Source organism: Pandoraea sp. ISTKB, assembly GCF_001721285.1.
Lineage (GTDB): Bacteria > Pseudomonadota > Gammaproteobacteria > Burkholderiales > Burkholderiaceae > Pandoraea > Pandoraea capi.
The window spans coordinates 115344-173014 of sequence record NZ_MAOS01000094.1 but is presented as its reverse complement, the minus strand read 5'-3'; the positions used below and the strand labels follow the sequence as shown (position 1 = coordinate 173014).

Below are 57671 nucleotides of genomic sequence, written 5' to 3'. Positions count from 1 at the left end.
TTGCTGTAAGCCGTATGATCGGCGTCGCCCGCAGGCTTGGCGGAGTCGCCGTACCCCCGCAGATCGGCGAGCACCAGCGTGAAATGCCGGGCGAGCACAGGCGCGACCTTGTGCCAGATGGCAGACGTCTGCGGGTGTCCATGCAGCATCAGCAACGCCGGGCCGCTACCACCGGTCAGCGCATGGATATGCTGGCCGTCAGGCGTCGGCAAACGATAGGCGGTGAAGCCGGGAAAGAGTGCTTGGGAGGTCATAGGCCCCTTTTCTGCCGTCAGGTTCGGTGCGGGTTCGATGCAGGTTTGATGAGATAGCGGCGCACGGCCGCGTGTCATGCACATCCTATATTTGATGCAAAACGACATAAAGTGACTCAAAATCACTTCATTGTTAATTGCAAGGCACGAATCGACATGTCAGTGGACGGCTTCTCCGATCTGCGCTTTTTCGCGACGCTCATGAAGGAAGGCAGCATGGCCGCTGCCGCCCAGCAGATGGGCATTACGCCGCCCGCGGTCAGCCGGCGGCTGGCGCAACTGGAGCATCGGCTCGGCGTGCGATTGCTGCATCGTACGACACGACGCATCAGCCTCACGCCCGAAGGCGAGATGTACTTGCAGGACGGCGCACGAATCCTCGGCGAACTCGAAGCGTTGGAGCACGCCGTGACCGGCGCGCAGACCTCGCCTCGCGGCCTGCTGCGACTGGCCGCAACGCTCGGCTTCGGACGCACGCACATCGCCCCGGCGCTCTCTGCGTTTGCCCGCGAGTACCCGGAGGTCGAGGTGCAGTTGCATCTCACGGATCGACCGGTGAATCTCGTCGAACAAGGATTCGACGCAGCGATCCGCTTCGGCGATCTACCGGATTCCCGTCTGACGGCGCGGCAGTTGATGCCGAATGCGCGGGTGCTGTGCGCGTCGCCCAGCTATCTGGCCGACTCGGGTGAGCCGGCGCACCCCTCGGATCTGGCGGCGCATCAGTGCATCGTGATTCGCGAGAGCGACGAAATCTACGGGACCTGGCACTTCCGGCGGGCCGATCGTCAGGAGACGGTCAAGGTACGCGGCATGCTGAGTACCAACGATGGTGCGGCCGCCACGACATGGGCGCTGGACGGACACGGCATGCTCATCCGCTCGATGTGGGACATCCATCCGTATCTCGCGTCCGGCCAACTGCGCGCCGTCATGGTCGATTGGGCGCTACCGCCGGCCGACATCAAGCTCGTCTATCCGACCAAGAGCCATCTCTCCGCGAAGACGCGAGCGTTGGCGGACTTTCTGGTGACGTGGTTCCGGGCGTCGAATCCGACGCAGAAGACCTAACGTCACATCACATCAGCTGCGACGCCGGAACTCCCCCGGCGAAACGCCGGTGACTGCCCGAAAGACGCGCGCGAAGTGCTGCGTCGTCTGGAAGCCGCAATCGATGGCGACATCGAGTACCGACCAGTGCGGCTTGGCGAGCAGCGTCATCGCGCGCTCTATGCGCAGTCGCGTCACATACCGATGGGGCGTGGTACCGAACGTCTGCCGGAACAGCGCCGTGAAGTGCGACACGCTGTAACCCGCGCAATCGGCGAGTTCGGCCAGCGCGACGGCGCCGTCCAACCGGCTACGCACGAGATCGTCGACGCGTCGGGCCTGCGCAGGTGTCAGCCCCCCACCGCTTTCTGACGCAGCGCAAGACGCGTGGTGACCGACCAGCGTTGCCGCCATCGCCTGCTCGATGCCGTCGAGGAAAAGTCGACCGCTGCGAAAGCCGTCGCGCTGCTCCGTATGAAGTGCGCTCATGAGCATCGTCAGTTGAGCGCTTTGTACGCTGCTGGCGGGCATGACCGTCGCCCGCCCGCTCCGGCCGGCGGCAAGCGAGGCCTCCGCCAGCACGCGGTCGTCGACGCGCACACTCACCACGCGTGCTGGCCGCACCCAGCGTACCGTCTCCATTTCGTCGCGCAACGACAGCGCCACGGCACCTGCGGGCACCACGAGGCGCTCAGGGGGCAAGCTGTCGGAGCAGTGATCGATGTGAGCCGCGTCGAGAAACAGGGTGGCGATCTGTTCGGTGATGACATGCGAGAGCGGCATGTCGGACGGTACCTCGTGCGTTTCGATGAGCAGCGTCGGCGACGGTGAATGCAGCCCGAGCGGTTCGCCATCGAACAGCGGCACACGTTTTCCATCGCGAATCGCGGTAATGCGTTCCGGTTTCATGCGGGTCTTCCTGCCATTGCTGCCCCTGCGGGCCCTTGGTTGCGGTGAATGCGCCGACGCGTCTTCCAGGACCTTTCGGACTTTCAGGACGAACGGAATTTTAGGTCGCGAATCGCCGGATCCGGCCTGTCGACCGGTGGGTGGTGTGCGCTAATGCGAACGTCCGCCCGGTATTCGGGTTTAGTCGTGTCCTGCCAAATCGAGAGTTCGAGATGACATCCGTTGCTTCGCTGCCGTCCGTAGTAGAACGTTCGGCCCCCACCTATTTATTCCTTGGCGTTTCGATGCGGGTGCTGTTGTCCTCGCAGCAGACGGGAGGCCAGTTCACGATGATCGAAGGCACGATGCCGCCCGGCGGCGACGGCGGCCTTCACCTTCACCGGTTCGAGGATGAATCGATGACGATTCTGGAGGGCGAGCTGGAAGTGACGATCGGCGACGACGTCACGGTGCTGCGCGCCGGCCAATCCTATTTCGCGCCGCGAGGCGTGCCGCAACGTTTGCGGAATTTGGGGAAGGTGCCGACGCGCAGCCTTCTGGTGACGACGCCCGGCGGCTTCGACGAATTCATCGTCAAGGCCGGGCTTCGGGTCGAGGGCGAGATGCCGGCCACGCCAGCCATGCCCGCCGAGCCGCCGACACCTGAGCAAATGATCGCGCTGCTGGAGATGGCGAGAATGCATGGCATCGAGGTGCTGATTCCGCCGGGCGCGTAAAGCGGGATCTGAGGGGGATCAGAGCACGCCCTGCCCCCGATCCTCGACCAGCTTGAGCAATGGCGGCTGCCGGAACCAGTTTTCCGGCTGCACGCGCTCCCAGAGTCCGCCTTTACCGAGCGCCAGCCCCTTCTCCTGCTCCCGTCGCAGCCACGCCTCCACGGTCCGGATGCGATTCGGATGAATCTCATCGAGCAATGCGTAGTCGCGCGCAATCACGTTGTGCTTCCAGACATTCCAGAACCCGGTGAAGTTGTCGCGAAAACTCATCGTGCTCTTGTCTTTCGGGTCCGCGTTGTAACCGGCAGGCCGCCCGGCGGATGCTGCCAACGGGCCTTGCCAATAGTCGTCAACGGCCGTGTCGACGTAGCGCGCGGGGCGCCCTGTAACCGCTTCGAACGCCTCGGCCAGCCTGGCGTAATGCACATGCTCGATGGCGACTTCGAGGTTCATCCCGTTAGCGCGCAACGGGTTGTCGAAGAGCCAGCGCACGTAATAGCCGCAGTCATCGAGGGCGACGTGCGGCACCGCGCCGTCGCCTAGCGGCACACGCCACGTCACGACACCGTCTTCCACAAAGGGGGACATCGGTGTCATGGCTGCGATGGCCATCTCCATGTACGGCCCGGAGGTGAACACCGCAGCGCCCATGCGCTCGCGATTTGTCTGGTTCTGAAAAAGGATCCATTCGCCGATGCGCCCCTTGCCGTCGTAGTGACCGGTACGGAATTTCGAGTCGTACCCGGCCTTCTTGAGCGCGTAATCCAGATTGCCGTAGACGAAGAACCGGATGCCCTCTTCGATGGCAATTTCGTAGCAGCGAATCGCCCAGTACATCTCGGTTCGCTCGCCGGTGTTGAAGCCATCGATGTTGATGAAGGCGCCGTCGCAACCACGCAGCCCCGCACGTAATGTGGCTTCGTCCGCAAACGTGCCCTCGACGATCTCCGTGTTGCCGAGCGCCAGCAATTCGCGGGCGCGTCGGGAGTTGGCATCGCGGCTGAGCGCCCGCACAAAGTACTTTTTGTCGGCGACCAGCGCGCCGATTACCGGCAAGCCTTGTGCGCCGGTGCCACCGACGACGAAAATTCTGGACGTAGCGTGAGACGTCATGACGCATTCCCTCCCGGGGCATGGATGTGGATGTTCAGAGGCAGTGCGCGCCAGCGCGGTGCATTGGCCGCGCTGCGCGCCACCTGCGGTGGACGGCGATCAGTTGCCGTGAAAGACCGGTGCGCGGCCCTGTGCCTCGGCCGTAACACCTTCGATAAAATCGTTTGTGCGGTACACCGCGCCGTACTGCGCCCCGAGGGCGGCGAATGCCGGTCCCTGACTTGCATCGATGGCGAGGTGCGCCGAGGCCAGCGTCGTCTGCACGCCAAGCGGGCCGCAAGCTGCGACCTTGTTAGCGATTGCGATGGCTCGCTCAAGCGCAGCTTGCGGTGTCGCTGCAATCTCTTGCAGCGTGCCCATGCGGTACGCATCGTCTGCCGTCCAGTGATTGCCGGTCAGCATGTAGCGCATGGCGTTGCCCCACCCCGCCTCCTGAACGAAACGCACCGTCGAGCCACCGCCCGGAAACCGTCCGTGCGTGTTTTCGTCCTGACCGAATTGCGTATTTGCCGCAGCAATACGGATGTCGGCCGAGAGGAACAGCTCATGCGCCATGTTCCACGTATCGCCATGCACGGCGACGATCAACGGCTTTGTGCGATGGCCCGGCCCGTAGTTGAGCGGATTGACGATACGCGGCACGCCGGCGAGCGGACTGCCGGCGGCCGAGGCCTTGCGGAAGGCATCAACGTCGATGCCGTGCGAGAAGTGCTCGCCATGACCGTACAGCACCACGGCCCGCAATGACGGATCGTGATCGAAGTCGTACAAGGCGCGTGCCAGCGCACGAAACGTGTCGGGATCGATGCGGTTTTGCAATGCCGGACGATTCAGGCCCAGCAACGCGATCTGACCGCGACGCTCGATCGTCAACGTGACATCGGCGCTAAGTGGCACTTCGGCGAGCGTTGTCGGCTGCGGTGCCGTTCCGCCGGAAAGCGGGGCGGCCTGCGCGGCCGGGGGTGTCTGTTCGGCGCCGAGCGCGGTCGTTGCCGCGGTCATCACGGGGACGATCCCGGCAATGGTGGCGGTGGCCTTCATCAAAGTGCGGCGCGTGAGGTCTGGCGTTTTTTCCATGGCTTGATGCTTCGATAAGTACGTCCGTCAGGACGCGGGGTATTCCGTCAGACGTCACGCGACGACAAGGGCCGCGATGGGTGGCGGTGCCAGTCAATTGGCAAATACGACAGTTAATCTTATTATAAGAGTTACCGTTGATGCAAGCGGGTCATGTCACCGAATCTTGCGGTTCTTGCAGGATTCGGCACTCAACGTCGCCCATTTGTCGGATTGTTGCTGTCGATGGAGGTAGTTCTTATAATCAGAGTTTCCCCGCTCGGGGATTCGAAACCGCGAGGAGATCCGTGATATGCGCTCGAAAGGATTTGACGGCATGGTGTGTTCCATCGCCGGTGTGATGGGTGCGATTGGGGATCGCTGGGGTCTGCTGATCCTGCGTGATCTCGTCATCGGCCTGCACCGTTACGACGACTTCCGTCAGTCGTCCGGCGTGACCAACGCGACACTGAGTGACCGACTAAAGCATCTGGAGGCCACTGGTCTGGTGGAGCGGCGCCGCTATCAGACGAATCCGGAGCGATTCGAGTATTGGCTCACGCCCAAGGGGCGTCAGATCGCCCCGATGATGGCGTTGATGTCGCAGATCGGGGATCGGATGGCGATGGCAGGCACAGACGGCCCGTCACTGAAGATCGTCAATCGGAAGACGGGCGCGGACGTTCAGTGGGCGTTCATCGACAAGAGCACCGGTCAGCCAGTGACCGGGCCGGATATCGCGATTGTGGAAGGTCCGGGAGCGGATGAATTGACGCGCTGGCGTCTGGCCAAGGCGAAGCAGAATCGGGAAGCGGAGCAGAATGCGGCTGAGGATGCCGTTGCGAGTGGCGTTGCGAGCGCCGTTGTGAAATGACGAGCGATGATGCGCCCGTCATTTTCGCTGCCAGCACCTGAGCAGCGACCACGGCAAGTTCTGCACGTCGCCATCGGGACGTAAGATCGCGTCGACTTGCCGGTGCCCTGCAGCGATTGCCCTAACCTTTAAAACATTTAACCCGGCCCTTCGCTACCCGCCGCCAACAGCGGCACCACCACATCGCTGATCGGCGTAGGAACGTGATGCAGGCGGCCATAATGCTGGATGACGCCATTTCGGATATCCCACTCAAGCGGACGATTGGCTTGTCGATCGGCGAGGATGGAAGTCCCTAAATCGGCGGGAGCCCGCTGAAACGCGTCGAGGATTTCCTGCGGAACGCTGTCGCTCAGCGACGCACCGCTTGCACGGGCCACGCTCAGACATTCGTGCAAATAGGCGGACGCCAGACCTGCAATATCACTTCGCGAAAACATGCCTGCACGACGATTCGCCAGCACCATCAGGCCTGCGACCGCGTTCTGCAGAAGTTTGCGCCAGGCGACGGAAATGAAGTCGGCTGACAGATCGACTGCGCAGCGGGTATCGCTCAGCACGTCGGCGATGCGTCTCGCTTGCGGCGCGTCGGGCAAGGTTAGACGTGGTTTCGCACGTAGCCAGACAGAAGCATCGGCCTCGCGCTGCGCCGGGAACCAGACAACCGAAGGCAACACCGTTGCGCCGTTGACATAGGGTTTGAGCTGCGCTTGCTGCTCGACACCATTTTGCAGCGCGCATACCACGGTGTTCCGATCACACAGCGCCGCCAGCCAGTCGGCGCTGTCAGCAACCTGTGTCGTCTTCACGGCGACAAACACCACGTCGACCGGGCGCTCAATCGTTGCCGGATCACTCAACACCGGACCGGGCACCACGATTTCCCCCTCGTCATGACGCAACGCCAACTGCGCATGCGCAGTGCGCCCACAAAGCACAGGCGTGCGGTCAACTTCATGCAATGCCGCAGCAATCACGGTACCAATGGCGCCGGGACCAATGAGCGCAACGGTTGGACGTTCAGACATTTTCACTCCCCTTGACTTGCATTCGAGACGAAAAAAAGCCCGCAATGAAGCGGGCTTGAGCGGTCGGTTTGCACCTACCTAGACGAGACGAAGCGGGATCACTCCCACTCGATCGTCGCCGGCGGCTTGCCCGAGATGTCGTACACGACTCGGTTCAGACCGCGCACTTCGTTGATGATGCGGTTCGAGACCTTGCCGAGCAGGTCGTGCGGCAGGTGGGCCCAGTGCGCCGTCATGAAGTCTTGCGTCTGCACGGCGCGCAGTGCCACGACCCATTCGTACGTACGGCCATCGCCCATCACGCCAACGCTCTTGACCGGCAGGAACACCGCGAATGCCTGGCTCGTCAGTTCGTACCACGTCTTGCCGCTATTCGGCTCGACGGTGTTGCGCAGCTCTTCGATGAAGATCGCATCGGCGCGACGCAGCAGATCCGCGTACTCCTGCTTCACTTCACCCAGAATGCGCACGCCCAGACCCGGCCCCGGGAACGGGTGACGGTACACCATGTCGTGCGGCAGACCCAGCGCCACGCCGAGTTCGCGCACTTCATCCTTGAACAGATCGCGCAGCGGCTCCAGCAACTTCAGACCCAGCGTCTCCGGCAAACCGCCAACGTTGTGGTGGCTCTTGATCGTCGTCGCCTTCTTCGTCTTCGCACCGCCCGACTCGATCACGTCCGGATAGATCGTGCCCTGCGCCAGCCACTTTGCGTTCTTGAGCTTCTTCGCTTCGGCCTGGAACACTTCGACGAACTCACGGCCGATGATCTTGCGCTTCTGCTCCGGATCGGTCACGCCCGTCAGATGGCCCATGAACTGCGCCGTAGCGTCCACGTGGACGACCTTCGCGTGCAGACGGCCCTGGAACATCTCCATCACCATCTGACCTTCGTTCAGACGCAGCAGACCGTGATCGACGAACACGCACGTCAGCTGGTCACCGATGGCACGGTGAATCAGCGCCGCCGCGACGCTCGAATCGACACCGCCCGACAACCCCAGAATCACTTCCTCGTCACCGACCTGCTCGCGGATCGCCTTGACGGCTTCCTCGATGTGATCGCGCATGATCCAGTCCGGCTTCGCCCCGGCGATCTCCAGCACGAAACGTTCGAGCAACTCGCGGCCCTTCACGGTATGCGTGACTTCCGGGTGGAATTGCACAGCATAGTAGTGACGATTCACGTCGGCCATGCCGGCGATCGGGCAGCTCGGCGTCGATGCCATCAGCACAAAGCCTTCCGGCAGTTGCGTGACCTTGTCGCCGTGGCTCATCCACACCTTGAGCATGCCGTGACCTTCGGTCGTACGGAAATCCTCAATGCCGTCGAGCAGCGGCGTGTGACCATGCGCACGCACTTCGGCGTAGCCGAATTCACGATGGTTGCTGGCCTCGACCTGACCGCCCAACTGGACCGTCATCGCGAACATGCCGTAGCAAATGCCCAGCACCGGCACGCCCAGATCCCAGACCGCCTGCGGTGCGCGCAGATCCTGATCCTCGTACGTGCTCGCATGGCTACCCGACAGAATGATCGCCTTCGGATTGAATTCGCGGATGAATTCGTCCGAAACGTCGTTCGGGTGGATCTCGCAGTAGACGTGCGCTTCGCGAACGCGGCGTCCGATGAGCTGGGTGACTTGCGAGCCGAAGTCAAGAATGAGGATTTTGTCGTGCATCGTGAGGTACGGATGAAGTGGATTCGTTGGACGTCGGCGCCGTGGCAGAAGGCACGGGCGTGACAATGCCGGTGGCGCCCACGGGCGCGACCGGCGTGGTATTGACGGATGCGGAGCCACCTCGGGGCGGCTCCATGCGCGGCTCAGCGCGCGTGCCACGAGTCTCGTCGACGACCCGGGCATCGGAATAATCAGCCGGTGCAATCGGTGCATCACGGCGGGTATCGCTCACCACACCGCCACGCACCCGCTCGCCAACCTGCTGCGCCGCCTGTACGCGCTCTTTCGTGCGCACGCTCGACGCCAGCTTGACGAGAATACCGCCGACCACCAGCAGGACAGCCCCGAGCGCGGCCAGCATCAGCTTGCCGCCACTCGACACTACCAACTGGCCGGAGATGAGCCAGCCCAGCACGAACGCACCGCTGACCCAGTTGATATGCCCCGTCACTTTCGCGACGGTTGCCGTCAACTGGCCATTCACGGTGGCGTGCCATTGCAGCCATGCCAAGCCGATGAAGGCCACGCCGAGCACCTGTGCATATAGCACTGGCGACGGCGCAGGCACATCGATGGCCGCATACAGCGATGACCAGAACGACGCGATCAGCAGCACGCCAAGTGCCAGATTCAGCGCCGCATCGAGGAACAGTACCGTACGCAACATGGCCTTCATGGGCATTTACTCCACGTGGTAGTTGGGGGCTTCCTTCATGATCTGGACGTCGTGCACGTGCGATTCGCGCATGCCGGCGGCCGTAATTTCGACAAACTCTGCCTTTTCATGCAGATCCTTGATCGACGGGCAACCCAGATAACCCATCGACGACCGAATGCCGCCGGTCAGCTGATGCAGAATCGCATTCACGCTGCCCTTGTACGCCACACGGCCTTCGATACCTTCCGGCACAAGCTTGTCGGCGTTGTTGGCCGGATCCTGGAAGTAACGGTCAGCAGCGCCGTCCTTCATCGCACCGACCGAACCCATACCGCGGTAGCTCTTGTACGAGCGGCCCTGATACAGGAACACTTCGCCCGGCGCTTCTTCCGTGCCGGAGAACATGCTGCCCATCATCACGGTATGCGCGCCAGCAGCCAGTGCCTTGGCGACGTCGCCCGAGTAACGAATGCCACCGTCGGCGATCAGCGGAACGCCCGTGTCCTTGAGCGCTTCCGCCACGTTGGCGATGGCCGTGATCTGCGGCACACCGACACCGGCGACGATACGCGTCGTGCAGATGGAGCCCGGGCCGATCCCCACCTTGACGGCGTCGGCGCCGTGCTCGACCAGTGCCAGCGCGGCGCTTGCCGTGGCGATGTTGCCGCCCACGACTTCGATTTGCGGGAAATGCTTCTTGACCCATTGCACGCGGTCGAGCACGCCCTGGCTATGGCCGTGTGCCGTATCGACCACGATGACGTCGACGCCGGCAGCCACCAGCAGCTCGACGCGCTCTTCATTGTCCGGGCCCACGCCGACGGCGGCGCCCACACGCAGCTTGCCGTGCTCGTCCTTGCTCGCCAGCGGGTATTCCGTCGCCTTGGTGATGTCTTTGACGGTCATCAGACCGCGCAGTTCGAAGGCATCGTTGACGACCAGCACGCGCTCGAGGCGGTGATCGTGCATCAGACGCTCGGCGTCTGCCGGCGAAGCGCCTTCACGCACGGTGATGAGCTTCTCCTTCGGCGTCATGATCACGCGCACCGGCTCGTCCAGACGGCTTTCGAAACGCAGGTCGCGGTTCGTGACGATACCGATGAGCTGCGCGCCCTCGACGACCGGGAAACCGGAAATGCCATGCTGGCGCGACAAAGCGATCACATCGCGCACCTTCATGTGCGGCGGAATCGTGATCGGATCGCGCAGAACGCCCGACTCGAAACGCTTGACCTTCGAGACTTCCCGCGCCTGCTCGGCCGGCTTCAGATTCTTGTGGATGATGCCGATACCGCCCTGTTGCGCCATGGCAATAGCCAGACGCGCTTCGGTCACCGTATCCATGGCGGCCGACAGCAAAGGCATGTTCAGGGTAATGTTGCGCGTGAGCTTGGTTTTCAGGCTGGTGTCGCGCGGGAGAACGGCAGAGTAGGCCGGGACGAGGAGCACGTCATCGAATGTGAGTGCTTTTTGGATCAGACGCATGGCAAATCCTATAGGCGCAAAACCGAATTATACAGAAATCGGCGAATGCATGGCACGTCTGCCCCACATGTCAAGGGGCTTTTTCCCCGACAATCCGGTTCAACGCCAGCCTGACGCACGCCGCCCCTCGGGTCGGCCGCGGTTCAAGCCCTGTCATCCCGATCGCCAGCCTCGAACGCCCGCGCGCTGTCGCGCCCGTCGGGTGCAGGATTTCACAAGCGTTGCGCCAGGACCGGGTGCTATTCTTGCGCCCTTCCCGAGCCTGCCGACGCAGTCTGGCGCCGCTTCGACGGGTGCGACGCCGAATGTGGCCGACCGGGCGTCCCGGGCAACGGGCTCAGCCGCCTACGGCATGACGCTACGGCCCCTCGGCCAAACCAACGACGAACAGGAGTTCCATGGGGAAAGGCATTGCTTACGGACTGGCGGCAGGCGCCTTGTGGGGATTGGTGTTTCTGGCCCCGCGCCAGTTGCCCGGATTCTCGCCGCTGGAATTGTCGGCGGCCCGCTACGTTCTGTACGGACTGGTATCCGCCGTGCTGCTCGCGCCGCTCTGGCCCCGCCTGCGCCACACCGTCACGGGGAACGACTGGCGCGCCCTGTTTCGCCTGAGTCTCGTCGGCAATCTCGTCTATTACCTCTTTGTGGCCGCCGCAGTCCAGATGGCGGGCATCGCCCCGGCCTCGCTGATCGTCGGCGTGCTTCCTGTCACCGTGACGCTGGTGGGTAGCCGGGATCACGGCGCCCTCCCCCTGTCGAAGCTTGCCGGACCGTTGGCGCTTATCGCGGCAGGCATCGCGTGCATCAACGTGGACGTCTTCACGCACGCCGCCGCCAGCGGCGGTGACTGGCGCCTGACGCTGATCGGCATCGTCTGCGCGGTCGGCGCGCTGGTAAGCTGGACGTGGTATGCCGTCGCAAACGCCCGCTATCTCGCGAAATTCGGACATTTCACGAGTCAGGAATGGTCGTTGCTGACGGGGGTGGCGACGGGTGTGCTGGCCATCGCGCTGGCGATCCCGGCGGTACTGCTGCCGCACCCGGTGGCGGCCGGTGCACCTCGTGACTGGCAGATGTTTTTGATGGTGAACATTGCCGTTGCCATCGGCGCATCGACCATCGGCAACGCGTTCTGGAACGCCGCGAGCCGGATACTGCCGCTAACGCTGTCGGGACAGATGATCGTGTTTGAAACGCTGTTCGCACTCGTTTATGGATTCGTCTACGAACAGCGTCTGCCGCGCCTGCTGGAATTGGCGGCCATTGTGTTGCTGCTGCTGGGGGTAAGCGCGTCGGTCCGGCTACACGCCAAACGGCCAACGCATTAGCGCGCGGGAAACACAGGACGCGGACAGGACGCGGGCGACACCCCGCGTCAGCTACCGCGCCGGCTGCTCCCCAGCCACTTCTGCCCTTCACGGCTACCTTCGTTACGCACTTTCTCGACGCGTCGCTGGCGCGCCAGCTTCGGATCGGCTTTGAGCCCCCGATAAATCTCGATACGATCACCCGTTTCGACGGCGGCGTCCAACGCACGCACCTTCCCGAACACCCCTGCCTTCATCCGGGCGATATCCAGTTCAGGAAACCGTTGCAACACACCACTACGCTCAATGGCATCGCGCATCGTAGCGCCAGCAGGCAAAGCCAGCGGGATAATCGTCTGCTCGCCCGGCAATGCGTAGCAAACTTCGACGGTCACCTCATTTGACATAGACAGTCTCCGCACGCTTGACGAACGCGTCGACGAACGTATTGGCGATGTGACTGAAAACAGGGCCGATCACCTTCTCAAGCAGGAAATTCGCAAATTCGTAGTGCAGCGAAAATTCGATCTTGCAAGCGTTCTCCCGCAGCGCCGTGAATTTCCAGGTGCCGTGAAAACGCTTGAAAGGCCCTTCGACGAAGTGCATCTGGATGGAGTGCGGACGCTCCTGGGTGTTACGCGTCGCGAACGAATGCTTCAGGCCTTTGAAGTCGATGATCAGCGACGCCTCCATGCTGTGCTCGTCCTGATGACGAATATCGACGCCACCGCACCACGGCAGGAATTTGGGGTAATCGGCGACATTGGTCACCAGGTCGTACATTTGCGCGTCCGAGAAATGCACGAGAACGGTTTTACTGACTTCGGCCATCGTCTGTCGGGCGAGGTGTATGCACGCGGCACATCCGCTATCGATATCGCATCGATCCGGCATGTGTCGCTGGCCGCCTCTTGCCGAGACTCTTTGTTAAAATCGCTATTTTACCCGAGCCCGACTCACCGGGTCCGACCAAGTTACCCGCCAAGGATCCATGAGCATCATCGACAACAGAAAGGCCTTCTTCGACTACCACATCGAGGAACGATACGAAGCCGGGATCGTGCTTGAAGGATGGGAAGTCAAGGCGATTCGCGCTGGACGAGCGCAGATCAAGGAAGGTTATGTCGTGATCAAACATGGCGAAATCTTTTTGATCGGCGCGCATATCAGCCCGCTGCAATCGGCCTCGACGCACATCTCGCCCGACCCCGTGCGCACCCGCAAGCTGCTGCTCAACGCCGACGAAATCAAGAAACTCATCGGCAAGGTGGAGCAACGCGGCTACACGCTCGTGCCGCTCAACCTGCACTACAGCAAGGGGCTCGTGAAGTGCGAGATCGGCCTGGGCAAGGGCAAGAAGCTGCACGACAAGCGCGAAACGGAAAAGGAACGCGACTGGAATCGCGAGAAGGCGCGACTGATGCGCAACCCCACGTAAGACGTTGGGAAAGACGGGCCAGCGTCTGCCAGGGCGCGACGATGGCGTTTCAGTCAGCGCTCCGAGAATCCCACGACGTTCGATCCAGCGATTTTGACCACGGCCGGACGTCGAGGTCACTCGCAGAACCCCAGAAAAAAATGCCGCTTCGATTTGCCTCGAAGCGGCATTTTCATTTCAGCCGAACGGCGGTCGCGCGTGCATGCCATGCATTTTGCGAACAACTTGCAGACCTACGCTGCGTCACGAAGGCATAGCGCAGCCTTTAATCGGCAAGCCCCCGGACCTGCGCGATGTGGCTCAGCGACGCCCCGAGTTACCAAAGCCTCCCGCACTCCCTTCCGGCGGCACGCCTGAGCCGCCTTCCGTGCCGCGCACGATCTTGAGCGCCGACGCGATCATCCCGCTCATGTCGGACAGATTGCCCGGCACGATCAGCGTGTTATTCGTCTTCGCCATCTTGCTGAACGCGTCGACATACTGTTCGGCCACCTTCAGGTTGACGGCTTCCATGCCACCCTGCGTCTGAATGGCCGTCGCAATTTTGTGGATGGCTTCGGCGTTGGCCTCCGCCACGGCAAGAATCGCTGCGGCCTCCCCTTGCGCCTGGTTGATCGCCGCCTGACGTTCACCTTCCGATTTCTGGATCGCCGCTTCACGTGCACCGGAGGCCAGGTTGATCTGCTCCTGCTTCTTCCCCTCCGACGCCGCGATCAACGCACGCTTCTCACGCTCTGCCGTGATCTGGGCCTGCATGGCATGCAGAATTTCCTTGGGCGGCGTCAGATCCTTGATCTCGTAACGCAGCACTTTCACGCCCCAGTTCGCGGCGGCCTCGTCGAGTGCATTCACCACGCTGTGGTTGATGAACTCGCGCTCTTCGAACGTCTTGTCCAGTTCAAGTTTGCCGACCACGCTACGCAGCGTCGTTTGTGCCAACTGCGTGATCGCGACGATGAAGTTGCTCGAACCATACGACGCCTTCATCGGATCCGTCACCTGAAAGTACAAAATGCCGTCGACCTGCAACTGCGTGTTGTCCTTGGTGATACAGATCTGGCTCGGTACATCGAGCGGAATTTCCTTGAGCACATGCTTGTAAGCCACGCGATCCACGAACGGCACGACGATCGACATGCCGGGAGTGAGTGTCGCGTGATACTTGCCCAGACGCTCCACCACCCATGCGTGCTGCTGCGGCACGATCTTGATCGAGCGCGCTGCAATGATGACCGCGATGATGAAGAGAATAAATGCGACGTTGGATATCATGTTTTCCCCCGAAAGCGTCTGCCCCACTAGCAGACTGGTTTCCTGTCACCCGCGATAGCAGGTCTTGCTATCAGACAGCGGTAAAGGCTAAGTGTTCGCTGGTGTCATCAGCATCGACGCATGTCGACGCCCGCTGGCACGACGATCCCATCCACCTGACATCCCTGAGCTCCCGCTACATCCGTTTAGGGCGTGGCATGCACGACGTACAACCGGCTGCCGCGCACTTCCCGGATCACGAACCATCCGGCATCTGGCGCTTCGCCCGGCATCAGTTCGATATCCCACTCGGCGCCACGATACATGGCGCGTGCCTGACCATCAGGCCGCCACGACTCCACGCGCAGTCGCTGGCCGATATCGAGATTGGTATTGGGGTCTGCCGACGCATCGACCTTGATGCGGCGCTTGCCGAACCGGCTACGACGCAGCACCCAGACCGCCACGCCCGCCACCACCGCGGCCGTCACCCATTGCAATGGCCAGTCGGCGCGCAGCAGCGCGGCAACGCCACCGGCAGCGACGCCGAGCGCCACCATCAGGAGGTAGAACGTCCCGCTCGCCAGCTCCAGCACCACGATCAATCCGGCAACGCCGAACCAAAGCCAAGCCTGCTCCATTGCAACTCCCCAAAACAAAAAACCCCGGTGTAATACCGGGGTTTATAGCATGAAACGTACCGATTAGCGCATGCATCCCAAGGGAATGCCCAGCTTTTCGGCCGCGTCCGAGATGCCGCTCGGACGCGTCCTATTTCAGGCGTTTCTCGTCAAGCTTACTTCGTCAGCTTGGCCAGTTGCTGCCACGTCTCCATCACCGTATCCGGGTTGAGAGACATCGACGCAATCCCTTCCTTCGCCAGCCACTCAGCCAGGTCCGGATGGTCCGACGGGCCCTGACCGCAGATACCGACATACTTGCCCTTCGACAAGCAAGCCTTGATCGCGCGGCTCAGCATGAACTGCACCGCCGGGTCACGCTCGTCGAAGTCCTTCGCCAGCAATTCCATGCCCGAATCGCGATCCAGACCCAGCGTGAGCTGCGTCAGATCGTTCGAACCGATCGAGAAGCCGTCGAAGAACTCGAGGAACTCGTCGGCCAGAATGGCGTTCGACGGCACTTCGCACATCATGATCAGCTTCAGACCGTTTTCACCGCGCTTCAGACCGTAGTCGGCGAGCATGTTGACCACGCGCTCCGCCTGACCCAGCGTACGCACGAACGGCACCATGATTTCGACGTTCGTCAGGCCCATCTCGTCGCGAACACGCTTGAGCGCACGGCACTCCATCTCGAAGGCTTCGGCGAAGTCTTCCGAGATGTAGCGCGACGCACCACGGAAACCCAGCATCGGGTTTTCTTCGTCCGGCTCGTAACGCGAACCACCGATGAGCTTCTTGTACTCGTTCGACTTGAAGTCCGACAGACGCACGATCACGCTCTTCGGGTAGAACGCCGCAGCGATCGTGGCGATGCCCTCGGCCAGCTTGTCGACGTAGAACGCACGCGGCGACGCGTGACCGCGAGCCACCGACTCGACCGCCTTCTTCAGGTCGGCGTCGATGTTCGGGTACTCGAGAATCGCGCGCGGGTGCACACCGATGTTGTTGTTGATGATGAACTCGAGGCGCGCCAGACCCACACCTTCGTTCGGCAGTTGCGCGAAGTCGAAGGCCAGTTGCGGGTTGCCCACGTTCATCATGATCTTGACCGGGATCTTCGGCATTTCGCCGCGCTGGATCTCGGTGACTTCGGTCTCGAGCAGACCGTCGTAAATCTTGCCTTCGTCGCCTTCCGCGCACGAAACGGTCACCAGCGCGCCGTCCTTGAGCACGTCGGTGGCGTCACCGCAACCAACGACGGCCGGCACACCCAGCTCACGCGCAATGATGGCCGCGTGGCAGGTACGGCCGCCACGGTTCGTCACGATGGCCGACGCACGCTTCATCACCGGCTCCCAGTTCGGGTCGGTCATGTCGGCAACCAGCACGTCGCCCGGCTGCACACGTTCCATTTCGCTCGGATCCATGATCACGCGCACAGGACCGGCGCCGATCTTCTGGCCGATAGCGCGGCCCGTGGCCAGCACCGGGGCATCGCCCTTGAGCTTGAAGCGCTGCTCGGCCTTGCCTGCCGACTGGCTCTTCACGGTTTCCGGACGCGCCTGAAGGATGTAGATCTTGCCGTCCTTGCCGTCCTTGCCCCACTCGATGTCCATCGGACGACCGTAGTGCTTCTCGATGATCAGCGCGAACTTGGCCAGTTCGGCGCAATCGTCATCGGTGATCGAGTAGCGGTTGCGCAGCTCCATCGGCACGTCGATCGTCTTCACACGGCCCGGTTCGCCCGGTTGCGTGAATTCCATCTTGACGAGCTTCGAGCCCAGCGTACGGCGAATGATCGGGTACTTGCCGGCGTTGAGCGTCGGCTTGAAGACGTAGAACTCGTCCGGGTTCACGGCGCCCTGCACGACCGTCTCACCCAGGCCATAGCTGGCCGTGATGAAGACGACGTCCTGGAAGCCCGATTCCGTGTCGATCGTGAACATCACGCCCGACGCACCGCAGTCCGAGCGCACCATGCGCTGCACACCGGCCGACAGCGCCACTTCGGCGTGCGTGAAGCCCTTGTGAACGCGATACGAAATGGCACGGTCGTTGTACAGCGACGCGAACACATGCTTCATGCGATCGAGCACGTCTTCGATGCCGACGACGTTCAGATAGCTTTCCTGCTGACCGGCGAACGACGCATCCGGGAGGTCTTCGGCCGTAGCCGACGAGCGCACGGCGAACGACGCGTCCGGCTGGTCGGCCGTGATGCGTGCGAATTGCTCGCGAATTCCCTGCTCGAGCTGCGGTTGCAGCGGTGCGTCGATGATCCATTGACGGATTTCGGCACCGGCCTCGGCGAGCGCCTTGACGTTGTCCACGTCGAGACCCTCGAGACGCTTGGCAACGCGCTCGGTCAGGTTGTTGTGCTGGAGGAACTCGCGGAATGCGAAAGACGTCGTGGCGAAGCCACCCGGCACGCGAACCCCTGCGTTGGCCAGTTGGCTGATCATTTCGCCAAGCGATGCATTCTTGCCGCCGACCGACTCGACGTCGGTCATGCGCAGATGCTCAAACGGCACCACGTAGGCGCCGTCGTGTGCTGCGTTAGTCATAAAAGCCCCTAAAGTAAGAAAAAAAATTCTCGATGGATCGGCTGGGACTGACATGGGCCGATCGACCTGTTGGATAAGGAATCGCGCTGTGGTGGCGCCTACGCCGCGCTTTGGTATCGTCGAGTGCCAGGGGCTAGCGCCCGACGACTGGCTCCGAACCACCGCCAATTCCCGGAACACCCCGCCAGACGGGGCTTCCACGGAACTTCGCGCGATGGTCGCGCAATTGCTTATCCAACAAGTTGCCGCTATTCTACCGTGCAATGCACCATTTTGCGATTCTGCGCATGAGCGACGCCACCACTCCCGGAAATTCCCCGTCCCCCGCCGCAGGCACGCCCGCCGCGTCGGCCAAACCCATCGCCACGCGGCCCGTTTTCATCGTGTCCGATGGCACGGGGATCACCGCCGAAACGTTTGCGCACTCGATCCTCGCGCAATTCGAGATGCGTTTCCGTCAGATTCGCGTTCCGTTCGTGGATTCCGTCGATAAAGCCTATGAAACGGCGCAACGGATCAACGAAATGTATCGGAGCGAGGGCGTACGTCCGATCATCTTCAGCACGCTGGTGGATGCCCGGGCCAACGAAATCCTGCGCAATTGCCAGGGCGTGATCCTGGACATGTTTCAAACGTTCATCGAACCGCTGGAACTGGAACTCGGCCTGAAGTCGATGCACGCCATCGGGCGCGTTCACCAGAATGCCGACAGCGAAGCGTACAAGAACCGGATCGAGGCGGTGAATTTCTCGCTGGCGCACGACGACGGACAATCCAACAAGAATCTGCAGAGCGCCGACGTGATTCTCGTGGGCGTGTCGCGTAGCGGCAAGACCCCGACGACGCTCTACCTCGCCATGCAATATGGTGTGAAAGCCGCCAACTATCCGTTGATTCCCGATGATTTCGAGCGCGAGAAACTGCCCTCCACGCTCGATCAGTACAAGGACAAGATTTTCGGACTTTCCATCGATCCGCAACGTCTTTCGGAGATCCGCAACGAACGTCGCCCGGGCAGCAAATACGCATCGCTCGAGAACTGTCGTTACGAAGTCAACGAGGCCGAGGCCATGATGCGTCGCGAAGGCATCAAGTGGCTGTCCTCGACACACAAGTCGATCGAGGAAATCGCCACGACGATCCTTCAGGAAATCAAGCTGGAGCGCGACGTTTACTAACGACGTCGAGCCCTGCGCAGAAGCACACAGAAATAAGAAGGCAGTAAAAAGGGACGCCATGAGCGTCCCTTTTGCTACGTCCTCAAGACTGAAGAACGTCGTTACGACAACCGCTGCCGCACCGCTTCGAACAGACAGATCGCCGCACAGGCGGCGACGTTCAGCGACTCCATGCCGCCGGGTTGCGGAATGCGGATCGGCGTCTGCACCCGATCGAGCCAGTGAGGCGAAACACCCGCGCCCTCGTTCCCGAATACCCAGGCCACCGGCGCGCTCAAGTCCTGCTCGTAAAGCGACGTGCTCGCTTGCAAGCTGGTCGCCAATAGCGGCACCGACAAACGCGGCGCCAGCGAATCCGGCGTGCAATGCTCCACGATATTTAGCGAAAAATGAGCGCCCATCCCTGCGCGCAACACTTTGCTCGACCACGTGAGTGCCGTACCCGACATGCAATAGATGTCGCGTACACCGGCAGCCGCGGCGCTTCTCAAGATGGAGCCAACGTTCCCCGCATCCTGCACGGCGTCGAGAATGACGCAGTCGGCGGTCTGCGACGCAGGCAAATGCCCCGACGGCATCTCCACGACGAACAGCAGCGGCACGCCATTGACCAGCGTCGACAACGGTTCGAACAGCGCATCCGGCAGGCACACACGGCGATCAGCATCGACCTTCGCCCAGATATGCGCCACTTCGGCATTTTCGAGTGCCGACTCCGCCGCGACACAGACGAGCGGTTGTCCGAGCGCCCCCAGATAGGCATCCGCAAGATGTACGCCTTCGAGTAGCGTCTGTCCCAGCTTGCGTCGTTGCTGATTCGACTGCGCCAGTTGCTTCAGGCGCTTGTAAAACGGATTGTCTTTGGAGCTGATGAGTTTCATGACGAACGCACCATGCGCGACACCGTCAGCGTGCCGAAAATTTCAAACGCTTCGCGCACCGGCGCAAACGACTGACGATGATGCGGACTCGGTCCATGTGCACGCAGCGCTGCAAGATGCTTCGGCGTACCGTATCCGACGTGTTCGTCGAAACCGTACTGCGGAAACTCCTCATGCAACGCGGCCAATTGACGGTCGCGCGTCACCTTGGCCAGAATGGACGCCGCCGAAATCGCGGGCACCTTGTCGTCGCCCTTGATGACGGCCTCCGCGCGCATCGGCAGCGCCGGACAACGATTCCCGTCGATGAGCGCCAATGCCGGCACACGCGACAGTCCATTCACCGCGCGCTGCATCGCCAGCATCGTCGCGTGCAAAATGTTCAGCGAATCGATCTCCGCAACACTCGCTTCGGCGATGCAAAACGCGAGCGAGCGCTCCACGATCTCCTCGTACAGTGCTTCGCGTCGCAGCGCCGTGAGTTTCTTTGAATCGGCCAGCCCCTTGATCGGACGCGACGGATCGAGAATGACCGCAGCCGTGACGACAGGTCCGGCCAGCGGTCCGCGCCCGACTTCATCAACACCACACGTCAGATCGGCCGCGACATCCGCGAACAGATCGAACGCCATTTGCGGTGCAGATGTCTTGGCACCGGCGCGTGCCCGAGGTGTGGCCGATGCCGGTGAAGCCCCACGACTTGATGTCGACTTACGTACCGTTCGACGCACTTTGACGTCTTCACTCATATGCGCCCCTTCTCACGAAGCACGCGCTCGATCACTTCCGCCGAGCGTGCTGCCGTGTTCTGGCGCAACTGCTCGTGAATCTTCGTAAAGCGCGCTTGTAGCGAGTCGCGCAACGCCGAGTCCGTCAACTGCTTCCAGACGGCGTCCGCGAGTGCCTCGGGCGTCGCAAAATGTTGCAGCAATTCCGGCACGACAAACTCGCCGCAAAGAATGTTAGGCAAGCCGACGTAAGGCAGATAGCCCTGTCGTTTCATGATCTGCGCCGTCAGCCAGGGCACCTTGTAGGAGATGACCATCGGCTTCTTGTACAGCGCAGCTTCGAGGGTGGCCGTCCCACTGGCGAGAAGCACGCTGTCCGCCGCCTCCAGAGCCAGCGGCGCGCGGCCGTCGATCACCGTCAGATGAAGATCGCGATGTGCATCGAAAATCGGCTGCATCAACGTACGCAAGCGCGGCGTTGCTGCCGGCAACACGAAACGAATCGAGGGATCGCGCTTCGCGAGCAGACGCATGGCGGCAAAAAACACCGGCGTCAGCCGCTGCACTTCAGACGTACGACTGCCCGGGAGGATCGCCACGACAGGCGCATCGCCTTCGAGCCCGAGCTTCGCTCGCGCCCCCGCAACATCAGGCACCATCGGAATCTTGTCGGCCATCGGATGGCCTACGAAGGTCGCGTCGATGCCTGCGCGGTGATAGATCTCCGGCTCGAATGGGAACAGGCACAGCATGTGGTCGACGGCACGCTTGATCTTCTTGATCCGCCCACCACGCCACGCCCAGATCGACGGGCTGACGAAGTGAATCGTCGGAACCCCCGCTTCACGCAGCTTGATTTCGAGATCGAAATTGAAGTCGGGCGCGTCGAAGCCGACGAACGCCATCGGCTTCTCAGCGAGCCAGCGCTCGCGAAGCTGCTTGCGAATCGAGAGAATCTCGCGCAGATGCTTGATGACTTCGACGTAACCCATGACGGAGAGCTTGTCGATCGGCCAATAGGCGTCGAAGCCCTCTTCCGCCATATGGGGCCCACCGACACCTGCGTACGCGATGTCGGCCGGAAGACGCTGTTTGAGACCGGCAAGCACGTTGCCGGCAATGAGATCGCCTGACAGCTCCCCGGCTACCATCGCCAGGGTTCGCTGGCCGGCGCCGGGAAGGGTCGGCGGCATAGGTCAGCGCACGATACCGCGCGTGCTTGCGTTGAGGAAGTCGAGCAGCGAACGGACAGCTTCGAAGACGTCCGGCGCACCCGCATTGCCAAAGGCTTCGATTTGCACCTTGGCCTCGTCGAGCGTCAATCCGCTCTTGTAAAGCAACTTGTAGGCGTGGCGCAGCGCCGTGATTGCATCGGCCGAGAAGCCGCGACGACGCAGGCCTTCAACGTTGATGCCGTAAGGCACCGCGCGGTCGCCCGACGCGATGACGAATGACGGCACGTCCTGCACGAGCACCGAAGCACCGCCTACCATGGCGTGAGCACCGATGCGCACGAACTGGTGCACACCGGTCATGCCGCCGATGATGGCCCAGTCGTCGACATGCACGTGACCGGCCAATTGCGCGTTGCTCGAAAACACGGTGTGATTGCCAACGTGGCAATCGTGCGCGATGTGCACGTAAGCCATGATCCAGTTGTCGTTACCGACGCCGGTCAGACCACCATCCTGCACCGTACCGGTGTGAATGGTCGTGAACTCGCGAATCGTGTTGCGATCGCCAATGACGAGCTTGGTCGGCTCGCCCGCATACTTCATGTCCTGCGGACTACCGCCAATCGACGCGAACGGGCCAATCTTGTTGCCCTCGCCCAGCGTCGTGTGACCGTCGACAACCGTATGCGCGAGAATCTGCGTACCGGCGCCGACCGTCACGTTCGGACCAACAATCGCATAAGGGCCGACGACCACGTCGTCCGCCAGTTGCGCCTTCGGATCGACGACTGCGGTGGAATGAATGTTCGTCATGAGCGTCTCGTTTCCGGTTATTCGCCGTTCTTCTTGACCATGCAAACGAACTCGGCTTCGGCGGCCATCTTGCCGTCTACCGTCGCAACACCCTTGAACTTGAAGAAGCCCAGCTTTCCGCTAATGAAATCGACATCGAGAACGAGTTGATCGCCGGGTTCGACCGGTCGCTTGAAGCGAACTTTTTCAATCCCTACGAAATAGTAAAGCGTGTTCTCGTCGTGCACCGGCTCGTCGGAAAACGTCAGCAGTGCAGCGGCCTGAGCCAGCGCTTCGACGATCAGCACACCCGGCATCACCGGACGCTGCGGGTAATGGCCGGTGAAATACGGCTCATTGATCGTCACGTTCTTGATGACCTTGATGTTCTTGTGCGGCTCCAGTCCAATCACGCGATCCACCATCAGCATCGGATACCGATGCGGCAGCAGCTTCATGATCTTGTGGATGTCGATATTGATAGTGGTCTCGCTCATTTGTCTTGCAGGTCCTTGACCTTCGCTTCAAGTTGTCGCACGCGATCGCGCATCTTGTCCAGATTGCGCATGATGGCCGCGTTTTTATTCCATTCGGCGTTCGGAATTGCCGGAAACGCGCTGGTAAATGTGCCCGGGCCAGGGATCGATTTCGACACGCCCGACTTGGCGGTGACGATCACCTTGTCGCCGATCGTCACGTGACCGGCAACACCGACGTTACCACCCAGCATGCAGAACTTCCCGATAGTGCTGCTGCCGGCAATGCCCGTACACGCAGCAATTACCGTGAACGCACCGACACGCACGTTGTGCGCGATCTGCACCAGATTGTCGATCTTGCAACCGCGCTCGATGACCGTATCGGCCATGGCGCCGCGATCGATCGTCGTGGAGGCACCGATCTCTACATCGTCCTCGATCACCGCGCGGCCGACCTGGGGAATCTTGACCCATTCGCCGCCTGTGGCAGAGAAATCGGGGGCAAAACCGAACCCGTCCGAGCCGATCACGGCACCGGCCTGAATCACACAGCGGGCGCCGATGACTGTCGTGTGATAAAGCGTGACGTTCGGATAAACGAGCACATCGTCGCCTACCGTCGCCCCCCGACCGACGAACACATTCGCCATCAGGCGAACACGCTCACCCAGCCGCGCACCGGCCTCGATCACGACGTTCGGTCCGATCACGCAGGATGCCGGCACCACAGCCGTCGGATCGACGCTGGCACTCGGATGAATCCCGGCAGGCGGCACCGGCGTAGCTGCCTGAGCAAACATCTGCGCGACCCGCGCAAAGTAGGCGTACGGATTCGGCGCGACGATCCACGCGCGACCTTCGTGCGAAGGCAGCTTATCGAAGTCGGCTTTGGAAAGAATGACGGCGGCAGCGCCCGAGTTAGGCACTTCCGCGAGATACAACGGATTGGACAGGAACGCGAGTTGGCGTGCGCCGGCACGATCAAGCGGCGCAAGACCGTCGACGCTCACGTTTTCGTCGCCCACGAGTTCGCCGCCGAAGCGTGCGATCAACTGCGCCAGCGTGACGGAGGGAACGGATAGAGCGGACGACGATCCCGACATGGACTGCGCACCCGTCACTTGCCGCTGGTGCTACCCGAACTTGCGTTCAGGGTCTTCAGCACCTTGTCCGTGATGTCGATACGCGGGCTCACATAGACCGCTTCCTGCACGATCAGGTCGTACTTGTCCGCTTCCGCAATCTGCTTGATCACACGGTTGGCGCGGTCGAGCACGGCGGCGAGCTCTTCGTTGCGACGCTGGTTCAGGTCTTCACGAAACTCGCGTTGCTTGCGTTGAAACTCGGTGTCGGCAGCGGCCAGATCGCGTTGACGCTTGGCACGCTCGGCGTCGCTCAGCGTCGGATTGTCCTTGTCGAGCTTGTCCGACATCGCCTTGAGACGTTGAGCCATATCTTGCAACGCCTTGTCCCGCGTGGAGAACTCGGCTTCGAGTTTGGCTTGCGCAGCCTTGGCCGGCGTGGAATCGCGCAGAATGCGATCCGAATTGACAGCGGCGATGCGCGCATCCTGAGCCGAAGCCGCAAAGGCGACCCCGGCCAGCAACGCCGCGGCGACGCCGCGAAGGCAATGCTTACGGATACCGTTCAATGTATTACCCCTTACAACGATGAAACATTCGGAACCGGTCGAAATACCGTCGTTAGAACGACGTACCGACCTGGAACTGGAATTTCTGATACTGGTCGCCCGTCTTCTTGACGAGCGGGAAGCCCATCGACAACTTGAGCGGGCCAATCGGCGAAATCCACGACAGACCGAAGCCGTAAGAATAGCGCAGGTTGTTAACGGTAATCGCCTGGCCGTTATCGAACACATTACCACCATCGAAGAACGTGAAGATACGGAGCGTACGGTCATAACCCGTGCCCGGCAGCGGGAAAGTCAGTTCGACGTTGCCGATCAGCTTCGATGCACCACCCAGCGGTTCGCCGTTGGTGTCCTTCGGACCCAGCGAGCTCGGCTCATAACCACGCACCGAACCGATACCGCCGGCGAAGTAGTTCTTGAAGATCGGGAACGGCTGACCGCCCATGCCGTGGCCATAACCGACTTCACCGTTCAACGCCAGCGTAAAGCCGCGGCTCACCGGATAGTAGTACTGGTGCTGGTAATAAGCGCGGAAGTACTTGGTCGTTCCGATCGGCGTGCCGATTTCGATGTTGGCCTGCTGGTAATGACCGCGGTTCGGGATCAACGCGCTGTCACGCGAGTCGCGCGACCAACCCACCGTCAGCGGGTAGTTGTTGCTGACGTAACCGAACTGGTTCGCATAGTCGATGTAGCGTTGCGGCGTGGTGCCGTCGCTCGTCAAATGCAGACGCGTCTGTTCGAAGCCCAAGCCGAAGAAGACCGTGTCGACTTCCGAGAATGGCACGCCGAACTTCAGGTTACCGCCGAGCGTATTGATACGGAAATCCGAATCGCTCGTCAGCAGCAGCGGCTGGTACGTACGATAGTAAATATCGGTAATACGGCTCACGCCGTCGACCGTGAAGTACGGATCGACCTGCGTCACGGCGAGGGTACGGTACGTCTTACCGGTGTTCACGTTCACCGACAGCGAGGTGCCCGAGCCGAACACGTTGTCCTGGCTGATACCTGCCTGCAACACCACCTTATCGGTCGACGAGAAGCCCGCACCGATGTTGATGGTACCGGTCGGCTTTTCTTCCACCTTCACCTGAAGGTCGACCTGGTCGTTCGAACCGGCAACCGGCTCGGTCGTCACGTTCACGTCGGTGAAGTAGCCCAGACGGTTGATACGGTCTTGCGACAGCTTGAGGCGGTCGGCGTCGTACCACGAGCTTTCGAGCTGACGCAATTCGCGGCGAATGACCTCGTCACGCGTACGCGAGTTGCCCACGATGTTGATCTTGCGAACGTACACGCGACGACCCGGATCGATCGTCAGCGTCAGCGCAACGGTGTGATTGTTGCGGTCGATGGTCGGCTGGGCGTTCACGTTCGCGAAAGCGAAGCCGTAGTTGCCCAACAGATCGGAAATGGCCTTCGTGCTCGCTTGCAGCTTGGCAGCCGAGAACGTATCTCCGGCCTTCAGTTGCACGAGCTTCTGCACGTCGTCCTGCTTGCCCAGCATTTCACCGGAGAGCTTGACGTCGGACACCTTGTACGGCTCGCCTTCGTGCAGGTTGATCGTCAGGTACATCTGGTCCTTGTCCGGCGTAATCGAAACGTCGGTGGAGTCGATGTTGAATTCCAGATACCCGCGATTCAGGTAGAACGAGCGCAGCTTTTCCAGGTCGCCCGTCAGCTTGTCCTTGGAGTACAGGTCGTTCTTCGAATACCAGGACAGCCAGTTCGGCGTACCCAACTCCATTTCTGCCGTCAGATCCGACGAGGAGAATGCCTTGTTGCCGACGAAATTGATCTGCTGGATCGTGGCCTTCGGGCCTTCCGTCACGGCGAACTGGATGCCGACGCGATTGCGTTCAAGGGGAGTGATCGTCGTCTTGACCTCGGCAGCGTAGTAACCGCGCGTGAGGTATTGACGCTTGAGTTCCTGCTCCGACTTGTCGAGCAGGTTACGGTCGAAGGTGCGACCTTCGGTCAGGCCGACCGAGCGCAGAGCCTTCTTCAAACCGTCCTTGTCGAATTCCTTGATGCCGAGGAAGTCGATGGAAGCAATGGCGGGACGCTCGTTGACGTGCACCACCAGCACGCTGCCCTGCGCTTCAACGCTCACATCGGAGAACAGGCCCGTAGCGTAAAGGGCACGAATTGCTTCGGTACCCTTATCATCGTTGAACTTGTCACCCGGCTTGACGGGCAGGTACGAAAACACGGTACCGGGTTCAATACGCTGCAAGCCCTCCACTCGGATATCCTTGACCACAAAGGGCTCGACGGCGCGTGCCAGAAAACTGTGTGCCGCCAGAACCGCAATCACCAGGGTCTTCGGAACAAGGTGGTATTTATTCGACAACTTGCTTCCCCAAGAAACAATTGAATCGTAAAAACTCGGATTTGCCTGCGACCGGCAGGCACGTGACGCTGTCCTAGTGCAGCAACTTCGACAGGTCGTTGAAAAGTGCTACGGCAGAGAGCGCAAGGATGCAAACGATGCCCACTCGTTGCAGCGCGCCCTGCCACCGCTCGGAAACTGCCCGACCGGTAATCGCTTCGACCGCATAATATAACAGATAGCCACCGTCCAAAACCGGAATCGGCAATAGATTCAATACGCCCAGGCTAATGCTGACAAGCGCCAGAAAGGCTACGAAATAATCGAGCCCGAGCCGCGCCGAACGTCCCGCGTAGTCCGCAATCGTGACCGGTCCGCTGAGATTTTTGAGCGATGCCTGCCCGGTGATCATTTTCCCGAACATCCGCACGCTGAACGCCGTCACATCCCACGTACGCTGCGCCCCTCGTCCGATCGCCTCGAACAATCCGTAACGAACCGTCACCGAATCGACCTGGCTGGCCAATGCCGCTCCGATTTTGCCGACGCGCGCACCACCCGCCGCAGCAGGATCTGCTTCGGCGCTCGGTGTCAGCGTGACGTTGCTCAAGGCGCCATCGCGGCGCACGGTCAGCGTCATGGGCTTGCCCGGATGCGCCCGCACCGCATCCACAAGCGCCTTGGCCGACGCCACGGGACTGCCGTCCACCGCCGTGATCTCATCGCCTACACGCAGCCCGGCAAGCCCCGCCGCCCCACCCGCCATGATCTGCCCGACCTTGACCCGTGCCGACGGTACCAGCCCCAGGCGCTGCATGAAGTCCTGCTCGCCGTCAGCGTCGAAGTGCTGACCAGCCGCGTCCAACGTATATTCCGCACGGCCGTCCCGCGTCCGCGCAACCAGCGTCACGCGCTGCCCCTCGATCATCGGATCGACGAGACGCCAGCGAAGATCTTCCCAGGAGCGGACGGCCGTTTCATCCCCGACCGCCTCATCGGGATTTCTCCCGTTGTCACGGACACCGGTAATCAGTTCACCGCCCGAGAACCCCGCCCGAGCCGCAAGCGTGCCCGCCGGCGGCGGCGCAATGCGCGCCACAGGCTCAGTCACGCCAGCCAGATTCAGGCCGGCGTAAAGCGCAATAGCAAGAAGGAAATTGGCAATCGGCCCTGCGGCCACGATGGCGAAGCGCTTGTAGACCGATTTCTGATTGAACGCCCGGGAACGGTCTTCCGGCGCAACGATCTGGGTCTCGTCTCGCTCGTCGAGCATACGGACATAGCCGCCGAGCGGCAGCGCGCAGATCGTCCATTCCGTGCGATCCCGGCCCATCGTCCACTTGAGCAATGGCGCACCGAAACCCACGGAAAACCGGAGCACCTTCACACCACACAATCGCGCGACGGTGTAGTGGCCCAGCTCATGGAACACCACCAGGACGCCAATGGCGATGGCGAACGCAAGCAACGTGGTCAGTAAATTCATGAGCAGACGGGCCCTGGAGACGTTACGACATGATGAGCGGCGTCAGGAACGCGCCGGCGCGGGCAACTTGGCGACGATGGCCGTCGCCAGTTCACGTGCACGGCGGTCAGCCTCGAGCACCACGTCGAGCGACGTGGCTTCGCCTACCGGCACGGCGTCGAGCACCTGCTCGACAACCTGCGCAATCGCGGTAAAACGGATACGTCCATCGAGGAACGCCGCCACCGCCACTTCGTTCGAGGCATTGAGCAGTGCGCCGGCCGTGCCACCACGATGCAACGTGTCGAATGCCAGACGCAAGCACGGGAAACGACGCAGATCCGGCGCTTCGAACGTCAGCTTGCCGATGTCAGCAAGATTCAGCCCCGGCACACCCGACGTCACCCGATCCGGGAACGCAAGCGCATGGGCGATCGGCGTACGCATGTCGGGGTTACCGAGTTGCGCCAGCGTAGAGCCATCCGTGTAGGTCACCATCGAGTGAATCACGCTTTGCGGGTGAATCAGCACCTCGATCTTCTCGGGCGGCATATTGAACAGCCAGTGAGCCTCGATGACCTCCAGGCCCTTGTTCATCATGCTGGCCGAATCCACCGAGATCTTCCGGCCCATGACCCAGTTCGGATGGGCGCACGCCTCGTCCGGCGTGACGTTATCGAGAGACGCCAGTTCGCGCTCCCGGAACGGACCGCCCGAAGCCGTCAAGACCAGTTTTTCCACGCCACGCGTGGAAATCCGATTTTCGCCAGCGACCTGCGGCAGGCACTGGAAAATGGCGTTGTGTTCGCTGTCGAGCGGCAGCAAGGTGGCCCCTGCGCGCTCGGCCGTAGCCATGAACAGCGCACCGGACAGCACCAACGACTCCTTGTTCGCCAGCAAGATTCGCTTGCCCGCACGTGCGGCGGCGAGCGTCGACTGAAGGCCTGCTGCACCGACGATCGCCGCGACGACCATCGTAGGCTCCGCCGCTTCGGCGATATCGACGAGCGCTTGCGGGCCATAGGCCACATCGATCTTCAATCCGGCTTCGGCCAGTCGAGCCGAGAGGACGCTTGCGCCTTCGGCATCTGCGACAACCGCGACTTTCGGACGATGCGCAACGCACTGCTCGAACAGACGGTCGAGGTTACGGTGTGCCGACAGTGCGTAGACCGAGAAGCGATCGGGGTGACGCCCCACGACATCGAGCGTGCTAACGCCGATAGAGCCTGTGGAGCCAAGAATGGAGAGACGTTGCGACATGATCAGACGAAGAGCAGAGCCAGCGGTAGCACCGGGAGGAGCGCGTCGATTCTGTCGAGCACGCCGCCATGACCGGGCAGCAGCGCGCTGGAATCCTTCACGCCGGCTTGCCGCTTGAGTTGAGATTCGAACAGATCGCCCACGACCGAAAAGGCGACCAGGACCGTGAGCGTCAATGCGCCGAGTGCGAGGCCCTGCGTGCTGGCGAGATAGGAAACGATCGTGGGGGCTTGCAGACCGCTGGCGAGCACTACTGCCGCGACCACGAGCACCAACAGCCAACCACCGATTGCACCTTCCCAGGACTTGCCCGGACTGATGGACGGCGCAAGCTTGCGCTTGCCGAACGCCCGGCCAGCAAAATACGCGCCGGTGTCGGCGAGCCACACGATCACGAGCACGGAGAGCAGGAAAGCCACGCCGCGCTCACGCGCCAGACAAAGTGCTTGCCACGCAGCAATCAGCACCACGGGCCCGGCGACCAACAACAGGCCACGCCATGCGCCCTTCGTCGCCGGCTTGCGCGCAAGTGTGTAAGGTCCTGCGAGCAGCCAGAAGATTGCTGCGGGTTTGAGCCAAATGGAAGACAACGTCCAGCCGCCCCCCCATGTCAGCCCAACGCCGAGCAAAGCCAGTGCGCCGTAGAAGATCGCACCGGTGCCGTTGAGTCCAACCAGTCGCCCCCACTCCCAACCCGCAGCAGCCACGATGACGGCCGCGAGCAATGCGAACTGCGCCGGCGTACCGACGAAGATCACGGGCAAAAGAATGGCGAGAAGTACGACAGCGGTAATAACGCGTGTCTTGAGCATCAGGCGGATTGTCCCGAGGGGTTCTGGACTTGAGCGCTGGTACGACCGAAACGGCGTTCGCGCTGCTGAAACTCGGCGACGGCTCGCTTGAGCGTATTGGCGTTGAAGTCCGGCCAGAATTCTTCGGTGAAATACAACTCAGTGTACGCCAGTTGCCAAAGCAGAAAATTACTGACGCGCTGATCGCCGCCGGTGCGGATAAAGAGATCCGGCTCCGGCGCATAAGCCATGCTGAGATAAGGCGCGAGGTCGTCCTCTGAGAACGATGACTCGAGTGCCGACGCCCCGCCCTGCGCAACGCGCGCCGCGGCAAGCTTCTGAGCTGCCTGGAGAATATCCCATCGCCCGCCGTAGTTCGCGGCGATGGTCAACGTCAGCCCCTTATTGTCCTGCGTGCGCTCCTCTGCCCGCCGGACGAGTTCCTGAATGCGCGGCTCGAACGCTTCGAGCGCGCCAATGACGCGAAGACGAATGCCATTACTGTGCAACTTACCCACCTCGCGTTCGAGCGCGAGAATGAACAACTGCATCAGCGTCGAGACTTCATCCTGAGGACGACGCCAGTTCTCGGAACTGAACGCGAACAGGGTCAAGTACTCGACGCCGAGCTCAGCACATGCCGTCACCGCCTCACGCACGGCATCAACGCCGCGCTTGTGCCCCGCCACGCGGGGCAATTTACGACTGGTAGCCCAACGCCCGTTGCCATCCATGACGATGGCAACGTGGCGCGGAATGCTCGCTGTCTCTGGAGCAGAAAGCGTAGAGCTGAGAAAACCCATTGAGATACGGCGCGGGAGTCGAGCGCGAAAGTCTACGGAGATCGTGCGGTAAGTGCCGAGGCACTCAGACCGTCATGATCTCGGCGTCCTTCTGCTTGACCAGCTCATCGATCTCGGCGACGAACTTGTCGGTAAACTTCTGAACGTCATCACCACCACGACGCTCGTCGTCTTCCGAAATTTCCTTGTCCTTCACCAGCTTCTTAAGCTGCTCATTGGCATCGCGACGCAGGTTACGCACGGCAACCTTGGCGTTTTCACCTTCCGACTTGACCAGCTTGGTCATTTCGCGACGACGCTCTTCGGTCAACTGGGGCATCGGCACACGAATCAGGTCACCCTGCGTTGCCGGGTTCAGACCCAGATCCGACTCGCGAATCGCCTTCTCGACCTTGGCCACCATGTTCTTTTCCCACGGTTGCACGCCAATCGTGCGGGCGTCGACCAGGCTCACGTTGGCCACTTGAGAGATGGGCACCATCGAACCGTAGTAATCGACCTGGACGTGATCGAGCAGACCCACGTGTGCGCGGCCGGTACGAATCTTCGCCAGGTTGTTCTTGAACGACTCGATCGAGCTCTTCATCTTTTGCTCGACATTCTTCTTGACGTCAGCAACGCTCATGGCAACCTCCAAACCTAAAATTTGTTACGCAAACATAAATGATACGGCGTCGGCGCGCCAATGCACGCGGACGCCGCAATTTGAACTCAAACGTGGACGAGCGTTCCCTCGTCTTCGCCGAGAATGACGTGCTTGAGCGCGCCCGGCTTCACAATCGAGAAAACGCGCACCGGCATCTTCTGATCGCGGCACAGCGCAAAAGCCGTCGCGTCCATGACCTGCAAGTTCTTCGAGATAGCCTCGTCGAAGCTGATGGTCGAGTACTTTACTGCGTCCGGATCCTTCTTGGGATCGGCCGAGTACACGCCGTCGACCTTAGTCGCCTTGAGCACCACCTCTGCACCGACTTCCGAGCCGCGCAATGCCGCAGCCGTGTCGGTCGTGAAGAACGGGTTGCCCGTACCGGCGGCGAAGATCACGACTTTACCTTCTTCAAGCTGGCGGATCGCGCGCGGGCGGATGTACGGTTCGACGACCTGGTCCATACGCAGCGCGGATTGCACACGCGCTTCGATGCCGGCGTGACGCATGGCGTCCTGCAACGCCAGGGCGTTCATCATCGTGGCGAGCATCCCCATGTAGTCGGCCGTTGCGCGGTCCATGCCTGCGGCACCACCAGCCACACCGCGGAAAATATTGCCACCGCCGATCACGACGGCCAATTGCGTGCCCAGGCGAACGACTTCGGCGATATCGCCAACCATCCGTTCGATGGTTGCGCGATTGATACCGAACGAATCGTCACCCATGAGGGCTTCACCAGAGAGCTTGAGAAGTACGCGTTTGTAAGGAGTAGACATGGCGGTCCTTAAGAAGTCTGGTCGGGCACTGTTGGGGTATTCTGGATGAAACAACGGGGACGGCACCGCCGCCCCCGGATACTACGGTACTGCGCGAATTACGACTGCTTTGCGGCGGCCACTTGCGCAGCCACTTCGGCAGCGAAGTCGTCTTGCTTCTTCTCGATGCCTTCGCCGACCACGAACATGGTGAAACCCTTGACCGTGGTGTTGTTGGCCTTGAGCATCTGCTCGACGGTTGCCTTGTCGTCCTTCACGTACGTCTGGTTGAACAGCGAGACTTCCTTCAGGAACTTCTGCACGCTGCCTTCCACCATCTTGGCGACGATCTCGGCCGGCTTGCCCGATTCGGCGGCCTTTTCGGCGGCAACCTTGCGTTCCTTCTCGATCAGTTCCGACGAAACCTGATCACCCGACACAGCGACCGGCTTCATGGCGGCGATGTGCATGGCAACGTTCTTGCCGACTTCAGCATCGGCACCGTCGTACTCGACGACCACGCCAATGCGCGTACCGTGCAGGTAAGCAGCCAGCTTGCCCGACGTTTCATAGCGCTGGAAGCGACGGATCGTCATGTTTTCACCAATCTTGCCGATCAGGTCGGCACGGATCTGGTCAACGGTCTTGCCGTCGAGCGGCAGTGCCGACAGGGCAGCGACGTCGGCCGGGTTGTTATCTGCGACCAGCTTGGCCAGGTCGTTGGCGAACTTCAGGAAGTCGTCGTTCTTCGAGACGAAGTCGGTTTCGCAGTTGATTTCAACCACGGCACCCTTGCCGCCATCGATGTAAGCCGAGATCACGCCTTCTGCGGTGATACGGCTCGCGGCCTTGCTGGCCTTGCTACCCAGCTTGACACGCAGGATTTCTTCAGCACGGACCATGTCGCCGTTGGCTTCGGTCAGCGCCTTCTTGCATTCCATCATCGGCGCATCGGTCTTGGCGCGCAGTTCGCCCACCATTGCTGCAGTAATTGCCGGCATATCGTTACTCCTGTATATCGAATCAGTGTCGGGAAAGGGCATCGCTCGGACGGCCTCACCGCCCGCCCCTGGCGCCCCGCTCACCCGACGCGGGGAAATCGAACTAAAAAAAAGGGGCGCCACAAGCAGCCCCTTTTGTTACGCAGCGGTGGCCGCTTACGCCTCTTCGTTCACTTCGACGAACTCGTCGCCTTCGCCGCGAACGGCTTCAACGACTTCCTTGACGGCGTTTGCACGGCCTTCGAGGATCGCGTCAGCAACGCCTTGGACGTACAGCTCGACAGCCTTGCTCGAGTCGTCGTTACCCGGAATCACATAATCCACACCTTCCGGCGAGTGGTTCGTATCGACCACAGCGATCACCGGAATGCCCAGCTTGTTGGCTTCGGTGATGGCGATCTTGTGATAGCCGACGTCGACGACGAAGATGGCGTCGGGCATGCCGCCCATTTCCTTCACGCCACCGATCGACTTTTGCAGCTTGGCCATTTCGCGATCGAACAGCAGCGCTTCCTTCTTGCTCATGCGCTCTTGCTCGCCGGCTTCCAGCGCCTGCTCCATGTCCTTGAGCTTCTTGATCGACGACTTCAGGGTCTTGAAGTTCGTCAGCATGCCGCCCAGCCAACGGTTGTTGACGTACGGCATACCGGCACGTGCCGCGGCTTCGGCCACGATGTCACGCGCTTGACGCTTCGTACCCACGAACAGGATCGTGCCGCGGTTTGCTGCCAGTTGACGCACATACTTCAGTGCATCCTGGTACATCGGCAACGTCTTTTCGAGGTTGATGATGTGAATCTTGTTGCGATGGCCGAAGATATAGGGGGCCATCTTGGGGTTCCAGAAACGGGTTTGGTGACCAAAGTGGACGCCCGCTTCCAGCATCTGACGCATCGTGACAGACATGTGATTCTCCGTGAGGGTTAGGTCTTAGACCGGCTGCCGTACCCGTTTCGTCAGACTGCCATACAGCTTTGCATGACCCGCCTGCGAAGATCGGGCACCCTGGGTGCGCCGGCCCGCGATTTCAAAAGTTCCAAGCCGATGAAGCGAATATCGCCAGGCTTTCTCACCGGATCGAACGCCTTTTGGCACCAAATTGGGGCCAACTGCGTCAAAATCCCGATGAAACTCGCCAAAAACCGAGGGGAAACCCTCGACCTTATTGACAACTCGTCCTCGACTTAGCCCGAGATTATAGCATCGCAGCGTGCCTGTACTCAAGCGACATGTGAACTTGCGATGACACGCCGGAAATGCCCGGTTTGCGCGGCTTGCCAGCCAATCGGGCCGCCTTTCCGACGACGCCTTCGGAATCGGCGAAACCAACCCTCGGAACGCTCCGAAATCCGCGCCAGGCAAGGCTAAAAGCCGGCCAAAACCCGCCATTGATGCGATAATGCGTCACTGTTTACGCAATTTGCCCGATTCCGCAATGGCTATCACCCTCAAGAATGCCCACGACATTGAAATGATGCGCGTTGCCTGCCGCCTGGCTAGCGAGGTGCTCGATTTCATCACGCCGCACGTGCGCGCCGGCGTCACCACCGGGGAGCTCGACCGCCTCTGCCACGAATTCATGGTCAAGGAGCAAGGCACGGTTCCCGCCCCGCTGAACTACCAGCCGCCCGGCTACCCCCCTTACCCGAAAGCCACCTGCATTTCGGTCAATGACGTGATCTGCCACGGCATTCCCGGCGAGAAGGCCCTCAAGAACGGCGACGCCCTGAACATTGACATCACGGTGATCAAGGACGGCTATTTCGGCGATACGAGCCGCATGTTCATCGTCGGGGACGGCACGATTCTCGCGAAACGTCTGGCGCAAGTGACCTATGAGTGCATGTGGCTCGGCATCAATCAGGTCCGCCCGGGCGCACGTCTTGGCGACATCGGACAGGCGATTCAGACGCACGCCGAAGCACAGGGTTACAGCGTAGTGCGCGAGTATTGCGGCCACGGTATCGGTCAGGTCTTCCACGAAGATCCGCAGATTCTGCATTACGGACGTCAAGGTACTGGCATCGAATTGCAGGCCGGCATGATTTTTACCATCGAGCCGATGATCAATGCGGGTAAGCGGGAAATTCGGACGATGCCTGATCAATGGACGGTCAAGACACGCGATCGCAGCCTGTCGGCACAGTGGGAACACACAATCCTCGTGACCGAAACCGGCCACGAGGTGCTGACGCACTCGGCACTCACGCCGCCGCCGCCGCCGGGGTCCTCTTATGTAGCGTCTTTCGCAACATCCGTCTGAGCAATCATCGTTCGGCCGCCGGCAACTTCGGCGGTCGCCCGGCCCCGACACTTTTCGGCCTCAGTCGTTAATCCACCCTCTGGAAGCCGCCATGCACGCACGTGCACACGCCCCTTCACCGCTACGTCAGGCCCTCAAGGACCGCAAGACGGAACTCGTCGAGCGCTTCGCCACGCACGGCAAGATCGACGTGCTTCTGCACGGCTTGTGCCACGCCGTCGATCAGTCGATGCGCGATGCATGGGTCGAATTCCAGATGCCAGAGGACTTTGCGCTTGTGGCCGTCGGTGGCTACGGGCGTGGCGAGTTGTATCCGTATTCGGATGTCGACATTCTGCTGTTGCATCGCAGCGCCGAAGCCGACGCGCTGACCTCGCACGTCGAGCCTTTCATTGGCTTCCTCTGGGACATTGGCGTCGAGATCGGCTCCTCCGTGCGAACCGTCGACGAGTGCATTTCCGAGGCGCACGCCGACATCACGGTGCAAACGAGCCTGCTCGAAGCGCGACTTCTTACCGGGAATCAGGCACTTTTCGACGAGTTCCAGCAACGCTTCTCGGCAGATCTCGACCCGCTCGCGTTCTTCCGAAGCAAGCAGTTGGAGATCCGCCAGCGTCACGCCAAGTATCAGGACACGCCTTACAGCCTCGAACCGAACTGCAAGGAAAGCCCAGGCGGATTGCGCGACCTGCAAGTCATTCTGTGGATGACGAAGGCCGCTGGCCTCGGCAACAGCTGGGCAGAGCTATCCGCACGCGATCTGTTGACGGACCGCGAACTGAAGGAACTGCGGCGCAACGAGCAATTCCTGAAAGGTTGGCGTGCCCGCCTGCATTTGCTGGCGCGACGACGTCAGGATGTTCTCGTGTTCGACCTTCAGACGGCGCTCGCGCAAAGCCTCGGCTTCGACGCTACGACGACGAAGCGGGCCAGCGAGCAGCTCATGCGTCGGTACTATTGGGCAGCGAAAGCCGTCACGCAGCTCAACACCGTGCTCTTGCTGAACGTGGAAGCGCGCCTGTTCCCGCAGACCAGCGGCGTTACCCGCGTTATCAACGAGCGCTTCGTCGAGAAGCAAGGCATGATCGAAATCGTGGATGACGAGCTGTACGAGCGTCATCCGAATGCGATTCTCGAAACGTTCCTGCTCTACGAGCAGGTCGTCGGCGTGAAAGGGTTGTCTGCCAGAACGCTACGCGCGCTGTACAACGCTCGCGAATTGATGAACGCACAATGGCGGGCCGATCCGGAGAACCGTCGCACATTCCTGGCCATCCTCCAGCAACCGCAGGGCATCACTCATGCTTTGCGATTGATGAATCAGACGAGTGTACTGGGCCGCTACCTGATCAATTTCCGCCGTGTCGTGGGGCAGATGCAGCACGATCTGTATCACGTGTACACGGTCGATCAGCACATCCTGATGGTCGTGCGTAACATTCGCCGTTTCGCTGTCGCAGAACACACGCACGAGTATCCGTTCTGTAGCCAGTTGATCGCGAACTTCGACCGTCCGTGGGTGCTGACGATTGCCGCCCTCTTCCATGACATTGCCAAAGGGCGCGGCGGTGATCACTCGACGCTCGGCATGGTCGACGCGCGAACGTTCTGCACGCGTCACGGCATCTCCAAGGAAGACACGGAATTGATTGTCTGGCTCGTCGGTGAACATCTGACGATGAGCACCGTCGCGCAGAAGCAGGACACCACCGATCCCGAAGTCATCCGCCGCTTCGCAGAAAAAGTGGAAAACGAACGGCGCCTCACAGCGCTCTATCTCCTGACGGTGGCCGACATTCGCGGCACAAGCCCGAAGGTGTGGAATGCGTGGAAAGGCAAGCTGCTCGAAGACCTCTATCGGCTGACGTTACAGGTGCTGGGCGGCGCCAATCCAGACCCGCATTCGCAACTGAAAACGCGCAAGGAAGAAGCGCTCGGATTACTGCGCCTGTACACGGTGCCCGAGCGCGCGCAGGAAGCGTTGTGGAATACGTTGGACGTTGCGTATTTCCTGCGTAACGACCCGGCTGACGTGGCCTGGCAAACGCGTCATCTGTGGCGGCATGTCGACAGTGAATCGCCGATCGTGAAAGCACGTCCGTCACCGATTGGCGAAGGACTGCAAGTGCTGGTCTACGTGCGCGATCAAGTCGATCTGTTCGCGCGTATTTGCGGCTATTTTGAGCGCAAGGGCCTGTCGATTCTCGACGCCAAGGTACATACGACCAGTCAGGGTTTCGCACTGGATAGCTTCCTGCTGACCGACCCTGGCCTCGACACCAGTTATCGCGACATCATCAATCTGGTGGAAAGTGAACTGGTATCGCTACTGACGCGCCCCGAACCGCTGGCCGAACCGAGCAAGGGGCGCCTGCCTCGACGCTCGCGCAGCTTCCCGGTCACACCACGGGTCGACCTCCGGCCCGATGAGCGCGGCCAGTATTACCTGCTGTCAGTGTCGGCCAACGACCGCACCGGCTTGCTATACGCGGTCGCTCGCGTGCTTGCGCGTCATGGCGTTAGCGTGCGAACCGCCCGCATCAATACCCTCGGCGAGCGTGTCGAAGACACGTTCCTGCTCGATGGCAGCCGTTTGCAGGACAGCCGCCTGCAAATTGCCGTCGAGACCGAATTACTCGAAGCATTGGAACCATGAGCGATACCCCCCGCGCCAAACTGAGCGCGAAACACCCCCGAACCCTCGACAAGACTCGCGCACCTGTGCGTTCGTCCGGCGCGCTGCGTCGTCCGACCAAGTCGGTGCCTGCGTCAATGCTCGACGCCAATGGTGCGCCCAAGAAGCCTGCCGGGAAGCCGGCACGTCCGCGTCCGGCAGACGATGCTTCGGCGCAGACCGGTGCACGCCGTCCGGCAGGAAACAGCACTGCACCTCGCAAACCGGCCGGTGGCGCGGCGCCTTATGAGAAGCGTGCGACGGGCGAACGCCCGCCGGCACGTGGTCAGCGCGAGCGCGTTGCTGGCGCTCGCCCGCCCAAGCGCGACTTTGACGACCGCGCACCGCGTCGCTTCGACGAAGACCGTCCGCGCCGCAATACCGAAGGTGGTGCTCGTGGCGATTTCGCCCGTCCGCCCAAGCGGGACTTCGACAACCGCGCACCGCGTCGCTTCGATGAGGACCGTCCGCGCCGCAACACCGAAGGTGGTGCTCGTGGCGATTTCGCTCCTCCGCCCAAGCGCGATTTCGATGACCGTGCGCCGCGTCGCTTTGACGAGGAGCGTCCTCGCCGTAACACCGAAGGTGGCGCTCGCGGCGACTTCGCTCGTCCGGTCAAACGAGATTTCGACGACCGCGCACCGCGTCGCTTCGATGAGGACCGCCCGCGCCGCAACACCGAAGGTGGTGCTCGCGGCGATTTCGCTCGTCCGGTCAAACGAGACTTCGACAACCGCGCGCCGCGCCGTTTCGATGAGGACCGTCCGCGCCGTAACACCGAAGGTGGCGCACGTGGCGATTTCGCTCGTCCGCCCAAGCGTGACTTTGACGACCGCGCACCGCGTCGCTTCGATGAGGACCGTCCGCGCCGTAGCGGTGAGGGTGCTCCCCGAGGACGTTTCGCCCGCGACGATCGCGAGAATCCGGCGAAGCGCACCGCGCGCCCAGCCCGTGCACCGCGCGTCGAGCGCGATGACGAAGACGACGACATCAAGGTTCATCATGACGCTGTAGGTTCGCTGCGTCTGTCGAAGCGCATGTCCGAACTCGGCCTCTGCTCGCGACGCGAAGCAGATGAGTGGATCGAAAAAGGCTGGGTGCGTGTCGACGGCAAAGTGGTGAAGGAACTCGGCACCAAGATCCTGCCCACGCAGGAAATCACGGTCGTCCACGCGGCACAAAAGGAGCAGGCCAACCGTGTCACCATCCTGCTGCATAAGCCCGTGGGCTATGTCTCCGGGCAAGCGGAAGACGGTTACGATCCTGCAGTGGTGCTCGTGACGAGCGAGCACCATTGGGCCGAAGACGACGCCGGCGTACGCTTCTCTCCCTCCCACCTGCGCAGCCTCGCGCCTGCCGGACGCCTCGACATCGACTCGACCGGGCTTCTCGTCCTCACACAGGACGGCCGCATCGCCAAGCAGTTGATCGGTGAGGACTCGGATATCGAGAAGGAGTACCTCGTGCGCGTCTCGTACAACGAGCACACGCAGAACGTGGACGCCCATTTCCCCGCCGAACGCCTCGCCCTGCTGCGCCATGGGCTGGAACTCGACGACCAGCCGCTCAAGCCGGCGCAGGTCGACTGGCAGAATCCGGAGCAGTTGCGCTTCGTCCTGAAGGAAGGCAAGAAGCGTCAGATCCGCCGGATGTGCGAACTGGTCGGCTTGCACGTGACCGGCCTCAAGCGCGTACGTATGGGACGCATCACGCTCGGCAACCTGCCCGTCGGTGAATGGCGTTATCTGCGTACCGGCGAAGGATTCTGATCGGTCCTTGACTCATCGAACGCAGTCATGAAAAAGCCCGCCTTCAAGGCGGGCTTTTTCATCCAACGCGGCAGCGATCACCGATCCACCGGCACCAGCACCAGCACCAGCACCAGCACCAGCACCAGTACCAGTACCAGTACCAGCAAGCGTGCCTCAGTCGTCACTATTCGGATCGAGTCCCGGGAACAGGATTTCGGTGAAACCGAATTTGCTGAAATCGGTAATGCGCATCGGATAGAGCTTGCCGATCAGGTGATCGCACTCGTGCTGCACCACGCGGGCATGAAAGCCTTCGGCCACGCGATCGATGGCGCGTCCTTGCTGATCGAACCCTTCGTAACGAAGCATCGAGTAGCGATTGACCATGCCGCGCAGTCCCGGTACCGACAGACACCCCTCCCACCCCTCTTCCATATCCTGCGTGAGCGGCGTAATGGTCGGATTGATGAGCACAGTCTCCGGCACCTCGGGCGCGTCCGGATAACGCTCGTTATGCTCGAAGCCGAAGATCACCACCTGCAGATCGACACCGATCTGCGGGGCGGCAAGCCCTGCGCCGTTCGCATGTTTCATGGTTTCGAACATATCGGCGACGAGCTCGTCCAGCTCGGGCGTGCCGAATTGTTCGACAGGTTTGGCAATACGCAGCAAGCGCGGATCACCCATCTTCAGAATGTCGCGAATCATCGGTTGGATCCTCACATCAAAGCGCAGCCAACATCGCGCGCATAGCGTCTTCGTCGAGCACCGGCACACCCAGCGCCTCAGCCTTCGCCAACTTGCTGCCCGCTTCCGCCCCCGCCACCAGGTAGTCGGTTTTTGCAGAAACGGAGCCTGCAACCTTTGCTCCCTGCGCTTCGAGCATTGCCTTCGCTTCGTCTCGCGAGAGCGTCGGCAGCGTACCCGTCAGCACAAAAGTCTTGCCTGCCAATGGCAGGGGCGCCACGGCGGCTGGCTCCGACTCCGGCCAGGTCACACCCGCTGCGCGCAGTTGCTCGATCACTTCGACATTATGATCTTCGCAGAAAAAATTGTTGATCGACTCGGCCACAATGGGTCCGACGTCGGGCACCGCCAGCAGTTCCGTGAAATCGGAGTCACGCTTGCACACAGCGATGAGATTATCGAGCTTGCCGAAATGACGTGCGAGATCCTTGGCCGTCGCCTCACCCACATGGCGAATGCCCAGCGCGAAGATGAATCGCGCCAACGTCGTGTGACGCGCCTTTTCCAATGCCGCCACGAGATTGGACGCCGACTTGTCTGCCATCCGATCCAGCGCCGCCAGCTTCGCCACGCCCAGTTTGAACAAGTCTGCGGGCGTCCGAATGATCTGCTGGTCGACGAGTTGCTCCACGAGCTTGTCGCCGAGCCCCTCGACATCAAGCGCACGACGCTGCGCAAAATGCAGCAACGCCTGTTTGCGCTGCGCGGCACAAATGAGGCCGCCCGTGCAACGGGCAATCACTTCGTCCGGCAGCTTCTCGATGGCCGATCCACACACCGGGCACGCCGTCGGCATGACGAAGGCGCGGGCGTCCGCCGGGCGGCGATCCAGCACCGACCCGACCACTTCGGGGATCACATCTCCCGCACGACGCACGATCACGGTGTCGCCGATCATCACGTCCTTGCGACGAATCTCATCCTCGTTATGCAGCGTGGCGTTCGTCACCGTCGCGCCACCCACGAACACGGGCGCCAGTCGGGCGACCGGCGTGATCGCGCCCGTACGTCCCACCTGCACTTCGATATCCAGCAGTGTCGTCAGCGCTTCCTGCGCCGGGAATTTGTGGGCCAGTGCAAAGCGAGGCGCACGTGAGACGAAACCGAGGCGATCCTGCTCGTCGCGACGATTGACCTTGTAGACCACACCGTCGATGTCGTACGGCAACGACGCTCTCGCCTCGCCCACGGCGCGATAGAACTTCAGTAGCCCGTCCGCCCCCTTCACGACCTCGCGACGATCATTCACCGGAATGCCCAGCGTGACGTACCAGTCGAGCAACGCCGAATGCGTTTCCGGCATGGATACGCCAACCAGTTCACCCACGCCATAAGCGAAGAACGACAGCGGACGTTTGGCCGTGATCTTCGAATCAAGCTGACGCAAGCTCCCGGCCGCTGCGTTGCGCGGGTTGACGAACACCTTCTCGCCCGCCGCCTCTTGTGCCTGATTGAGTTTGTCGAAGTCGGCCCGGAACATCAGTACCTCGCCGCGCACTTCCAGCACGTCGGGCGGTTGTTCGGTATCGAGCTTCAATGGAATCGTCTTGACCGTGCGAATGTTCGCCGTGACGTCCTCGCCGGTCGTACCGTCTCCGCGCGTCGCGGCCTGCACCAGCACGCCCTGCTCATACCGCAAGGCAATGGCCAGCCCGTCGAACTTCAGCTCGGCGGCGTACTCGACCGACGATCCGAACAAATCATCGGACGGTGCATTCGCGGCACCGGCGGCATTCGCAGGCGTCGCGTCGCGCAACCCGTCGGACACGCGACGATCGAACGCCTCGACATCCTCGTCGGCAAAGCCGTTATTCAGCGACAACATGGGTACGCGATGCACGACCGGCGCAAATCCGTCGACAGGTTTGCCGCCCACGCGTTGGGTCGGCGAATCGGCGCGCTGCAATGCTGGGAAATCGTTTTCCAGCGCGACCAGTTCGCCAAACAAACGATCGTATTCGGCGTCGGGAATCAGCGGCGCGTCGTCCTCGTAATACGCGCGGTTATGACGCGCCAACTCGATGCGCAATTCGGCAGCGCGTTGGGCAGCTGCCGTGGCATCGGCAGTCGTAGGGGCGTTCGCGCCCTGACCCGGAACGGAAGTTTGGGACATGCGTGCAAGACTCGGGGTACGAGAAGTCAGAACATTATGCCTTCGACGCACGCACCTGCGCGCCGTCGATAGGTGGAATCAATCGGAACAAAAACGCCGCTCACCCGACGGTGAACGGCGTGCATCGAACGCGGCTCGAAAACGAATGGCTTAGGTATCGTCCGTTGTCGCGTCGGCCCTGAATTTACTGGCTGAACAGGCGGCGCGTCACAGGCGAACCGGCCGGTAGCCCACGGGCCTCAAGGCGCTCGTACAACTTGAGCAACTGCTTGTCGACGTTTTGCAGTGCAGCATCCGAAAGCGGGCGACGTTGATCGTCCACAACCCGGCCGCCAATGCGTTGCCCGATCGAGCGTGCGTAATCGCACATCAGACGGAACGGCAGCAGGTCTTCGTCGGCAACCGGTACGTCGAGCAGCATCGTGATCAGATCACCGCCCTTGTACGTGAGGTCGTCGCGCAGGAAGTTCGTGTCGCCGAATTGCAGCATGAACACCGGATTCTGGCGGGCGTCGAGCTTGACGAAGCGCATGCCGTCACGCGAGAGCAACAAACCGTCCTGCGTCGCCACCGCCTGCACGTAGTTCGCCGACCACGGCGCACCGTCCGACAGCACGTTGACCGAAAGCTGAGCGTCGCACTGCGCGGCGAACGCATCGAGTTCACGGCCTCGGGCCACCGTCTCCATCATGTCGGGCAGTTCCGGCAAGGCGTCGACGGCGTCCGCCAGCGTTTGCACGAGATTCGAGAATTCGGAGAATTCCACCTCGTTCAGTGCACCCGCGCGGTTGGCCAGTTGTACCGCCATACGCAGTTGGTGATAGCGTCCACCCGTGCGAATCGGCTCCCAGGACGACGCCTCGTCCAGACGGCCTTCCACGTTGACCGGCTTGCTGCCCGCACGGCGCATGCGCACCGTCAGCGGCATCAGACGCTCCGCAGCCACCATATTCGCCAACGGCAACTCGACGATGCAATCGATACGTTCGTCGATGATCGGGGGCGGACCGCTCGGCACAGCCGGACGCGGCGCTGCCACCTGCGTCGATGGCGCAGCGGTCGCCGCAGGAACGACGGGGGCACCCTCGATAGCAGAGGCAACGTCCGGCGCTCCGGCAGCAGCAGCGACGGCACCGGCCGTCGCCGCGTCGACCGTATCGTCGGCAGCCAGTTCTGCATCGACGCGAGCCACGGCGCTGACCGCATCGGCTTCCTGTGCATCGCGCGCTACGGCATCATCTTCCTGTCGGGCGGCGGATTCGGCATCAGCAACTTGTGCCGTCGCCACCGACTCACCCGACTCCCCGGCACCACCCGCCTCGGCCGCAGCGCGAGCGGCGGCCTCCTGCGCAGCACGCTTGCGAGCCGCCGGCGGCGCATCCCAGGCATCTTCGTTGATGGCAAAAGCGTCTTGCACCGACGTCGTCGCCGTTGCCGGCCCAAGCGTCGGTTCACGGCGCTCGCCCGATTGCGCGGGTACGCGCGGCGGCGAAAGCGTCGGTTCGATGAACGGGCGGTCGTCGTCGGCATCCGGCGCACCGGCGGTCGCATCGATGCCTGCACCGTCGACCGGCATCCGACGCGGTATGCGTGCCCGTGCCTTGCTGCCTTGCCAGGCGTTATAGGCCACTACCCCCAGCAGTACCACTACCCCTGCGGCAATCAAGCTCAGCTGCAGTTCATTCATGCGCGGCGTTCCTCTCTCTTCTCCATCGTGGGCGCGGGGTCAGGCGATCTCGGCCAGATTGATCGCTGACTCCATGTCCACAGCCACAATCCGCGACACCCCTTGCTCCTGCATGGTGACGCCGATGAGCTGATTGGCCATTTCCATCGCGATTTTGTTATGCGAAATAAATACGAATTGGGTACGGTCCGACATGCGCGCCACCATCTTGGCGTAGCGCTCGGTGTTGGCGTCGTCGAGCGGCGCATCAACCTCGTCGAGCAAACAGAACGGCGCCGGATTGAGCTGGAACATCCCGAACACCAGCGCAATGGCCGTGAGCGCCTTCTCTCCACCAGACAGCAAATGAATCGTAGAGTTCTTCTTGCCCGGGGGCTGCGCCATGACTTGCACACCTGCGTCGAGAATTTCGTCGCCGGTCATGATGAGCTTCGCCTGTCCGCCGCCAAACAACATCGGGAACAGCTCGCCGAAATGCTTGTTCACTTCGTCGAACGTGCCTTGCAGCAACACGCGCGTTTCTTCGTCGATCTTGCGGATGGCGCCTTCGAGCGTCTCGATGGCGTCGTTCAGGTCGGCCGACTGCGCATCGAGGAAGACCTTGCGCTCGCGCGCCGTCTCCAACTCTTCCAGCGCGGCCATGTTGACCGGGCCGAGTGCGTTGATCGCGTTGTTGATGCGGGTCACTTCACCTTGCAGATACGACGGCTTCATATCCGTCGTCAGCTTGGCCGACAGCGCCTCTTCGTCGACTTCGGCGGTCGTCAGTTGCTCGACGAACTGTTCGCGATTCAACCGCGCCGCCTGCTCCTTCAACTGCAGTTCCGTGATGCGATCGCGCAGCGGCTGCAACCCGCGCTCGGCCGCCAGCCGTTCTTCGTCGCTCTGGCGCAGCTTCTGCGTCAGAGCATCGAGTTCGATACGTGCAGCGCCGAGAATCTCTTCCTTCTCGGCACGCAGTTCGAGGGCGTCCTGCAAACCGTTTTCTGCGGTTTGCTCGGTGATTTGTGCGAGTTCCGCCTGTGCCTGCTCGATCGAGACGACCAGACGCTCGGCCTGTTCGAGCGCCGTCTGAATACTGCGACGGTGTTCGTCGATCTTGCTCGAGATGCCCTTCTGACCGTAAGACGCTTCCTGCGCCAGACGCTCGAGCTCACGGGCACGGTTGCGCGCATCGGACAGTCGACTGTCGAGCGACTCGAACTCGAGTTGGCCGTCTTCGAACGTGGCCTGCAATTCCGCCAGACGCGAATCGCTTTGCTCGAAGTTCGCCTCCGACTCGGCCCGCATGGCCAGTTGCTCTTCGATCTGCGCGGTAATTTCACGCAGTTCTTCGTCGATCTGCGTACTGCGGGCGTTATAGCGCTCGTAGGCTTGCGTGAGTTTGAGCACGTCCATCTGCAGGGCGTGGACACGTTGCGTGGCACGCTCGGCGCGGGCACGAACTTCCGTCAGCGCCTGCGCCGCCTGGCTGTACGCCGCCTCGGCACGCACCGCCGCCGACTTGGCTTCGTCGGAGAGCAAGGCTTGTGCGCGCAGTTGCTTGCCGAGATTCTCAATTTCCTGCTGACGGGCGAGCAAACCGGCTTGTTCGGAGTCCGCGGCATACAACTGCACGCCGACACGCGTTACCTGATGGCCCGCCTTGACGACAATCGACGCGCCCTCGGGCAGTTGCGCCCGCACGACCATGGCTTGCGCCAGATCGTCGGCGACGAACACGTGACCGAGCCATTCCTGCAAGACCGCGCGCAGGCCCGGATCGTCGATACGCAACAACGCCAACAACGGGCGCAGCGACGCGGGCGCTTCTTGGGGACGCGCAGCAGGCGGCGGCGAATAGAACGCCAGTTTGGCCGGCGGCGCATCGCTCGCGAAGGCCTTCACCCAATCGAGGTTGCTGATTTCCAGCGCAGCCAGACGCTCGCGCAGCACCGATTCGAGCGCGTTTTCCCAGCCCGGCTCGATATGCAGCTTCTTCCACAGACGCGGCAGTTGCGCCAGCTCGTGCTTGTCGAGCCACGGCTGCACCTTGCCTTCCGTCTGCACACTTTCCTGGAGCTGCTTGAGCGCCGTCAGACGCGCCTCAAGCTGCGCAATCGTCGCAGCCTCGGACTGCACCCGGGCTTGTGCTTCGGCACGCTCGGCTTCGAGGCGCGGCAGACGCTCCTGTGCATCAGCCAGTTCGGCCTGCGCATCTTCGAGCATCGCCTGATGTTCGGCCAGATCGGCCCGCTGCATCTCCAGCTCGGCCTCATCGGGCTTGTCGAGCCCGCGGGCTTCGCCCTGCAAACGCTCCTGGCGCTGCTGCAACTGCTGCAATGCCTGATCGGCATTACGTTGATGCGCGGCTTCAAGTTTCAGACTCTGCTCAACCTGCGCGATCTCGCTACGTTGTTCGTTGAGGAGGTTCTGCGCGTCGCGCCAGCCGGATTCCAGCGCAGGCAGCGCCTCATTCTGCTCGGCGGCCTGATCCTGTGCAGTCGCAGCACGCTCTTCCGCAATGATGAGCTCTTCTTCGGCGAGTGCCAGTTCTTCTTCGGACTGTGCCGAACGGGCCTGCCACTGCTCGCGCTGCGACGTCAGCGCCGCCAGTTGGGCCTGCACGCGATTACGCGATTCGACGACGTAACGAATTTCGGCTTCGAGACGGCTGACTTCCGAGTTCGCCTCGTACATGGCGCCTTGTGCGGCCTGCACGGCATCGGTGGCCGTGTAATGCGCCGCGCGCAGTGTCTCGAGGTCCGACTCGGAGCCGCGCAAGCGCGCCATTTGCGCTTCGAGATCGACCTGCGCCGATTCGATGGCGCGTTGCTGACGCTCCTGCTCGTTCTGTGCTTCGTTCTTCCGAAGCAGCCAGAGCAGTTGCTGCTTCTCCTCCCCGTCGCGCTGCAAGTCCTTGAATCGATTGGCGACGACCGCCTGCGATTCGAGCTTTTCGAGGTTCGTGCCGAGTTCGCGAAGAATGTCCTCCACGCGCGTGAGGTTCTCGCGCGTGTCCTGCAACCGGTTCTCCGTCTCGCGACGACGTTCCTTATATTTGGAAACGCCCGCGGCTTCCTCGAGGAACACACGCAACTCTTCCGGCTTGGCCTCGATGATCCGGGAAATCATCCCCTGCCCGATGATGGCGTAGGCACGCGGCCCGAGACCGGTCCCCAGGAAGATGTCCTGAATATCGCGGCGGCGAGCCGGCAGGTTATTGATGTAGTAGCTGGAGGTGCCGTCGCGCGTGAGCACGCGCTTGACGGCGATTTCGGCGTACTGGCTCCACTGCCCGGCGGCACGCCCGGCGCTATTGTCGAACACCAGTTCGACGCTGGCGCGGCTCGCCTGCTTGCGGGCAGTCGACCCGTTGAAGATCACGTCCTGCATCGATTCGCCGCGCAGCTCCGAGGCGCGCGACTCGCCGAGCACCCAGCGCACGGCGTCGATGATGTTGGATTTGCCGCACCCGTTCGGGCCGACGATCCCGACCAGTTGGCCGGGCACCGCGAAGTTCGTCGGGTCGACGAAGGATTTGAAGCCAGCGAGTTTGATGGAAGTCAGACGCACGGCAGGTTCGCTTTATCGGTCATTGAATGATGGGAAAGACGCAGACGCGCTAGCTGGTCCTGTCGGGCCTGCGCACGCTGGCGTGGGCAGGCCGCATTACTGCAAATTTCTTGCTGCTTTCCGCCTTGCTTACGGCGATACAGCGACGGTACGCATCATACCATCGCATCCCCCGCCGTCGCGGATTTACAACGCCGCGAATCGGGCAAAATTCCGGAGAGCACGCCGGCCGCCACGATGCACAACCCACCCGCGATTTCCCGCGCCCCCAGCCCCTCGCTGGCCAGCCACCACGACGAGATCGCCGCCACGACGATTTCGAAAAGCATGATGAGCGCGGCCTGATTGGCCGGCACCCTCGCCAGCCCGAACTGAACGATGACGTTGGTCAGTGCAATGGTGCACCCCAGCGCCAGCGCAACCGCCGCGGTCGCAGCGCTCGAGGTCAGCGCCGAGACAGCGGCCTGTCCACCCTGCACCCCACCGTCGAACGGCAGCACCAGCAGGCCGCCGACCACACAGCCAAGATATAGCGTCCAGCTACGCATTTCGCCGCGCACATCCGGCAGCGACTGGCTGACGCGCCGCAGCAACACGTTGTTCATCGCGAACGCCGCACCGGCAATCGCCCCCGCCCACTCGCCAGGGTTGTTCGGCACAGGCCAGCCAAGTTCAGGCGACCAGAGCATCAGCCCGGCACCACCCAGCGCGAGCGCAATCAGCCCCACGCCGCGCGACCCCACACGCTCACCCAGCAGCCAGTGGGCAAACAACGCCGTCCACACCGGGGTCAGATAGAACAGCAGCAACACCCGCATGACATGGCCGTGGGTCGTGCCCCAGACGAACGCGACATTGGTCGTGCCGCCGGCAAACGCCACGCCGACGAGCAGCCAGGACCATCGCAGCGTGCCGAGCGAGCGGCGATAGACCACCGTGAGCAGCAGGATGGCCACGGAGGCGGTGCATATCTGGGCGGGCACGGCCGCTACGCCCCATTGGGCAAGCATTCGATAGGGAAACCAGGCCAGCCCCCATACGGACGATCCGATGAGAATGGCCAGAGCTGGCGCGGCTCGTGCGCCCAAAGAGGTGCTGGCGGCGCCGGACCCAGCCGACTCCGGTCCACGCGCGCCGTTACCGGCTACGGTCATGCTGTTGACTCCTGAAAAACCTGAGATACTCCGCAGACTTGCCTTATTGGCGCCTCGGAATGTGCTGAATTACGCGGTGATCGCGCTTTGTGGGCGCCGTGACGGTATAATTTTCGCTTTACCGATCTTGCCATTCTTGAACGCGTCCGGGAACCCCTTCGCGTGATGAAACGGATAAGCGCAGGCCTATATCCGGCTTGCCGCGCGCCGGACCTGCTGCCATGAAAGGTAGGGTGTCGCATTGCGCACCGACGCGTCCCAGATCTCGCCCAGTCGCCCTGTGCGGCCCCGGGCGGCCCCGAATTTGCTCGTCGACGCCATGAATGGCGTCGCGACCCCTAGCCCTGAGTCTGTTTGAATCCAAGTGAACCCATTACTCGACAAGCTCCAGCCCTACCCCTTTGAACGCCTGAAGTCGCTCGTCGCGGACGTCACGCCCGCGAGCGCGTACAAGGCCATCAGCTTCGGCATCGGGGAGCCCAAGCACCCCACGCCACAGTTCATCAAGGAAGCCCTGATCGAAGGGCTGGGCGGTCTCTCGAACTATCCCGCCACGGCAGGCGGCGAGCCGCTGCGCTCGGCCATCGCCCACTGGCTGGAACGCCGGTACGCGCTGCCCAACGTCAATCCGGCGACGGAAGTGCTGCCGGTCACCGGCTCCCGCGAAGCCCTGTTCTCGTTTGCCCAGGCAGTCGTCGACGGCAGCAAACCGGGCGCCCGGGTGCTGTGCCCGAACCCGTTCTATCAGATCTACGAAGGTGCGACGCTGCTCGCCGGCGCCACGCCTTATTACGCGGACAGCGACCCCGCACGCAACTTCGCACCGGACTACGACGCGGTGCCCGCCGACGTCTGGCGCGACGTCCAGCTCGTCTACCTGTGCTCGCCGGGCAATCCGACCGGCGCCGTGCTGGGACTGGCCGACTGGAAGCGCCTGTTCGAACTGTCCGACCAGTATGGCTTCGTGATCGCTTCGGACGAGTGCTATTCCGAGATCTACTTTGACGAAGAGCGCCCGCCGCTGGGGGGTCTCGCTGCGGCGCACCAACTGGGTCGTGGTTTCGAGCGTCTGGTCGTGTTCTCCAGCCTGTCCAAGCGTTCGAACGTGCCGGGCATGCGCTCGGGGTTCGTCGCCGGCGACGCCGCCATCCTCAAGAAATTCCTGCTCTACCGTACCTACCATGGCTGCGCGATGAGCCCGGCCGTGCAGGCCGCGAGCATTGCCGCATGGAACGACGAAGCACACGTGCGCCTGAACCGCAGCAAGTATCTGAAGAAATTCCAGACGGTCACGCCGATGCTCGCCGAAGTGCTCGACGTACGCCTGCCGGACGCCGGGTTCTACCTGTGGGCGAAGGTCGATGCAAAGACCGGCCTGTCCGATACGGAATTCACGCGCCAGTTGCTGGCGCAATACAATGTGGCCGTACTGCCCGGATCCTATCTGGGACGCGCGGCGCACGGCGCCAACCCGGCCGAAAACTATGTGCGCATCGCCCTCGTGGCCGATGTGGACGAATGCACCGAAGGCGCACAGCGCATCGTGCAATTCTGCCAATCCCTTTAATCCTCACTGCAAACGATTCTCGCCATGTCGCAACAACTGCAAACCATCATCGACCAAGCCTGGGAAAACCGCGCCGAGATCTCGGCCAAGTCCGCCCCCGCCGAAGTCCGCGAAGCTGTCTCGCACGTCATCGCCGAACTGGACGCCGGCGCCCTGCGCGTCGCCCAGAAGCAAGACGGCCAGTGGATCGTGAACCAGTGGATCAAGAAGGCCGTGCTGCTGTCGTTCCGCCTCGAAGATAACGCCGTGATGCCCGCCGGCGGCTTCAGCCAGTTCTACGACAAGGTGCCGAGCAAGTTCGCCGACTACACCGCCGAAGACTTCGCACGCGGCGGCTTCCGCGTGGTGCCGCCGGCCGTGGCCCGTCGCGGCTCGTTCATCGGCAAGAACGTCGTGCTGATGCCGTCGTACACCAACATCGGCGCTTACGTCGATGAAGGCACCATGGTCGATACGTGGGCTACCGTCGGTTCGTGCGCCCAGATCGGCAAGAACGTTCACCTGTCGGGTGGCGTGGGCATCGGCGGCGTGCTCGAGCCGCTGCAAGCCAACCCGGTCATCATCGAAGACAACTGCTTCATCGGCGCCCGCTCGGAAGTCGTGGAAGGCGTGATCGTCGAAGAAAACTCGGTGATCTCGATGGGCGTGTACCTCGGCCAGTCGACCAAGATCTACGACCGCGAAACGGGCGAAGTGCATTACGGCCGCGTGCCGGCCGGCTCGGTCGTCGTGCCGGGCAACCTGCCGTCGAAGGATGGCAAGTACAGCCTGTACTGCGCCGTGATCGTGAAGAAGGTCGACGCGCAAACGCGCGCCAAGACGGCCATCAACGATCTGCTGCGCGGCGAATAAGCCAGCGCGGTATTGCGAGGCGGGTGTCGTAGCGCCAACCACGGCGTGATGCGACGTGCCTGCCTCGCGCCTTGTTTCTGCAATTGCGACATCAGGAGTTCAGGCAATGACAGCGGTGCTGTACGGCATTCCCAACTGCGATACCGTGAAGAAGGCGCGCACGTGGCTCGACGAGCATGACGTGGCGTACGACTTTCACGACTTCAAGAAGGCGGGCGTGAACGACGCACTGCTGGGTACCTGGCTCGCTCAGGTGCCGCTCGCCACGTTGCTCAACCGCAAGGGCACCACGTGGCGCAAGCTCACGCCGGAGCAACAGGCTGCGGCGGCCGACGAATCGGTCGCCCGCACCCTGATGATCGAAAACCCGTCGCTCATCAAGCGCCCTGTGCTGGTGGCCGACGGCAAGGTTTCCGTGGGCTTCACGCCCGACAGCTACGCTTCACGATTCTGATTTCATGACTTCCTCCCAAGGCGCCACGCTGGCGCTTACCGAGCAACTGATCGCCCGTCACTCGGTGACGCCCGAAGACCGCGACTGTCAGGCCATTCTGGCGCGCCGCCTCACGGCGATCGGCTTCGCGTGCGAGACCATCGCCTCGAACGGCGTGACCAACCTGTGGGCGGTCAAGCGCGGCACGCGCGGCACCGACGGCAAACTGCTCGTCTTCGCAGGCCACACCGACGTCGTTCCGACGGGCCCGGTCGAGCAATGGCATTCCGACCCGTTCGCACCGACGCATCGCGACGGCATGCTTTACGGACGCGGTGCTGCCGACATGAAAACGTCGCTCGCCGCCTTCGTCGTCGCCTCGGAGGAATTCGTCGCCCAACATCCGGACCACGCCGGCGCCATCGGCTTTTTGCTGACGAGCGACGAGGAAGGCCCCGCCACCGACGGTACCGTGAAGGTCGTCGAAGCGTTGCAGGCACGCGGTGAGCGTCTGGACTATTGTGTCGTCGGCGAACCGACGTCCAGTCAACGCCTGGGCGACATGGTCAAGAATGGCCGTCGTGGCTCGATGTCCGGCAAGCTCATCGTCAAGGGCGTGCAAGGTCATATTGCCTACCCGCATCTCGCCAAGAACCCGACGCACGTGTTCGCCCCGGCGCTCGCCGAGCTGACGCAGACCGTGTGGGACAACGGCAACGAATACTTCCCGCCGACGACCTGGCAGATTTCGAACATCCACGCAGGCACCGGCGCGACCAACGTCATTCCGGGCGAGTTGATGGTGATGTTCAACTTCCGCTTCTCGACGGCCAGCACGTCCGACGGGCTCCAGCAACGCGTGCATGAACTGCTCGACCGCCACGGCCTGACCTACACCATCGACTGGTCGATCAGCGGTCAACCGTTCCTCACGCCGCGCGGCGATCTGTCGGACGCCCTATCGAGCGCCATTCGCGAGGAAACCGGTCTCGAGACCGAACTGTCGACGACCGGCGGCACGTCGGATGGCCGCTTCATTGCGCGCATCTGCCCGCAGGTGATCGAATTCGGCCCGTGCAACGCCAGCATCCACAAGATCGACGAACACATTGCCGTGGCTGACATCGAGCCGCTCAAGAACGTCTATCGTGGCGTGCTGAAGCGCCTGGTCGCGTAAGGTGTGCGAGGCGAATCCATCATCATGACGACCCAGACCCCTCACCCTTTCCAGACGCTGCGCGACCTGCTGCGCTACGCAGTGTCGCGCTTCACCGAAGCCGAGCTTGCATTCGGTCACGGCTCGGCGTCTGCCTACGACGAAGCCGCCTACCTGCTGCTGCACACGCTCCATCTGCCCATCGATACGCTCGATCCGTTTCTCGACGCACGTTTGTTGCCCGAGGAAATCACGCGCGCGCTGTCGGTGATCAATCGCCGCGCCGGCGAGCGTGTACCGGCGTCGTACATTACGAACGAAGCGTGGATGCACGGCCATCGGTTCTACGTCGATGAGCGCGTTATCGTGCCGCGCTCGTTCGTCGGCGAACTGCTCGAAGATGCGTTGCAGCCGTGGGTCAACCATGCCGAAAGCGTGGCAGACGTCCTCGAACTCTGCACCGGTTCGGGCTGCCTCGCGATTCTCGCGGCGGAGACATTCCCGGCGGCACAAATCGATGCCGTCGACATTTCGCCGGACGCGCTGGACGTCGCCAGGATCAACGTGGCGGACTACGGTCTCGACGATCGCGTCGCGCTTCACCTGGGCGATTTGTACGCCCCGCTGCCTGAGGGCAAGCGCTACGAAGTCATCATCACCAATCCGCCGTACGTGAACGAAGGATCGATGCAGATGCTGCCGGCCGAGTATCTTCATGAGCCGCGCCTGGCGCTGGCCGGTGGGGACGATGGTATGGACGTCGTGCGTCGCATCATCGCGGGCGCTCGCGAACATCTGACGGACGATGGTGTGCTCGTCGTGGAAATCGGCAACGAACGCGAGTTCGTCGAAGCGGCATTCCCCGACCTGCCGATCACGTGGCTGGCAACCAGCGCCGGCGACGACATGGTCTTTCTGGTACAAGCCGCGGATCTTCCCTGAATCCACGGCAACACCGGCGGACATCGATGTCCCGGCATGTTCGCCGATTCCCCCTCGCCTAAGTTCACGCACCCCGGTTACACTCGGGTTCCCGGGTCCGCGCGACTCACGGCATGGAGGAAGGTAGTCCGTCATGGTGCTCAACTGGCTCGACGTCGGCTTTGCCGTCGCCTGTCTGCATGCCCTAGGGATCGCCGCCGCGATCCATGCGGTCCTGACGGTTCGTACGTCACAAGGCGCCGTGGCATGGGCCGTATCGCTCGTGACGATGCCTTATCTCACGCTCATCCCTTACCTGTTCCTCGGCCGCTCGAAATTCGTCGGTTATGTGGAGGCGCGTCGCGCACGCAATGAAGCGTTGCAATCGCGCATGGGAGAGACGCAATGGAGCGGCGAGCCGCCCGTCGCGATGGAAGCCCATCCGGAGTTCGCCTCGCTGACTGCGATGACCGGCATGTCCTTCGTCGCGGGCAACCGTGTTCGGCTGCTGGTCAACGGCCGCGCCACGTTCGACGCGATCTTCGCCGCCATCGACCGTGCACGCGACTACATCATCGTGCAGTTCTTCATCGTCAAGGACGACGCCCTCGGTCGCGCACTTTCTGCACACTTGCTGGCCCGCGCCGCGACCGGCGTGAAGGTCTATTTCCTTTACGACAGCATCGGCAGTCATGATCTGCCGCGCAGTTACTGCGAAAAGCTGCGTCAGGGCGGCGTGCAGGTGCATGAGTTCGCCGCCAAAAGGCGCGGCATCTTCGTCAACCGTTTCCAACTGAACTTCCGCAATCACCGCAAGATCGTGGTGATCGACGGCAACGAGGCATTCATAGGCGGGCACAACGTCGGGGTCGAGTACCTCGGAGAAAAGCCACCGCTCGCGCCGTGGCGCGACACGCATATTTCGGTGCGCGGGCCCGCAGTCGTCGGTATCCAGCGTGCCTTTGCCGAAGACTGGCATTGGTGCACCGGTACGGTACCGGAACTGAACCGGCAACCTGTCGCGTCCGGCGAGGACATGCACTGCCAGGTCGTACCGAGCGGCCCGGCCGATCGTCTGGAGACATCGTCGCTGTTCTTCGTCACCGCGATCAACGCCGCGCAACAGCGCGTGTGGCTCACCACGCCCTATTTCGTGCCGGACGAAGCGGTATTCTCGGCGCTGCGTCTGGCGGTGCTACGCGGTGTCGACGTCCGCATACTGATCCCCGACAGGCCCGATCACTACGTGGTGTTCGAAGCGACGACCTCGTACGCTTACGAAGCCGCCCGTAGCGGCATCAATGTCTATCGCTACCACCACGGCTTCATTCATCAGAAGGTCGTGCTGATCGACGACAGCGCAGCCGCAGTGGGTAGCGCGAACCTCGATAACCGATCGTTCCGCCTGAATTTCGAGCTCATGCTGCTGACTGTCGACCGGGCGTTTGCTGACGACGTCGCCTATATGCTGACCAACGACTTCGAACACGCCACACTCCTGAACAAAGATGACTTTCGGAAGATTCCGAAATGGCGTCAGATCGTGATGCGCGTGTCACGGCTGTTCGCCCCGATTTTGTAGTCATCGCCGCGCCACACGGGTGATCCGGACGGGAGAAAACTAAGACGGCGTGCCTCGTCAAGGGCGCCATCTCACCGGCAAACTCGCTTCATGAAGGCTCCCGCAGCCCTTGGCGAGTCCCGCCGTTGATGCACGTCGTGATGTCTCCCGACGATTTCCGCAGACAATTCACCCACAGTCGGTAAAATACGCGTTTTTCCGCTCAACACGGCGGCCCGCCGGCACTCTCGTGCTCGCCCGCTGCCGTTCCCGCTGTGATCCGATTCGAACACCTCAGCCTCGCGCGCGGCACGAAGCCGCTCTTCGAGGACACCTCCGTGACGCTCAACCCGGGCGAGCGCGTCGGCCTCGTTGGCGCCAACGGCGCGGGCAAATCAACACTGTTCGCCTTGCTGCGCGGACAACTGCATGCTGATGGCGGCGACGTTTTCGTCCCCAGCGGCTGGCGCGTCGCGCATGTGATGCAGGAAACGCCCGCGGTCGAACGCACGGCGCTCGACTACGTCCTCGACGGGGATACACGCCTGCGCGAGATCGAAGCGACCATCGCCGCCGCCGAAGCCGCACATGACGGACACACCCAGGCCGAAGCACACGCCGCCTTCGCCGACGCCGACGGCTACACCGCCCCGGCGCGTGGCGAAGCCCTGCTGCTCGGCCTCGGCTTCACGCTCGCGCAGACCCAGTTGCCCGTCGCCAGCTTCTCCGGCGGATGGCGCATGCGCCTAAATCTGGCGCAAGCGCTGATGTGCCCGTCAGATCTACTGCTGCTCGACGAACCGACCAACCACCTGGATCTCGACGCCATCGTCTGGCTCGAAGACTGGCTCAAGCGCTATCCGGGCACGCTGATCGTGATTTCCCACGACCGCGAATTTCTGGATGAAGTCTGTAACGTCACCCTGCACATCGAGAACCAGCAGATCAAGCGTTACGGCGGCAACTACAGCCAGTTCGAAATCCTGCGCGGCCAGCAACTGACGCTGCAACAAAGCGCATTCGAGAAGCAGAAGAAGACGATTGCCCATCTGGAATCGTTCATCACGCGCTTCAAGGCCAAGGCGTCGAAGGCCCGACAGGCGCAAAGCCGGATGAAGGCACTCGAGAAGATGGAGCGCATTGCGCCCGCGCATGTGGCGTCGCCGTTCACGTTCGAGTTCCGTCCGGCCGACAGCGCCCCGAATCCCATGCTCGTGCTCGAAGCCGTGCGATGCGGTTATGCACTCGACGATGGCAGCGACAAGATCATCCTGCCGCACGTC

At 61.9% G+C, this 57671-nt stretch carries 49 protein-coding genes and 1 pseudogene (2 of these 50 cut by a window edge); 16 read left to right on the top strand and 34 right to left on the bottom strand.

Going from position 1 to position 57671, the window contains the following annotated elements; translation table 11 throughout:
* Positions 1 to 254, bottom strand: partial view of an alpha/beta fold hydrolase gene (locus tag A9762_RS26820; RefSeq protein WP_069345002.1) — the 5' portion only. It extends 649 nt beyond the left edge of the window; 254 of the gene's 903 nt are visible here — the first part of the coding sequence; the start codon lies at positions 252 to 254; its stop codon lies beyond the left edge, outside the window.
* A 162-nt stretch (positions 255 to 416) separates the two neighbouring features.
* Here A9762_RS26820 and A9762_RS26815 point away from each other — a divergent pair, with 162 nt between their 5' ends.
* A complete protein-coding gene (locus A9762_RS26815) occupies positions 417 to 1325 on the top strand; it encodes a LysR substrate-binding domain-containing protein (RefSeq protein ID WP_069345036.1) in 909 nt (302 codons plus the stop codon).
* Positions 1326 to 1337: 12 nt separating this feature from the next.
* On the opposite strand, the gene A9762_RS26810 is transcribed toward A9762_RS26815, so the two are convergent.
* Positions 1338 to 2213 (bottom strand): helix-turn-helix transcriptional regulator, encoded by an 876-nt coding sequence (locus A9762_RS26810; protein ID WP_069345001.1) that lies wholly within the window; start codon positions 2211 to 2213, stop codon positions 1338 to 1340.
* A gap of 284 nt (positions 2214 to 2497) precedes the next feature.
* On the opposite strand from A9762_RS26810, the gene A9762_RS26805 reads away from it, so the two are divergent.
* Positions 2498 to 2929: a cupin domain-containing protein gene (locus tag A9762_RS26805; RefSeq protein ID WP_206093624.1), complete on the top strand. Its 432-nt coding sequence runs from the start codon at positions 2498 to 2500 to the stop codon at positions 2927 to 2929.
* Positions 2930 to 2947: 18 nt separating this feature from the next.
* On the opposite strand, the gene A9762_RS26800 is transcribed toward A9762_RS26805, so the two are convergent.
* Both A9762_RS26800 and A9762_RS26795 read right to left on the bottom strand, forming a co-directional pair.
* A complete protein-coding gene (locus A9762_RS26800) occupies positions 2948 to 4042 on the bottom strand; it encodes an NmrA family NAD(P)-binding protein (protein WP_069344999.1) in 1095 nt (364 codons plus the stop codon).
* A gap of 99 nt (positions 4043 to 4141) precedes the next feature.
* A complete protein-coding gene (locus tag A9762_RS26795) occupies positions 4142 to 5119 on the bottom strand; it encodes an enoyl-CoA hydratase-related protein (protein WP_083254325.1) in 978 nt (325 codons plus the stop codon).
* Between the two features lie 292 nt (positions 5120 to 5411).
* On the opposite strand from A9762_RS26795, the gene A9762_RS26790 reads away from it, so the two are divergent.
* Complete coding sequence (locus tag A9762_RS26790; RefSeq protein ID WP_069344998.1) at positions 5412 to 5972, top strand: helix-turn-helix domain-containing protein; 561 nt, start codon at positions 5412 to 5414, stop codon at positions 5970 to 5972.
* A gap of 137 nt (positions 5973 to 6109) precedes the next feature.
* On the opposite strand, the gene A9762_RS26785 is transcribed toward A9762_RS26790, so the two are convergent.
* The 4 genes from A9762_RS26785 to guaB all read right to left on the bottom strand — a co-directional run bounded on the left by A9762_RS26785 (position 6110) and on the right by guaB (position 10825).
* Positions 6110 to 7006 (bottom strand): oxidoreductase, encoded by an 897-nt coding sequence (locus A9762_RS26785; RefSeq protein ID WP_206093623.1) that lies wholly within the window; start codon positions 7004 to 7006, stop codon positions 6110 to 6112.
* 92 nt (positions 7007 to 7098) lie between these two features.
* Positions 7099 to 8682 carry a glutamine-hydrolyzing GMP synthase gene (guaA, locus tag A9762_RS26780; protein WP_069344996.1) on the bottom strand — a complete coding sequence of 528 codons (1584 nt, stop codon included), beginning with the start codon at positions 8680 to 8682 and terminating at the stop codon, positions 7099 to 7101.
* The gene (locus A9762_RS26775; protein ID WP_139133418.1) at positions 8657 to 9358 is read right to left on the bottom strand and encodes a hypothetical protein; all 702 of its coding nucleotides are present in this window, start codon (positions 9356 to 9358) and stop codon (positions 8657 to 8659) included. The genes guaA and A9762_RS26775 overlap by 26 nt, the downstream gene beginning before the upstream one ends.
* A gap of 6 nt (positions 9359 to 9364) precedes the next feature.
* Positions 9365 to 10825, bottom strand: a complete 1461-nt coding sequence (gene guaB / locus A9762_RS26770) for an IMP dehydrogenase (protein WP_044455604.1) — start codon at positions 10823 to 10825, stop codon at positions 9365 to 9367.
* A 398-nt stretch (positions 10826 to 11223) separates the two neighbouring features.
* Between guaB and A9762_RS26765 the strand changes: the two genes are divergently transcribed.
* Positions 11224 to 12153: a DMT family transporter gene (locus tag A9762_RS26765; RefSeq protein ID WP_069344994.1), complete on the top strand. Its 930-nt coding sequence runs from the start codon at positions 11224 to 11226 to the stop codon at positions 12151 to 12153.
* Positions 12154 to 12200: 47 nt separating this feature from the next.
* Here A9762_RS26765 and A9762_RS26760 read toward each other — a convergent pair whose 3' ends face one another.
* Both A9762_RS26760 and A9762_RS26755 read right to left on the bottom strand, forming a co-directional pair.
* Positions 12201 to 12539 (bottom strand): RnfH family protein, encoded by a 339-nt coding sequence (locus tag A9762_RS26760; RefSeq protein ID WP_069344993.1) that lies wholly within the window; start codon positions 12537 to 12539, stop codon positions 12201 to 12203.
* A complete protein-coding gene (locus A9762_RS26755; RefSeq protein ID WP_069344992.1) occupies positions 12529 to 12963 on the bottom strand; it encodes a type II toxin-antitoxin system RatA family toxin in 435 nt (144 codons plus the stop codon). Before A9762_RS26755 ends, A9762_RS26760 begins: the two co-directional genes overlap by 11 nt.
* Positions 12964 to 13120: 157 nt before the next feature.
* Between A9762_RS26755 and smpB the strand changes: the two are divergent.
* Positions 13121 to 13570 (top strand): annotated as a pseudogene (smpB, locus tag A9762_RS26750) (SsrA-binding protein SmpB); the annotation flags it as partial.
* 300 nt (positions 13571 to 13870) lie between these two features.
* Here the strand turns inward: smpB and A9762_RS26745 are convergent.
* The 3 genes from A9762_RS26745 to ppsA all read right to left on the bottom strand — a co-directional run bounded on the left by A9762_RS26745 (position 13871) and on the right by ppsA (position 18008).
* Complete coding sequence (locus tag A9762_RS26745; RefSeq protein ID WP_069345034.1) at positions 13871 to 14842, bottom strand: SPFH domain-containing protein; 972 nt, start codon at positions 14840 to 14842, stop codon at positions 13871 to 13873.
* A gap of 185 nt (positions 14843 to 15027) precedes the next feature.
* Positions 15028 to 15462 carry an NfeD family protein gene (locus tag A9762_RS26740; RefSeq protein ID WP_069344990.1) on the bottom strand — a complete coding sequence of 145 codons (435 nt, stop codon included), beginning with the start codon at positions 15460 to 15462 and terminating at the stop codon, positions 15028 to 15030.
* A gap of 155 nt (positions 15463 to 15617) precedes the next feature.
* Positions 15618 to 18008 carry a phosphoenolpyruvate synthase gene (ppsA, locus tag A9762_RS26735; RefSeq protein ID WP_069344989.1) on the bottom strand — a complete coding sequence of 797 codons (2391 nt, stop codon included), beginning with the start codon at positions 18006 to 18008 and terminating at the stop codon, positions 15618 to 15620.
* 287 nt (positions 18009 to 18295) lie between these two features.
* Between ppsA and A9762_RS26730 the strand changes: the two genes are divergently transcribed.
* Complete coding sequence (locus A9762_RS26730; protein ID WP_069345033.1) at positions 18296 to 19186, top strand: pyruvate, water dikinase regulatory protein; 891 nt, start codon at positions 18296 to 18298, stop codon at positions 19184 to 19186.
* A gap of 101 nt (positions 19187 to 19287) precedes the next feature.
* On the opposite strand, the gene A9762_RS26725 is transcribed toward A9762_RS26730, so the two are convergent.
* The 16 genes from A9762_RS26725 to rpsB all read right to left on the bottom strand — a co-directional run bounded on the left by A9762_RS26725 (position 19288) and on the right by rpsB (position 34860).
* Positions 19288 to 20067, bottom strand: coding sequence for an RNA methyltransferase (locus A9762_RS26725; RefSeq protein ID WP_069344988.1), 780 nt, complete (start codon positions 20065 to 20067; stop codon positions 19288 to 19290).
* The gene (rnhB, locus tag A9762_RS26720; RefSeq protein WP_069344987.1) at positions 20064 to 20699 is read right to left on the bottom strand and encodes a ribonuclease HII; all 636 of its coding nucleotides are present in this window, start codon (positions 20697 to 20699) and stop codon (positions 20064 to 20066) included. Before rnhB ends, A9762_RS26725 begins: the two co-directional genes overlap by 4 nt.
* 113 nt (positions 20700 to 20812) lie before the next feature.
* Positions 20813 to 21988, bottom strand: a complete 1176-nt coding sequence (gene lpxB / locus A9762_RS26715; protein WP_069344986.1) for a lipid-A-disaccharide synthase — start codon at positions 21986 to 21988, stop codon at positions 20813 to 20815.
* A gap of 3 nt (positions 21989 to 21991) precedes the next feature.
* Positions 21992 to 22783, bottom strand: a complete 792-nt coding sequence (gene lpxA, locus A9762_RS26710) for an acyl-ACP--UDP-N-acetylglucosamine O-acyltransferase (RefSeq protein WP_069344985.1) — start codon at positions 22781 to 22783, stop codon at positions 21992 to 21994.
* A gap of 17 nt (positions 22784 to 22800) precedes the next feature.
* Positions 22801 to 23259: a 3-hydroxyacyl-ACP dehydratase FabZ gene (gene fabZ / locus A9762_RS26705; protein WP_069344984.1), complete on the bottom strand. Its 459-nt coding sequence runs from the start codon at positions 23257 to 23259 to the stop codon at positions 22801 to 22803.
* Positions 23256 to 24344 (bottom strand): UDP-3-O-(3-hydroxymyristoyl)glucosamine N-acyltransferase, encoded by a 1089-nt coding sequence (lpxD, locus tag A9762_RS26700; protein ID WP_069345032.1) that lies wholly within the window; start codon positions 24342 to 24344, stop codon positions 23256 to 23258. Before lpxD ends, fabZ begins: the two co-directional genes overlap by 4 nt.
* 14 nt (positions 24345 to 24358) lie before the next feature.
* Positions 24359 to 24892, bottom strand: a complete 534-nt coding sequence (locus tag A9762_RS26695; RefSeq protein WP_069344983.1) for an OmpH family outer membrane protein — start codon at positions 24890 to 24892, stop codon at positions 24359 to 24361.
* A gap of 52 nt (positions 24893 to 24944) precedes the next feature.
* Positions 24945 to 27248 (bottom strand): outer membrane protein assembly factor BamA, encoded by a 2304-nt coding sequence (bamA, locus tag A9762_RS26690; protein ID WP_170836340.1) that lies wholly within the window; start codon positions 27246 to 27248, stop codon positions 24945 to 24947.
* A gap of 73 nt (positions 27249 to 27321) precedes the next feature.
* Entirely contained in the window at positions 27322 to 28713 is a 1392-nt protein-coding gene (rseP, locus tag A9762_RS26685) for an RIP metalloprotease RseP (protein ID WP_069344981.1), read from the bottom strand.
* 42 nt (positions 28714 to 28755) lie between these two features.
* Positions 28756 to 29955: a 1-deoxy-D-xylulose-5-phosphate reductoisomerase gene (gene ispC, locus A9762_RS26680; protein WP_069344980.1), complete on the bottom strand. Its 1200-nt coding sequence runs from the start codon at positions 29953 to 29955 to the stop codon at positions 28756 to 28758.
* A gap of 2 nt (positions 29956 to 29957) precedes the next feature.
* Entirely contained in the window at positions 29958 to 30767 is an 810-nt protein-coding gene (locus A9762_RS26675) for a phosphatidate cytidylyltransferase (protein WP_069344979.1), read from the bottom strand.
* The gene (uppS, locus tag A9762_RS26670) at positions 30767 to 31549 is read right to left on the bottom strand and encodes a polyprenyl diphosphate synthase (protein ID WP_069344978.1); all 783 of its coding nucleotides are present in this window, start codon (positions 31547 to 31549) and stop codon (positions 30767 to 30769) included. Before uppS ends, A9762_RS26675 begins: the two co-directional genes overlap by 1 nt.
* 64 nt (positions 31550 to 31613) lie before the next feature.
* Positions 31614 to 32174: a ribosome recycling factor gene (gene frr / locus A9762_RS26665; protein ID WP_069344977.1), complete on the bottom strand. Its 561-nt coding sequence runs from the start codon at positions 32172 to 32174 to the stop codon at positions 31614 to 31616.
* A gap of 86 nt (positions 32175 to 32260) precedes the next feature.
* Positions 32261 to 32974, bottom strand: coding sequence for a UMP kinase (pyrH, locus tag A9762_RS26660; protein WP_069344976.1), 714 nt, complete (start codon positions 32972 to 32974; stop codon positions 32261 to 32263).
* A 98-nt stretch (positions 32975 to 33072) separates the two neighbouring features.
* A complete protein-coding gene (gene tsf / locus A9762_RS26655) occupies positions 33073 to 33954 on the bottom strand; it encodes a translation elongation factor Ts (RefSeq protein ID WP_069344975.1) in 882 nt (293 codons plus the stop codon).
* 156 nt (positions 33955 to 34110) lie between these two features.
* Positions 34111 to 34860: a 30S ribosomal protein S2 gene (rpsB, locus tag A9762_RS26650; RefSeq protein ID WP_039398738.1), complete on the bottom strand. Its 750-nt coding sequence runs from the start codon at positions 34858 to 34860 to the stop codon at positions 34111 to 34113.
* A gap of 493 nt (positions 34861 to 35353) precedes the next feature.
* On the opposite strand from rpsB, the gene map reads away from it, so the two are divergent.
* From map to A9762_RS26635, 3 genes are all read left to right on the top strand, one after another.
* Positions 35354 to 36217, top strand: a complete 864-nt coding sequence (map, locus tag A9762_RS26645; protein ID WP_083254323.1) for a type I methionyl aminopeptidase — start codon at positions 35354 to 35356, stop codon at positions 36215 to 36217.
* 91 nt (positions 36218 to 36308) lie between these two features.
* A complete protein-coding gene (locus A9762_RS26640; RefSeq protein ID WP_069344973.1) occupies positions 36309 to 38873 on the top strand; it encodes a [protein-PII] uridylyltransferase in 2565 nt (854 codons plus the stop codon).
* Positions 38870 to 40660, top strand: a complete 1791-nt coding sequence (locus A9762_RS26635) for a pseudouridine synthase (RefSeq protein WP_069344972.1) — start codon at positions 38870 to 38872, stop codon at positions 40658 to 40660. The genes A9762_RS26640 and A9762_RS26635 overlap by 4 nt, the downstream gene beginning before the upstream one ends.
* A 156-nt stretch (positions 40661 to 40816) precedes the next feature.
* Here the strand turns inward: A9762_RS26635 and def are convergent, their stop codons facing one another.
* The 5 genes from def to A9762_RS26610 all read right to left on the bottom strand — a co-directional run bounded on the left by def (position 40817) and on the right by A9762_RS26610 (position 49898).
* Entirely contained in the window at positions 40817 to 41350 is a 534-nt protein-coding gene (gene def, locus A9762_RS26630; RefSeq protein WP_069344971.1) for a peptide deformylase, read from the bottom strand.
* Between the two features lie 16 nt (positions 41351 to 41366).
* Positions 41367 to 43502 (bottom strand): NAD-dependent DNA ligase LigA, encoded by a 2136-nt coding sequence (gene ligA, locus A9762_RS26625; protein ID WP_069344970.1) that lies wholly within the window; start codon positions 43500 to 43502, stop codon positions 41367 to 41369.
* 184 nt (positions 43503 to 43686) lie between these two features.
* Positions 43687 to 45189 carry a cell division protein ZipA C-terminal FtsZ-binding domain-containing protein gene (locus tag A9762_RS26620; RefSeq protein ID WP_069344969.1) on the bottom strand — a complete coding sequence of 501 codons (1503 nt, stop codon included), beginning with the start codon at positions 45187 to 45189 and terminating at the stop codon, positions 43687 to 43689.
* A 39-nt stretch (positions 45190 to 45228) separates the two neighbouring features.
* Complete coding sequence (gene smc, locus A9762_RS26615) at positions 45229 to 48744, bottom strand: chromosome segregation protein SMC (RefSeq protein ID WP_069344968.1); 3516 nt, start codon at positions 48742 to 48744, stop codon at positions 45229 to 45231.
* A gap of 155 nt (positions 48745 to 48899) precedes the next feature.
* Positions 48900 to 49898, bottom strand: a complete 999-nt coding sequence (locus A9762_RS26610) for a DMT family transporter (RefSeq protein ID WP_083254322.1) — start codon at positions 49896 to 49898, stop codon at positions 48900 to 48902.
* 364 nt (positions 49899 to 50262) lie between these two features.
* On the opposite strand from A9762_RS26610, the gene dapC reads away from it, so the two are divergent.
* From dapC to A9762_RS26575, 7 genes are all read left to right on the top strand, one after another.
* Positions 50263 to 51465, top strand: a complete 1203-nt coding sequence (gene dapC / locus A9762_RS26605; protein ID WP_069344967.1) for a succinyldiaminopimelate transaminase — start codon at positions 50263 to 50265, stop codon at positions 51463 to 51465.
* 24 nt (positions 51466 to 51489) lie between these two features.
* Positions 51490 to 52317 (top strand): 2,3,4,5-tetrahydropyridine-2,6-dicarboxylate N-succinyltransferase, encoded by an 828-nt coding sequence (gene dapD / locus A9762_RS26600; RefSeq protein ID WP_069344966.1) that lies wholly within the window; start codon positions 51490 to 51492, stop codon positions 52315 to 52317.
* Positions 52318 to 52423: 106 nt separating this feature from the next.
* A complete protein-coding gene (locus tag A9762_RS26595; protein WP_069344965.1) occupies positions 52424 to 52771 on the top strand; it encodes an ArsC family reductase in 348 nt (115 codons plus the stop codon).
* A gap of 4 nt (positions 52772 to 52775) precedes the next feature.
* The gene (gene dapE, locus A9762_RS26590; RefSeq protein WP_069344964.1) at positions 52776 to 53927 is read left to right on the top strand and encodes a succinyl-diaminopimelate desuccinylase; all 1152 of its coding nucleotides are present in this window, start codon (positions 52776 to 52778) and stop codon (positions 53925 to 53927) included.
* A 24-nt stretch (positions 53928 to 53951) separates the two neighbouring features.
* Positions 53952 to 54848 carry a 50S ribosomal protein L3 N(5)-glutamine methyltransferase gene (prmB, locus tag A9762_RS26585; RefSeq protein ID WP_069344963.1) on the top strand — a complete coding sequence of 299 codons (897 nt, stop codon included), beginning with the start codon at positions 53952 to 53954 and terminating at the stop codon, positions 54846 to 54848.
* A gap of 133 nt (positions 54849 to 54981) precedes the next feature.
* Positions 54982 to 56409, top strand: a complete 1428-nt coding sequence (gene cls, locus A9762_RS26580; protein ID WP_069344962.1) for a cardiolipin synthase — start codon at positions 54982 to 54984, stop codon at positions 56407 to 56409.
* Positions 56410 to 56663: 254 nt separating this feature from the next.
* Positions 56664 to 57671, top strand: partial view of an ATP-binding cassette domain-containing protein gene (locus tag A9762_RS26575; RefSeq protein WP_069344961.1) — the 5' portion only. It continues 930 nt past the right edge of the window; 1008 of the gene's 1938 nt are visible here — the first part of the coding sequence; it begins with the start codon at positions 56664 to 56666; the stop codon falls past the right edge of the window.

Bases quoted from the DNA above. Each gene is read 5' to 3' on its own strand.
- A9762_RS26760 (WP_069344993.1), bottom strand. From the start codon at position 12,539: ATGTCAAATGAGGTGACCGTCGAAGTTTGCTACGCATTGCCGGGCGAG.
- lpxA (WP_069344985.1), bottom strand. From the start codon at position 22,783: ATGACGAACATTCATTCCACCGCAGTCGTCGATCCGAAGGCGCAACTG.
- A9762_RS26675 (WP_069344979.1), bottom strand. From the start codon at position 30,767: ATGCTCAAGACACGCGTTATTACCGCTGTCGTACTTCTCGCCATTCTT.
- frr (WP_069344977.1), bottom strand. From the start codon at position 32,174: ATGAGCGTTGCTGACGTCAAGAAGAATGTCGAGCAAAAGATGAAGAGC.
- rpsB (WP_039398738.1), bottom strand. From the start codon at position 34,860: ATGTCTGTCACGATGCGTCAGATGCTGGAAGCGGGCGTCCACTTTGGT.
- ppsA (WP_069344989.1), bottom strand. From the start codon at position 18,008: ATGACTAACGCAGCACACGACGGCGCCTACGTGGTGCCGTTTGAGCAT.
- A9762_RS26620 (WP_069344969.1), bottom strand. From the start codon at position 45,189: ATGAATGAACTGCAGCTGAGCTTGATTGCCGCAGGGGTAGTGGTACTG.
- ispC (WP_069344980.1), bottom strand. From the start codon at position 29,955: ATGTCGCAACGTCTCTCCATTCTTGGCTCCACAGGCTCTATCGGCGTT.
- A9762_RS26640 (WP_069344973.1), top strand. From the start codon at position 36,309: ATGCACGCACGTGCACACGCCCCTTCACCGCTACGTCAGGCCCTCAAG.
- cls (WP_069344962.1), top strand. From the start codon at position 54,982: ATGGTGCTCAACTGGCTCGACGTCGGCTTTGCCGTCGCCTGTCTGCAT.
- A9762_RS26740 (WP_069344990.1), bottom strand. From the start codon at position 15,462: ATGGAGCAGGCTTGGCTTTGGTTCGGCGTTGCCGGATTGATCGTGGTG.
- A9762_RS26810 (WP_069345001.1), bottom strand. From the start codon at position 2,213: ATGAAACCGGAACGCATTACCGCGATTCGCGATGGAAAACGTGTGCCG.
- rseP (WP_069344981.1), bottom strand. From the start codon at position 28,713: ATGAATTTACTGACCACGTTGCTTGCGTTCGCCATCGCCATTGGCGTC.
- map (WP_083254323.1), top strand. From the start codon at position 35,354: ATGCGTCACTGTTTACGCAATTTGCCCGATTCCGCAATGGCTATCACC.
- dapE (WP_069344964.1), top strand. From the start codon at position 52,776: ATGACTTCCTCCCAAGGCGCCACGCTGGCGCTTACCGAGCAACTGATC.
- A9762_RS26755 (WP_069344992.1), bottom strand. From the start codon at position 12,963: ATGGCCGAAGTCAGTAAAACCGTTCTCGTGCATTTCTCGGACGCGCAA.
- dapD (WP_069344966.1), top strand. From the start codon at position 51,490: ATGTCGCAACAACTGCAAACCATCATCGACCAAGCCTGGGAAAACCGC.
- A9762_RS26595 (WP_069344965.1), top strand. From the start codon at position 52,424: ATGACAGCGGTGCTGTACGGCATTCCCAACTGCGATACCGTGAAGAAG.
- guaA (WP_069344996.1), bottom strand. From the start codon at position 8,682: ATGCACGACAAAATCCTCATTCTTGACTTCGGCTCGCAAGTCACCCAG.
- lpxD (WP_069345032.1), bottom strand. From the start codon at position 24,344: ATGTCGGGATCGTCGTCCGCTCTATCCGTTCCCTCCGTCACGCTGGCG.
- A9762_RS26790 (WP_069344998.1), top strand. From the start codon at position 5,412: ATGCGCTCGAAAGGATTTGACGGCATGGTGTGTTCCATCGCCGGTGTG.
- ligA (WP_069344970.1), bottom strand. From the start codon at position 43,502: ATGTCCCAAACTTCCGTTCCGGGTCAGGGCGCGAACGCCCCTACGACT.
- A9762_RS26610 (WP_083254322.1), bottom strand. From the start codon at position 49,898: ATGACCGTAGCCGGTAACGGCGCGCGTGGACCGGAGTCGGCTGGGTCC.
- fabZ (WP_069344984.1), bottom strand. From the start codon at position 23,259: ATGAGCGAGACCACTATCAATATCGACATCCACAAGATCATGAAGCTG.
- rnhB (WP_069344987.1), bottom strand. From the start codon at position 20,699: ATGGCGTTCGATCTGTTCGCGGATGTCGCGGCCGATCTGACGTGTGGT.
- prmB (WP_069344963.1), top strand. From the start codon at position 53,952: ATGACGACCCAGACCCCTCACCCTTTCCAGACGCTGCGCGACCTGCTG.
- A9762_RS26730 (WP_069345033.1), top strand. From the start codon at position 18,296: ATGAGCGACGCCACCACTCCCGGAAATTCCCCGTCCCCCGCCGCAGGC.
- def (WP_069344971.1), bottom strand. From the start codon at position 41,350: ATGATTCGCGACATTCTGAAGATGGGTGATCCGCGCTTGCTGCGTATT.
- guaB (WP_044455604.1), bottom strand. From the start codon at position 10,825: ATGCGTCTGATCCAAAAAGCACTCACATTCGATGACGTGCTCCTCGTC.
- A9762_RS26800 (WP_069344999.1), bottom strand. From the start codon at position 4,042: ATGACGTCTCACGCTACGTCCAGAATTTTCGTCGTCGGTGGCACCGGC.
- A9762_RS26805 (WP_206093624.1), top strand. From the start codon at position 2,498: ATGCGGGTGCTGTTGTCCTCGCAGCAGACGGGAGGCCAGTTCACGATG.
- A9762_RS26775 (WP_139133418.1), bottom strand. From the start codon at position 9,358: ATGAAGGCCATGTTGCGTACGGTACTGTTCCTCGATGCGGCGCTGAAT.
- A9762_RS26745 (WP_069345034.1), bottom strand. From the start codon at position 14,842: ATGATATCCAACGTCGCATTTATTCTCTTCATCATCGCGGTCATCATT.
- pyrH (WP_069344976.1), bottom strand. From the start codon at position 32,974: ATGTCTACTCCTTACAAACGCGTACTTCTCAAGCTCTCTGGTGAAGCC.
- A9762_RS26765 (WP_069344994.1), top strand. From the start codon at position 11,224: ATGGGGAAAGGCATTGCTTACGGACTGGCGGCAGGCGCCTTGTGGGGA.
- lpxB (WP_069344986.1), bottom strand. From the start codon at position 21,988: ATGCCGCCGACCCTTCCCGGCGCCGGCCAGCGAACCCTGGCGATGGTA.
- tsf (WP_069344975.1), bottom strand. From the start codon at position 33,954: ATGCCGGCAATTACTGCAGCAATGGTGGGCGAACTGCGCGCCAAGACC.
- uppS (WP_069344978.1), bottom strand. From the start codon at position 31,549: ATGGGTTTTCTCAGCTCTACGCTTTCTGCTCCAGAGACAGCGAGCATT.
- A9762_RS26795 (WP_083254325.1), bottom strand. From the start codon at position 5,119: ATGGAAAAAACGCCAGACCTCACGCGCCGCACTTTGATGAAGGCCACC.
- A9762_RS26635 (WP_069344972.1), top strand. From the start codon at position 38,870: ATGAGCGATACCCCCCGCGCCAAACTGAGCGCGAAACACCCCCGAACC.
- A9762_RS26725 (WP_069344988.1), bottom strand. From the start codon at position 20,067: ATGAAACTCATCAGCTCCAAAGACAATCCGTTTTACAAGCGCCTGAAG.